The 56,400-nt window shown below is 41.5% G+C and carries 53 protein-coding genes, 1 tRNA gene and 1 riboswitch; of the genes, 28 read left to right on the forward strand and 26 right to left on the reverse strand.

What is annotated here, in order from left to right; all coding sequences use genetic code 11:
* Positions 1–231: 231 nt before the first annotated feature.
* A complete protein-coding gene (locus tag HWQ44_RS02320; RefSeq protein ID WP_292714208.1) occupies positions 232–2,361 on the reverse strand; it encodes an ATP-binding protein in 2,130 nt (709 codons plus the stop codon).
* 296 nt (positions 2,362–2,657) lie between these two features.
* Between HWQ44_RS02320 and HWQ44_RS02325 the strand changes: the two genes are divergently transcribed.
* The 3 genes from HWQ44_RS02325 (at position 2,658) to HWQ44_RS02335 (ending at position 5,163) form a co-directional block, all read left to right on the forward strand.
* A complete protein-coding gene (locus HWQ44_RS02325; protein WP_292714210.1) occupies positions 2,658–3,398 on the forward strand; it encodes a RibD family protein in 741 nt (246 codons plus the stop codon).
* A gap of 109 nt (positions 3,399–3,507) precedes the next feature.
* The gene (locus HWQ44_RS02330) at positions 3,508–4,689 is read left to right on the forward strand and encodes a GNAT family N-acetyltransferase (protein WP_292714212.1); all 1,182 of its coding nucleotides are present in this window, start codon (positions 3,508–3,510) and stop codon (positions 4,687–4,689) included.
* 90 nt (positions 4,690–4,779) lie between these two features.
* Positions 4,780–5,163 (forward strand): DUF4346 domain-containing protein, encoded by a 384-nt coding sequence (locus HWQ44_RS02335; protein ID WP_292714215.1) that lies wholly within the window; start codon positions 4,780–4,782, stop codon positions 5,161–5,163.
* A gap of 73 nt (positions 5,164–5,236) precedes the next feature.
* Here the strand turns inward: HWQ44_RS02335 and HWQ44_RS02340 are convergent, their stop codons facing one another.
* A complete protein-coding gene (locus HWQ44_RS02340; RefSeq protein ID WP_292714218.1) occupies positions 5,237–5,974 on the reverse strand; it encodes a TPM domain-containing protein in 738 nt (245 codons plus the stop codon).
* 404 nt (positions 5,975–6,378) lie between these two features.
* Between HWQ44_RS02340 and surE the strand changes: the two genes are divergently transcribed.
* From surE to HWQ44_RS02360, 4 genes are all read left to right on the forward strand, one after another.
* Entirely contained in the window at positions 6,379–7,059 is a 681-nt protein-coding gene (surE, locus tag HWQ44_RS02345) for a 5'/3'-nucleotidase SurE (protein ID WP_292714221.1), read from the forward strand.
* A gap of 183 nt (positions 7,060–7,242) precedes the next feature.
* The gene (locus HWQ44_RS02350; protein ID WP_292714224.1) at positions 7,243–7,866 is read left to right on the forward strand and encodes a hypothetical protein; all 624 of its coding nucleotides are present in this window, start codon (positions 7,243–7,245) and stop codon (positions 7,864–7,866) included.
* A gap of 86 nt (positions 7,867–7,952) precedes the next feature.
* Complete coding sequence (locus HWQ44_RS02355; RefSeq protein ID WP_292714227.1) at positions 7,953–8,612, forward strand: PAP/fibrillin family protein; 660 nt, start codon at positions 7,953–7,955, stop codon at positions 8,610–8,612.
* An 18-nt stretch (positions 8,613–8,630) separates the two neighbouring features.
* On the forward strand, positions 8,631–9,407 hold the full coding sequence (locus HWQ44_RS02360) for an MGMT family protein (protein WP_292714229.1): 777 nt from the start codon (positions 8,631–8,633) through the stop codon (positions 9,405–9,407).
* Between the two features lie 54 nt (positions 9,408–9,461).
* Here the strand turns inward: HWQ44_RS02360 and HWQ44_RS02365 are convergent, their stop codons facing one another.
* The 3 genes from HWQ44_RS02365 to HWQ44_RS02375 form a co-directional block, all read right to left on the reverse strand.
* Positions 9,462–10,184, reverse strand: a complete 723-nt coding sequence (locus HWQ44_RS02365) for a hypothetical protein (protein WP_292714232.1) — start codon at positions 10,182–10,184, stop codon at positions 9,462–9,464.
* Between the two features lie 394 nt (positions 10,185–10,578).
* Positions 10,579–10,953: a hypothetical protein gene (locus HWQ44_RS02370; protein WP_292714235.1), complete on the reverse strand. Its 375-nt coding sequence runs from the start codon at positions 10,951–10,953 to the stop codon at positions 10,579–10,581.
* Between the two features lie 152 nt (positions 10,954–11,105).
* Positions 11,106–11,333: a hypothetical protein gene (locus HWQ44_RS02375; protein ID WP_292714238.1), complete on the reverse strand. Its 228-nt coding sequence runs from the start codon at positions 11,331–11,333 to the stop codon at positions 11,106–11,108.
* 619 nt (positions 11,334–11,952) lie between these two features.
* On the opposite strand from HWQ44_RS02375, the gene HWQ44_RS02380 reads away from it, so the two are divergent.
* Positions 11,953–12,405 (forward strand): Hsp20/alpha crystallin family protein, encoded by a 453-nt coding sequence (locus HWQ44_RS02380; RefSeq protein ID WP_292714241.1) that lies wholly within the window; start codon positions 11,953–11,955, stop codon positions 12,403–12,405.
* A gap of 136 nt (positions 12,406–12,541) precedes the next feature.
* Here HWQ44_RS02380 and HWQ44_RS02385 read toward each other — a convergent pair whose 3' ends face one another.
* From HWQ44_RS02385 to HWQ44_RS02420, 9 genes are all read right to left on the reverse strand, one after another.
* The gene (locus tag HWQ44_RS02385; RefSeq protein ID WP_292714245.1) at positions 12,542–14,722 is read right to left on the reverse strand and encodes a CHASE2 domain-containing serine/threonine-protein kinase; all 2,181 of its coding nucleotides are present in this window, start codon (positions 14,720–14,722) and stop codon (positions 12,542–12,544) included.
* A gap of 193 nt (positions 14,723–14,915) precedes the next feature.
* Positions 14,916–16,922 carry an FHA domain-containing protein gene (locus HWQ44_RS02390; protein WP_292714248.1) on the reverse strand — a complete coding sequence of 669 codons (2,007 nt, stop codon included), beginning with the start codon at positions 16,920–16,922 and terminating at the stop codon, positions 14,916–14,918.
* Positions 16,919–17,122 (reverse strand): DUF6760 family protein, encoded by a 204-nt coding sequence (locus HWQ44_RS33495; protein ID WP_313931140.1) that lies wholly within the window; start codon positions 17,120–17,122, stop codon positions 16,919–16,921. Before HWQ44_RS33495 ends, HWQ44_RS02390 begins: the two co-directional genes overlap by 4 nt.
* Positions 17,065–17,448 carry a phage tail assembly protein gene (locus HWQ44_RS02395; protein ID WP_292714251.1) on the reverse strand — a complete coding sequence of 128 codons (384 nt, stop codon included), beginning with the start codon at positions 17,446–17,448 and terminating at the stop codon, positions 17,065–17,067. The genes HWQ44_RS33495 and HWQ44_RS02395 overlap by 58 nt, the downstream gene beginning before the upstream one ends.
* A gap of 236 nt (positions 17,449–17,684) precedes the next feature.
* Positions 17,685–18,032, reverse strand: coding sequence for a hypothetical protein (locus HWQ44_RS02400; RefSeq protein WP_099100386.1), 348 nt, complete (start codon positions 18,030–18,032; stop codon positions 17,685–17,687).
* Between the two features lie 11 nt (positions 18,033–18,043).
* Positions 18,044–18,538: a phage tail protein gene (locus tag HWQ44_RS02405; protein WP_292714257.1), complete on the reverse strand. Its 495-nt coding sequence runs from the start codon at positions 18,536–18,538 to the stop codon at positions 18,044–18,046.
* Positions 18,539–18,560: 22 nt separating this feature from the next.
* Positions 18,561–19,016 carry a phage tail protein gene (locus HWQ44_RS02410; protein WP_094331970.1) on the reverse strand — a complete coding sequence of 152 codons (456 nt, stop codon included), beginning with the start codon at positions 19,014–19,016 and terminating at the stop codon, positions 18,561–18,563.
* A gap of 92 nt (positions 19,017–19,108) precedes the next feature.
* Positions 19,109–20,770, reverse strand: coding sequence for a phage tail sheath C-terminal domain-containing protein (locus tag HWQ44_RS02415; protein WP_292714264.1), 1,662 nt, complete (start codon positions 20,768–20,770; stop codon positions 19,109–19,111).
* A gap of 30 nt (positions 20,771–20,800) precedes the next feature.
* Positions 20,801–21,640 carry a Pvc16 family protein gene (locus HWQ44_RS02420; RefSeq protein WP_292714267.1) on the reverse strand — a complete coding sequence of 280 codons (840 nt, stop codon included), beginning with the start codon at positions 21,638–21,640 and terminating at the stop codon, positions 20,801–20,803.
* Between the two features lie 605 nt (positions 21,641–22,245).
* Between HWQ44_RS02420 and HWQ44_RS02425 the strand changes: the two genes are divergently transcribed.
* From HWQ44_RS02425 to HWQ44_RS02445, 5 genes are read left to right on the forward strand one after another with little or no spacing between them, the layout of a single operon-like run.
* Positions 22,246–23,364, forward strand: coding sequence for a HAMP domain-containing sensor histidine kinase (locus tag HWQ44_RS02425; RefSeq protein WP_292714270.1), 1,119 nt, complete (start codon positions 22,246–22,248; stop codon positions 23,362–23,364).
* A 26-nt stretch (positions 23,365–23,390) separates the two neighbouring features.
* A complete protein-coding gene (locus HWQ44_RS02430) occupies positions 23,391–24,071 on the forward strand; it encodes a response regulator transcription factor (protein ID WP_292714273.1) in 681 nt (226 codons plus the stop codon).
* 43 nt (positions 24,072–24,114) lie between these two features.
* Positions 24,115–26,250 (forward strand): substrate-binding domain-containing protein, encoded by a 2,136-nt coding sequence (locus tag HWQ44_RS02435; RefSeq protein ID WP_292714275.1) that lies wholly within the window; start codon positions 24,115–24,117, stop codon positions 26,248–26,250.
* Positions 26,228–26,866 (forward strand): FHA domain-containing protein, encoded by a 639-nt coding sequence (locus tag HWQ44_RS02440; RefSeq protein ID WP_292714278.1) that lies wholly within the window; start codon positions 26,228–26,230, stop codon positions 26,864–26,866. Before HWQ44_RS02435 ends, HWQ44_RS02440 begins: the two co-directional genes overlap by 23 nt.
* A gap of 48 nt (positions 26,867–26,914) precedes the next feature.
* Positions 26,915–27,991, forward strand: a complete 1,077-nt coding sequence (locus HWQ44_RS02445) for an anthranilate phosphoribosyltransferase family protein (protein WP_292714281.1) — start codon at positions 26,915–26,917, stop codon at positions 27,989–27,991.
* On the opposite strand, the gene HWQ44_RS02450 is transcribed toward HWQ44_RS02445, so the two are convergent.
* Positions 27,981–29,405, reverse strand: coding sequence for an LCP family protein (locus HWQ44_RS02450; protein WP_292714284.1), 1,425 nt, complete (start codon positions 29,403–29,405; stop codon positions 27,981–27,983). The two genes, HWQ44_RS02445 and HWQ44_RS02450, sit on opposite strands and share 11 nt — an antisense overlap.
* Before the next feature lie 286 nt (positions 29,406–29,691).
* Positions 29,692–30,054 (reverse strand): hypothetical protein, encoded by a 363-nt coding sequence (locus HWQ44_RS02455; protein WP_292714338.1) that lies wholly within the window; start codon positions 30,052–30,054, stop codon positions 29,692–29,694.
* Positions 30,055–30,316: 262 nt separating this feature from the next.
* Between HWQ44_RS02455 and HWQ44_RS02460 the strand changes: the two genes are divergently transcribed.
* Positions 30,317–31,483: an AI-2E family transporter gene (locus HWQ44_RS02460; protein WP_292714286.1), complete on the forward strand. Its 1,167-nt coding sequence runs from the start codon at positions 30,317–30,319 to the stop codon at positions 31,481–31,483.
* A gap of 16 nt (positions 31,484–31,499) precedes the next feature.
* Here the strand turns inward: HWQ44_RS02460 and HWQ44_RS02465 are convergent, their stop codons facing one another.
* Together HWQ44_RS02465 and HWQ44_RS02470 are read right to left on the reverse strand one after the other, a co-directional pair.
* A complete protein-coding gene (locus tag HWQ44_RS02465; protein WP_292714288.1) occupies positions 31,500–32,831 on the reverse strand; it encodes a serpin family protein in 1,332 nt (443 codons plus the stop codon).
* A 428-nt stretch (positions 32,832–33,259) separates the two neighbouring features.
* On the reverse strand, positions 33,260–34,855 hold the full coding sequence (locus HWQ44_RS02470) for a S8 family serine peptidase (RefSeq protein WP_292714290.1): 1,596 nt from the start codon (positions 34,853–34,855) through the stop codon (positions 33,260–33,262).
* 255 nt (positions 34,856–35,110) lie between these two features.
* On the opposite strand from HWQ44_RS02470, the gene rpe reads away from it, so the two are divergent.
* Positions 35,111–35,818: a ribulose-phosphate 3-epimerase gene (gene rpe / locus HWQ44_RS02475; RefSeq protein ID WP_292714293.1), complete on the forward strand. Its 708-nt coding sequence runs from the start codon at positions 35,111–35,113 to the stop codon at positions 35,816–35,818.
* 268 nt (positions 35,819–36,086) lie between these two features.
* Here the strand turns inward: rpe and HWQ44_RS02480 are convergent, their stop codons facing one another.
* From HWQ44_RS02480 to HWQ44_RS02495, 4 genes are all read right to left on the reverse strand, one after another.
* Positions 36,087–36,272, reverse strand: a complete 186-nt coding sequence (locus tag HWQ44_RS02480) for a hypothetical protein (RefSeq protein ID WP_292714297.1) — start codon at positions 36,270–36,272, stop codon at positions 36,087–36,089.
* Between the two features lie 329 nt (positions 36,273–36,601).
* Entirely contained in the window at positions 36,602–37,072 is a 471-nt protein-coding gene (locus tag HWQ44_RS02485) for a HetP family heterocyst commitment protein (protein WP_292714339.1), read from the reverse strand.
* A 1,389-nt stretch (positions 37,073–38,461) separates the two neighbouring features.
* Positions 38,462–38,833, reverse strand: coding sequence for a cysteine peptidase family C39 domain-containing protein (locus HWQ44_RS02490; protein ID WP_334727906.1), 372 nt, complete (start codon positions 38,831–38,833; stop codon positions 38,462–38,464).
* Positions 38,834–39,549: 716 nt separating this feature from the next.
* A tRNA-His gene (locus tag HWQ44_RS02495) sits at positions 39,550–39,622 on the reverse strand.
* Positions 39,623–39,746: 124 nt separating this feature from the next.
* Here HWQ44_RS02495 and HWQ44_RS02500 point away from each other — a divergent pair.
* From HWQ44_RS02500 to HWQ44_RS02550, 11 genes are all read left to right on the forward strand, one after another.
* Positions 39,747–40,142 carry a DUF4359 domain-containing protein gene (locus HWQ44_RS02500; RefSeq protein WP_292714300.1) on the forward strand — a complete coding sequence of 132 codons (396 nt, stop codon included), beginning with the start codon at positions 39,747–39,749 and terminating at the stop codon, positions 40,140–40,142.
* Between the two features lie 131 nt (positions 40,143–40,273).
* On the forward strand, positions 40,274–41,020 hold the full coding sequence (locus HWQ44_RS02505) for a sirohydrochlorin chelatase (RefSeq protein WP_292714303.1): 747 nt from the start codon (positions 40,274–40,276) through the stop codon (positions 41,018–41,020).
* Entirely contained in the window at positions 41,017–41,796 is a 780-nt protein-coding gene (cobA, locus tag HWQ44_RS02510) for a uroporphyrinogen-III C-methyltransferase (RefSeq protein WP_292714306.1), read from the forward strand. Before HWQ44_RS02505 ends, cobA begins: the two co-directional genes overlap by 4 nt.
* 49 nt (positions 41,797–41,845) lie before the next feature.
* A riboswitch (cobalamin riboswitch) is annotated at positions 41,846–42,018 on the forward strand.
* Between the two features lie 21 nt (positions 42,019–42,039).
* Positions 42,040–42,459: a DUF1636 family protein gene (locus HWQ44_RS02515; RefSeq protein WP_292714341.1), complete on the forward strand. Its 420-nt coding sequence runs from the start codon at positions 42,040–42,042 to the stop codon at positions 42,457–42,459.
* Entirely contained in the window at positions 42,459–43,202 is a 744-nt protein-coding gene (locus tag HWQ44_RS02520; protein WP_292714343.1) for a cobalt-precorrin-6A reductase, read from the forward strand. Before HWQ44_RS02515 ends, HWQ44_RS02520 begins: the two co-directional genes overlap by 1 nt.
* Before the next feature lie 148 nt (positions 43,203–43,350).
* Positions 43,351–43,848 carry a PEP-CTERM sorting domain-containing protein gene (locus HWQ44_RS02525; RefSeq protein ID WP_292714309.1) on the forward strand — a complete coding sequence of 166 codons (498 nt, stop codon included), beginning with the start codon at positions 43,351–43,353 and terminating at the stop codon, positions 43,846–43,848.
* Positions 43,849–44,064: 216 nt separating this feature from the next.
* The gene (locus HWQ44_RS02530; protein WP_292714312.1) at positions 44,065–45,156 is read left to right on the forward strand and encodes an IS4 family transposase; all 1,092 of its coding nucleotides are present in this window, start codon (positions 44,065–44,067) and stop codon (positions 45,154–45,156) included.
* 706 nt (positions 45,157–45,862) lie between these two features.
* On the forward strand, positions 45,863–46,738 hold the full coding sequence (locus HWQ44_RS02535) for an inositol monophosphatase family protein (protein WP_292714315.1): 876 nt from the start codon (positions 45,863–45,865) through the stop codon (positions 46,736–46,738).
* Between the two features lie 123 nt (positions 46,739–46,861).
* Positions 46,862–47,872 carry a 2-dehydropantoate 2-reductase gene (locus HWQ44_RS02540; RefSeq protein ID WP_292714318.1) on the forward strand — a complete coding sequence of 337 codons (1,011 nt, stop codon included), beginning with the start codon at positions 46,862–46,864 and terminating at the stop codon, positions 47,870–47,872.
* 410 nt (positions 47,873–48,282) lie between these two features.
* Positions 48,283–49,770, forward strand: a complete 1,488-nt coding sequence (locus HWQ44_RS02545) for an ABC transporter permease subunit (RefSeq protein WP_292714320.1) — start codon at positions 48,283–48,285, stop codon at positions 49,768–49,770.
* Positions 49,763–50,497 carry an amino acid ABC transporter ATP-binding protein gene (locus HWQ44_RS02550; protein WP_292714323.1) on the forward strand — a complete coding sequence of 245 codons (735 nt, stop codon included), beginning with the start codon at positions 49,763–49,765 and terminating at the stop codon, positions 50,495–50,497. Before HWQ44_RS02545 ends, HWQ44_RS02550 begins: the two co-directional genes overlap by 8 nt.
* Here the strand turns inward: HWQ44_RS02550 and HWQ44_RS02555 are convergent.
* Positions 50,494–50,982 carry an NUDIX domain-containing protein gene (locus HWQ44_RS02555; RefSeq protein ID WP_292714326.1) on the reverse strand — a complete coding sequence of 163 codons (489 nt, stop codon included), beginning with the start codon at positions 50,980–50,982 and terminating at the stop codon, positions 50,494–50,496. The genes HWQ44_RS02550 and HWQ44_RS02555 overlap by 4 nt on opposite strands.
* A gap of 62 nt (positions 50,983–51,044) precedes the next feature.
* On the opposite strand from HWQ44_RS02555, the gene HWQ44_RS02560 reads away from it, so the two are divergent.
* Positions 51,045–51,665, forward strand: coding sequence for an NAD(P)H-dependent oxidoreductase (locus HWQ44_RS02560; protein ID WP_292714329.1), 621 nt, complete (start codon positions 51,045–51,047; stop codon positions 51,663–51,665).
* Between the two features lie 5 nt (positions 51,666–51,670).
* Here the strand turns inward: HWQ44_RS02560 and HWQ44_RS02565 are convergent, their stop codons facing one another.
* Positions 51,671–52,042 carry a TSUP family transporter gene (locus HWQ44_RS02565; RefSeq protein WP_292714332.1) on the reverse strand — a complete coding sequence of 124 codons (372 nt, stop codon included), beginning with the start codon at positions 52,040–52,042 and terminating at the stop codon, positions 51,671–51,673.
* Positions 52,043–52,065: 23 nt separating this feature from the next.
* The gene (locus tag HWQ44_RS02570; RefSeq protein ID WP_292714335.1) at positions 52,066–53,031 is read right to left on the reverse strand and encodes an acetamidase/formamidase family protein; all 966 of its coding nucleotides are present in this window, start codon (positions 53,029–53,031) and stop codon (positions 52,066–52,068) included.
* Between the two features lie 69 nt (positions 53,032–53,100).
* Here HWQ44_RS02570 and HWQ44_RS02575 point away from each other — a divergent pair, with 69 nt between their 5' ends.
* Positions 53,101–54,333 (forward strand): DUF4336 domain-containing protein, encoded by a 1,233-nt coding sequence (locus HWQ44_RS02575; RefSeq protein WP_292714337.1) that lies wholly within the window; start codon positions 53,101–53,103, stop codon positions 54,331–54,333.
* 52 nt (positions 54,334–54,385) lie between these two features.
* Here HWQ44_RS02575 and HWQ44_RS02580 read toward each other — a convergent pair whose 3' ends face one another.
* Positions 54,386–55,720, reverse strand: coding sequence for a GTPase family protein (locus HWQ44_RS02580; protein ID WP_292714345.1), 1,335 nt, complete (start codon positions 55,718–55,720; stop codon positions 54,386–54,388).
* Between the last annotated feature and the right edge of the window lie 680 nt (positions 55,721–56,400).

The following is a 56,400-nucleotide window of genomic DNA, read 5'->3' on the forward strand; positions in this document are numbered from 1 at the left end:
CTCAGAGGTTTCGTCTGGCTGGGTAGGCACTGAGTTAGTAGAAATTCTTGCTGCTTTAACAGCATCTCTTGGGCAAGGCGGCAAACCTGTTTTTCTCAATGTATAGTCAAGGGTCAAAATTAAAAATTAAAAAGAGTTCTACACATAAATAAATTTAGGTGACTCACCAACATTGTTTTCTTTTTTCTTTCTTTTTACTTTTGCCTGATTCGGCTTCTTTCTTTTGCCTTTTTACTTTTTACTTGTCTCATTCGCACAAACTTTTCCTTTTGGAAGACTTACCAGGATAGTTTGCAGCGGCGAAAGACGAATCTCGCAAGTTTCCTTTCCAAGTAGCAGTAGGGACTTCGGGAAGTTCTCATTGTCTACTTCTGTTTTCACAGACTTGTTGATCCCCAAAGAGTTACTTTCTTCAGACTTCTGTAGGCTAGGGTAGCGGCTTGCTTTTGCCCCCTCATTCCCAGAGGAGAATCCAAGATCCCCTACATTTCCTTCTTTCTTTGGAACAGGTAACAGCGAGATATCAATCAAAGGTAAGGTAATTTTCAGTGTAGTACCTTGATGAAGTCCCACACTCTCAAGAGTAATGCTGCCTCCCATAAGTTCGATTAAGTTTCGTGAAATAGCCAGTCCCAGTCCAGTACCTTCAAACTGGCGCGTGGTTGTGCCATTCACCATTACAAAAGGACGAAATAATTTATGCTGTTGAGTTGGATCGATCCCTATACCTGTATCTTTGACAGCGACTACCACCTGAGATTGACCATTACTATATTGAATTTCTGTAGAAATGGTGATGCTTCCTGTGTCGGTGAACTTAGTAGCATTGCCGATAACATTAATCAGCACTTGCTTCAGTTTTGGCCCATCTGCCTTGATTGGTATCGCTTGGGGATCTAACTCACATTTCAATTGCAAGCCTTTTTGTTGAACATTAACTGATTGTAAATTAATCACCTCTAACAATATTTGTCGGAGGTCAAGGGGTATGGTGACGACTGAAAGCTTACCTGCTTCGATTTTAGAAATATCGAGTAAATCATTAATAATACCTAGCAAGTGAATCGTTGTTTCATCGGCACGTTTGAGAAACTCCATTTCTTCTTCTCGGTCATCACATAAGCCATCTTCAACCAGGCGAATACAGTTAATAATAATATTTAATGGGTTTCTCAATTCATGGGAAGTCGTAGCCAAAAACTGGCTTTTAATCTGGTTAGCGGTTTTTGCTTCTTTCCAAGCTATTTCCAGTTCTTCTGCCCCAGCTTTGAGCCGTTCTACCATTTGGTCTAATGCTTGGGCCAGTTGATTAAATTCCCGGATTTGAAAATTGTGCGGAACCGGTTGTGCGGCGTGGTGAGAGTGAATATTGAGAGCATAGTCTCGCAATTCTTCTACAGGACGGGCTAAGTAAGGAGCTAGATATAGGGATGCTAACAAACTTGCACCAATCAAACCAACTGTCAAAACAATGAGAATTAGTTTGATTTCCTCTAAACCAAAAAGCGCATTTTCAACACTACTAACAGCTAAGACTATCCACTTTTGCTGCTGCTGTTGAGTGAGTGGATTTGCAATAGCTGTATAGCCAGCTACTAATTCTTTGCCATCTGTAAAAGACAAATTTATCGAATCGTTTCGTCCCGCAACCGCATTTTTAATTATGCTTTTGAGTTGGGAAGCATTTGGGTGCTGATTGATATTAGTTCCCACCCAGTCTGTGAATGGATGTGCCAAAATTGTGCCATCTTCAGCAATCACTACCATAGCGCCGGTGAGCGATCCCGGTGGATTTCTGGTTTTTTGGTACAATGCAGACTGAATACTTAAGCTGTAAACTAAATTTCTTGGGCTATTGGAAACTGGTGCAGATAACACTACTTGCAGTTGATTTTGTGTGTTTCTTTTACCAGTAATTCCTGCCTTTGGCGGAAAGATTGCTTTGACATCAATTCCATCATTAGGCAAAGGTAATATCAATTCTCCAATAGCTTGATCCCCACAGCTACTAGCAACTATCTTCTGGTTTTGCAGATTCGTTAATTGGATGCACTCAATACTGGCTGGAAGTTGTTGCCTTAACTGCGTGAGAATTTCGTGCTCTTGTATAGCTGAATTCGACGGAATCACCGTTGTTTTACTTACACTCAGCAAATTAGCTTTTAAGATTGCGATCGCATCTCCAATTCTTTCCCCCTTACTGACGGCGCTCTCTGTTAAATTTTGACGTGCAGTTCCCAATATACTAGAACGTGCCTTATTCAAGGCAACAATCTCGCCTATCAGTAAAACTGGAACGAATAGCAGCAATATTCTCGTTACTAAAATTCGACGAAAGGAAGATTGGCGGGAATTAGTCATCGAGTGTCTCACTTTGCATCTGCAAACCACAACAGCAAAGATATATAATTAGACCAGCTAGATGAGACATTTTATTAAATTATCAGAATTTTATTTTCAATGTTTAAAAATAACAAATTGCTATAATTCAAAAAGAAACGTGGTATACCAAAACTTGTATATGCTAGATGTAAAAGCTGTTTTTGTTGCATATAAATACAGTGGAGAAATTGAAAAACAGTAACTTGCAGGCATAGTTCTTTTTTTGATAATCTACATGCGAGCAAATAAAATATTAAAACTATCAAATCAATTTAATGTTGCAACATCGTCCTCATACTACAGTTGTTTTAGCAATGAGTGCAGATGGCAAAATAGCAGATTTTAGGCGATCGCCTGCTCGGTTTGGCTCAAGGGTTGATAAAGCACACTTAGAAAAACAAATCGCTGCCTCTGATGCCGTTTTATTCGGTGCTGCTACTCTGGGCGCCTACGGAACAACACTTACAGTATCAGATCCAACTTTAGTGCAACTCCGGGCGCAAGAAGGGAAACTTCCGCAGCCAGTTCATATAGTGACTACACACTCTGCAAACCTCAATCCGGAAATTCACTTTTTTAAGCAACCAGTTAGACGTTGGTTACTCACGACAACAGCGGGGGCACTTTCATGGAAAGCACGCTTAGAGACGCTTGCTTCGACTCTGGGAACCAAAGCACAAGAGTGCCCTCCAGAATTTGAGCAGATTCTAGTTTTTGAAACACCAACGCGAGAGATTGATATTCCCGCAGCTTTGAAGCATCTAGCCACTCTACATATAACACGCTTGGTGGTCTTAGGTGGAGGTGAATTAGTCGCTTCCTTGCTGGAATTAGATTTAATTGATGAATTATGGCTGACTGTCTGTCCGCTGATTTTAGGTGGTAATACCGCACCTACACCTGTAGAAGGGAAAGGATTTTTACCAGATTTAGCTCCCAAGTTACAACTTCTAGAAGTTCATACAGTTGAGCAAGAAGTGTTTTTGCACTATCGCCTGCAACGAGCCGCAGATTAGATTACGCTAAGTTAAGTTATTGGGGATTTGGCATTGGGCATGGATTATTCTCCTTGTCTCCCTCATACCCCAGTCCCTAGTCCCTAGTCCCCAATCCCCAGTCCCCCTAATGGTGGAACAACTTAAGCCTCGCTATTCTGTCGTTTGGACGAACAAAATCGCTGAAGTACCTCAAAATGCCTGGAATGCTTTGGCAATGCCACTCAAAACGCCGTTTTTAGAATGGGAGTGGCTGAACAATATCGAAACCTCCCAGAGTGCTACGGCTAAAACTGGTTGGCTGCCAAATCACTTGACATTGTGGCGAGATAGAACGCTGATTGCTGCCGCGCCACTTTATCTCAAAGGACATAGTTCTGGTGAATTTATTTTCGATCACCAATGGGCAGAGTTAGCCGATCGCATCGGAGTCCAATATTACCCAAAATTGCTGGGAATGACACCATTCACCCCAGCTGAAGGTTATCGGTTCTTAATTGCCCCAGGAGAAGATGAGGATGAAATCACCGCGCTGATGGTGCATGAAATTGATACTTTTTGCTCCAAAAATCGAATTTCTGGGTGTCATTTTCTCTACGTCGATCCCCAATGGCGGCCGATGCTGGAACGGCATGGCTTTACAACTTGGCTGCACCATAGCTATGTCTGGGAAAATGCTGGCTTTAAAACTTTTGATGACTACTTGAAAGTTTTCAACGCCAATCAGCGCCGCAATATCAAGCGGGAACGTAAAGCTGTGGAAAAAGCAGGTTTGCGATTGCAACCCCTGACTGGTGATGAAATTCCTCAGTCTTTATTTCCCTTGATGCACCAATTTTATGCTGACACCTGTGATAAGTTTGGCTGGTGGGGTAGCAAGTATCTCACACGGAGGTTTTTTGAGCAGCTACACACCGATTATCGCCATCGAGTCTTGTTTGTTGCTGCATATAGCGAACAAGATAACTCTCATCCTTTAGGAATGTCTTTTTGTTTGTTTAAAGATGACAAACTTTATGGACGCTATTGGGGAAGTTTTCAAGAAATAGATTGCTTACATTTTGATGCTTGCTATTATGCACCAATTGAGTGGGCGATCGCTAAGGGCATCCAAATTTTTGATCCTGGCGCGGGCGGGCGACACAAAAAACGGCGTGGTTTCCCCGCTATGCCCAATCATAGTTTGCACCGCTTTTACAATAATCGTTTAGGACAAATTATCCGTCCCTATATTAAGGAAGTGAATCAACTCGAACAGCAGGAGATTGAGGCAATTAATGCAGAGTTACCATTTAGTAACCGAGATTCTTAAAAGTTTACCAAGGCAGAGGGTGAAGGACGAATTACACTTGATATAGAGTGTAAAAACCCTTAAGAAAGAAATTTTCTTTTTTTAATGCTTATGGATTTAATAGTTGAAGATTTAGCCGCAATTGATGATAAACTTTCCCAGCGTCATATTGACCTCGATCCTGGTGGATATTTCATTATTTACTTGGATCGAGATGCAGGGTTAATTTATGCCAAGCATTTTACAAATGTAATTGACGATCGCGGTTTAGCTGTCGATCCCGAAACGGGAAAGGTAATTCCGGCGCGAAAAAAGGTAGAACGCACTCATCCGACAGTTTTTAGCGCGAGGACGGCGAAAGAACTTTGCGTGAAAATTTTTGAAGAAACTCAGCCCCCTCCTGTAACTCAATTAGATCATGCAGCTTATTTGGGTAGAGAATTTGTCCGGGCTGAGGTGGCTTTAGTTACAGGCCAAGAGTATGTTCAGGATTAAAGTTAAAAATTAGGAGTTATAAGTTAAGAGTTAAGAGTTAGAAATTCATAACTCCTCACTCCTAACTCTCCCATTACCCATTAGATGAAGGCTGATTTATCTGATAGATATAGTAAGTCGCCATTGGGATAACGGTGGCAGCAATTAACAATCCTACTACCCAAGCAGTAGCGTTACCTTGGTTGGTTTCTTCTGCTTTTTTGAATGTGCCTCCAACCGGTACATTGTCAGTTATTTTAGGTGGCCCTGGATCGGTTTTGCCGGAAAGGACGGCAACAAGGCGATCGCTTGCATCTAGAAATGCCTGATTGTATTTGTCACCATTACGTAACGGCACACTTACTGTTTCAGTAGCTACACTTTCGGCAATAGAGTCAGTAAGGACTGGCTTGACTTGATCCCCAGTAATAATGGCAGTTCCATTGGTAACCGTATCAAGAACCAATAAAATTTGATTAGCTTGGGCTTCTTTTGTAGGAAACCATTTTTTAAATAGTTCTTTGGTGAAGCTTTCCGGTGTTTCACCGTAATCAAGGCGGCGAACAGTCACAATTCTGACTTCCTTATCAGTTTGCTTTGCCAAATTCTCGAAAGCACTGCTAATCTTGCCTTCATTCAGACGGCTGATCACTTCACCTTGATCCAGAACCCAGGTGTTATTCCCGGTTGTGAGGTTGGGTATTTGATACACACCTGTGGCTAAAGCCGGTGCAGTACACAGCGAGGCTGCTAAAATAACCGTCACCAAAGGTAGAATTAGCCGAATGAGGTGTTTTTGACTGCTAAATACTCGTTTGAGGAGCTGTTTCATCGTGTGATCCCTAAGACAGACTTGCACCAAAAATACTACATAACCACTGCAAAAATCACCTCGTTCCCGATTTTCTACAGGATGAAATTTCTGGTATTTCCAGCAGATATATATTTTACGGTATTTTTTGATTCCACAAACTTGTTCTGAGGATCGGCTACAAGCGTTAACTTGACACTAACATCCTTGGTAGTCACAAGAAATACCGCCCATTTTGAGAATTAACCCAAATGTTTAGGGCGGAATTTGCAAACCATCTAGAAATCATATCGTAGGATCAGTATTTTTGGCAGAATCAAGCATATTTTTTCATATCTGCAAGTAGCTTTTCCTGCTGTACCCTTTGATGGGTGATATCTGCATTTTTCTGATATTTTAGCTAAATCTATATCAATAATATATACATGACCATAATTTTAACTAACGACGACGGTATTGATGCCCCTGGTATCCGAGCGCTGCTGAAAGCTGTAAACGGTAAAAATACTATTATTGCTGCTCCTGCCGATCACCAGTCTGGCTGTGGACATCAAGTTACTACCACTCGTGGCATCAACCTCCAGCGACGTTCTGAGACTGAATATGCGATCGCAGGTACTCCTGCTGATTGTGTGAGAATCGCGATAACACAAATTCTTGCAGATGTCAAGTTTGTCCTTTCAGGTATTAACGCTGGGGGAAATTTGGGAGTCGATGCCTATATTTCTGGCACAGTTGCCGCCGTGCGGGAAGCCGCGATGCACGGTATTCCCGGAGTTGCCATTTCTCAGTATCGCAAAGCCAAACAGGATTTTGATTGGGATCTGGCTGCCAAATTCACAACTGAAGTTTTAGCGGATTTACTCAAGCGTCCCTTAGAACCAGGAAGCTTCTGGAATGTGAATCTGCCACATCTGCAACCAGGAGAACCAGATCCTGAAGTGGTATTTTGCCAAGCCTGTACCAAACCTTTGCCCGTGAACTATCGAATTGAAGGCGATAATTTTTATTATGTAGGGGAATATGGCAAACGCGATCGCACTCCTGGCAGCGATGTAGATGTATGTTTTTCCGGTAATATCGCCGTCACCCAGTTAAGAGTTTGACATCAGCCATCAGTTACTAGTTAACTGCTAACACCTTTTAGTGGATATTGAGGAGAGCTTGTAAGAATATTAGTTAATCTTATGGGTATGTGGTGCGATCGCAATCAAAATTTTCAAGGATTTGAAATCTGGTAAAGTTTCAGTGGTACTGAATACTAATATTTCAAAAAAAAGGAGAAATATATGCAATTTCTCAAAATTGTTCTTGTCGCTCTCGTATTGATGGTGAACCTGCTAATCGCTCAACCCTCTTGGGCAGGTAAGGATTTCACTAAGGGGGCTGACTATGCTGAGGTAACTCAGGCGCTCAATCAACTTCTAACTGTAAAGAATACACCTGAGCAAGCGGGCTATACACCTGAGCAGTTTCAGCAGCGATTGGCACAATTGCAGTCTCAGAAAAATGTCATAGAAACAGCTAGAAAGCGGGCGCAGTGCCGCAATGAAACTGGAAAAACTTTGGCTGTCTATGCCAATAAACCAAAAAAATCTCCAACCCAACTCTACTTTCTGGGCGCAGGAACAATCACCGATGATGATTGGGATTGCGATGGTATTTACTTACCCGCAGGTTCTCAAGTGGTTTTAGGCCCAAACGCTCAACCACAAGAACTGACTGAACCCATCGCCGTTAAATTTGTCGATGGTACACAGTCTCTTGCTAGAACCAATCTAGCCACTGGTGCAATTGAATTGAATGTTGAACCTGCCAAAGTATTCAAGGCGGGTGAGAGTACTTGGTTGCTCCCTACTTTTTCTCAAGCCGATATCGATACGCAAATTCCCACCCCACAACTCATTGATTAATCTCATCTAGATAATTCAACTTTTATGCACTTCCCGCATAGAAGTTGAACTAAAGAAATAGGATATATAAAGGAAAATTTTTACCGTTGAACAATCAACTTTTAATTAAGGAAAAATTACAAGCAAAGCTTAAGAATATTCAAAGCAAGAGCGATGGCTCTCCCATTACCGATTTGCAGCTAGACAAAACCTTAGTCGCAGAAATTGAACAATTGACAACGGAACTGGAGAGCGTCAATCCCAATCTCAATCCTCTTCTCTATGCTACTTCTTTGCTAGAAGGAGCTTGGCTACTGCAATACTCCACAGCCAGAGAAATACGTTCTTTAGCTTCTCTTCCATTGGGATTAAAGCTGGATAAAGTTTATCAAGTGATTGATGTTGTAAATAAATTGTTTTTCAATCTAGCTAAAGTTAAACATCCTCTGGGGCTAGTATCGGGATATGTCAAAGTTACAGCTAGCTTTGAGCCTGCCAAAGAAGATTTAGAGCCTCTACAGAACAAACGTATCAACGTCTATTTTGACAAACGCTACCTATCGATTGAGAAGATTGTTGGCATTAATACTCCGAAACTCAACCCATTTAAGGTTGTCTCCGCGAATAATCCTACTAGCAGAACTGCTACATTGGACATTACTTACTTAGATGAAACATTAAGAATTGGACGTGGAGGAGATGGAAGTTTATTTATTCTTAGTAAATCTGAGAATTTACCTGAATTCACATCCTCAAATGAAAATTGATTGCGCCGCTGAATGAATATGGCTCTCTCAATCATGCATCTTTTCAGCAAAGTAAAAGTAGGCTCTGCAATGATAGAGCTTAATACATTAAATTTAAAGGTAAATCATGGTATAGAAGGAGATATTAATGCCGAGCCGATAAGTCCCAGACAAGTTTTAATTGTTAGGTACGAAGATATTGCCAACTTATCAATTCAACCAGGAGAATTGCGAGAAAATATCGTGGTTAAAGGTATAGAAATTGATAAATTTCTCCCTGGCTCTTTGCTACACTTTGAAAGTGGTGCGGCAATTAGATTAACTTTTTACTGCGAACCATGTAAGCGAATAGCTCACTTAGTAGAATCGTTAAAAAGCATCCAAGGTAAAAGAGGAATTTTAGGCGTAGTTATTAAATCAGGTCAAATCAAGGTTGGTAGTAACTTTCAAGTTGAAGCTAATAAATTTCCAGCATTATCTGAAAATCCATATCAACGATTCCTGAATTTTATTATCAAAATCCCAAGTGGAAAAGTAGTTACATATAAACAGATAATCAAAGGTATAGGAGTAGATAATAGCTATCTCAGAGCTATTCCTATATACCTAAAAAAAACTTCGACTGATGATTATCCTCTACATAGAATATTAGACTCTAAAGGTTATTTGATAACTTATGTGAGTCAACAAAAAATTAAGTTGGAAACTGAAGGTGTTCAGGTTTTAGCTGAGGCAAATTTATTAAGCAATTTAAACAAAAATTTTGTAGAGATTAAAGATTATTTATGGGAAGATATTACTCTATATCTAGAATAGACATTGCTGTAATTTTCATAATATTTATAATCCGATTCTGCATCCAGAATTTCATCAAGATGATCCTTGATTTTTGATTTGTTTAGATGTAGCTTCCATAAAATCGATAAAAACTTTTATGAGCTTATGAATTCCCTCGCTACCTCCTGCAATTAAACCTCCTGTCAGCAATGCATCTAAACAACGGAAAATAACTACTTGTATGGGATTATCTAAATCAATAACTACAAGTGGCTCAATTGAGCGAATACCTATTGCACTCATTAAAAGACCGAATAAAAGGGATGTCCATAGAGCAATTGTTCGTGTATCAGATTTATAGGCTGTTTTTTGGCGCTCTTTTTCATTTATATCATCCATTTGTGGCTTAAATATTTTTAATGGTTCTTGTTGGTTTTGTGTAAAGTTTTGGATGATTTGCTGTTCTAAACTCATTCCTTCTGGTGGAAGTCCACTGATTTGATTAGATTCTAAGAATTGGCTCTGTTGTACTTCCATAAGTCTTATCTTCTCAGCCAGTAGAGCCTTTTTTTGCTGAATACTAATATCTAATTGTTCGACGAATGGGCCACGCCAAGTAGTTATAAAAACTTCTAAAGAACGCTCTAACAACAAAGAAATAAATAATTGTAATGTAAGTAACTGGACAATATCATTAACCCCAAATGGTTTTAAAATAAATGGTTTAGATGATAACCAAGTTGATAAAGTTACTACTAGAAAACTAATAATGATTAACACAATAAATAGAGGAGATTCGGGAGAAAGCTTTAGCAACGTATCTATACTCCTGTTTCGCGTCACAATATCTAACACAGCCTGGAGGTGAAAACTACACCTGCTGAGTAACTTAACAACGTTAATTTGATAGAACAGTAAATAATTTATGACCTGTCCCTTTTTTCTAAAAGTGTGATGAGTCACGCCGTTGTGGGAGTAGAAAACATTCCAGTGCTACTGTGCATGGGATGACGCTAGAGCAAGTAGCAACTGTAGCACCAACTAAAAACCCCTCCAAGGTGTTGGAGGGGTGAAAGTAATTTTTGCGAATGAGATGGTAATTAGGGGGAGATAGCAGCTTTTCCTGCTCGGTTAGGCATTTTCTTGTCAAAGCAACCAGATGATAGTACAGCATTTTATAAATCCATTACGAACCTCTGCAAGTCTGTACTTAGTAAGATAAATCATTAGTGCTGTTGTCTGATGTCAGTTGCGACTCGACAGCGTTTAGATAACCTTTATCATTCAAAGCTTCTTGTGCTGGTAACTTTTTAGCGTTGACAGCAGCCTTAACCACACCTAGCGCAGTCAGGTTTCCTGTTTGGTATTGAGATACCAAAGCACTACCCTGTGCTTTCAGATTACTTTGATAAGCTAGAAATACAGCATCAAAGGGTTTGAGGTAGCTGACGTTAGACGAATTGTTAGAATTGATAGCTATAGGTTCGCCACTATTGCTAGTAGCTATTTGAGTGCCACCGATTCCAGGCAATAAAGCAATAGAAGTAACAATGAGTACAGAATCAATTAAGATAGAGAGTTTCATAGGATTATCCTTAGTCATAGTAAAGTGCAATTAGTGTTCTTGAGTAATAGAGTCTTATTTTTTATCTGTCTTAACTTCCTGCACCCAGTTCACCTGAACGGTTGATTTGCTCCTCACCCATTCGGGTGATTTAATTGAGCGCATTCTACGGTTTATTCAAAGTTGCTAAGACCCATCATCTGATAAGCAAGAACAGCAGTATCAAAGCTTTTGAGGCAATTGATATCTGTGGAATCGTTGCGTAAAGTATTAGGTTTGATAGCAGTGTTGATTGATGTGCCACTCTTGCGATAAGTAGCTATTTGAGTCCTAGCGATTCTAGGTAGGACACTAGAATCAACAATGTGTGCAAAATTAAGCCAAGGAAAGAGTTTCATCATTGATGCTGTGTTAGTTAATAAATCGGGAGTAAAGTTCAGGACAAACTTGAACAGATATATATTTAACTGATACCAATTTTTTATGAAGCTGCATAGAATTAGATCCCCCCTAGCCCACGCCAGTCGCTCATGGGGGTTTCCTCCATGAGCGACTGGCGTCTCCCGTCTCCCCTTGGGAGAAGACCGCGCTGGCTCCTCTTATTAAGGGGGGAACCGGAAAAAAATCTATCAAAGTCCCCCAATTTATCGGGGGATTTAGGGGGTTCGAGATATATGCAACTTCACATTAAATTGGTATGAGGTTATCTAAAAATTTATGCAGTGTTGTTACTCGGTTGTAGATATAGCCCAACTGAAGCATCGTATTTCTGCGCTATCCCTTCAACAGCAGATTTATTGATTTAGTATGATTGAATCTAATTTGTCTATTCGGGTTTACCGAACAGACAAATTAGAGTAAACCGTAATAATTTTCTATCTAATTTCGTACGGTAATCATCAATTAATTGGTGTCAAAAACCGAATTTACAGCAGCTTTAACTCTACATAATATGAATATGTAAGCACAGAGTTAAGTGCAAAACTTATTAAACAAAGCTAACTAATGCGAGGAAAAGTTATGACACTAGTTCGTTGGAATCCTTGGAGAGAAATTGACACTCTACAACACCAAATCAATAGTTTATTTGAAGACACCAGACTACCATCTGCATTGTTTGACAAAGGTTTAAGCAAAGTTCCGGCTGCTGAAATTCAAGAAACTGAAGATGCGATTCATCTAAAGCTAGAACTGCCAGGAATAGAAGCTAAAGACCTGGATGTACAAGTCACAGAAAATACTGTTTACGTTAGCGGTGAGCGGAAGTCCGAAACAAAAACAGAGGAAAAAGGTGTTACCAGAAGTGAGTTTCATTACGGTAAATTTCAACGCGTAATTCCTCTATCGGCTCGGATTAAAAATACTGACGTTACAGCAGATTATAAAGATGGCATCTTGAATCTAACACTGCCTAAAACTGACCAAGAAAAGAATAAAGTTGTCAAGGTGAATTTGGAACAATCTGCTAACTAATGATTTGCTTGCGATGTCTACGACGGGCTACGCCTACGCACTACTTTACCTGCAATAATTGATTGAATTAGTTAAGAGCTTGGTCATGCGAGTGACCGAGCTTTTTTCTAAGCAATTTAGCGTTGATAAAAAAGTACTAAAGACTTTCGAGATTTTTAAGCACCTCTGCGGCTGACTGATATCGTTGAGTGAAGTCAAAATGTACCATTTTATTTAAAATCATCACTAACTCGTCTGTAGCGTCAGTCAATTCGCGCCAATGTTGCCAAATCTGTTGATTAGCATCAGCTTGGCTTTGGATAATTATTTCACCAGTATTTGTGTCTCTACGAAACTCTCTAGGTTCTACCCCAGTTAAACCTTGTATTCCCATAATTCCCAACGCATAAATATCGCTGTTGAGTTTTGGCAACCCGCTCATTTGTTCCGAAGGTGCATAACTAGGAGTGCCAATTGAAATTGTCTGAGCTTCTTGCTGTTGAGGTTGAATCTGCTTAACAGCGCCAAAGTCAATTAAAACAATGTGCCCATCTGATTCTCGCCTAATTAAGTTACTAGGTTTGATATCTCGATGGATTACGCCATAGCTGTGAACAAAAACCAGCACGTTTAAAACTTCTTTGAGTATCTCCACAACTTCAGCTTGTTTTAGTCGCTTCCCAGCACTTAGCTCTTTATCCATAGCGTGCCCTCGAACAAATTCTTGCACTAAAGAAAATTGCCGATTTTCTTCAAAAAAAGCTAGCAGTTGGGGAATTTGTGGATGCTTACCCAAAGTTTCTAAAATTTCTGCTTCCGCGTCGAATAGGCGTCTGACAATATTTAAATATTCTGCATCTTGGCGAGGAGGTCGCAACTGTTTAACCACACACTGCGGATTACCAGGACGCTGGATATCGTCAGCCAAATAAGTATTGCTAAATCCTCCAGAACCCAAGGGTTGAGTAATTTTGTAGCGGTTATTTAGTACCGTTCCTAGTGCAATTTCTTGCCCGATGGAATCAACAATTACCGTTGGCGCTTCATTTGAGGCGTTGCCACGCTGCCGTAAAAGATTTTGTAATTCTAGAATTAATTGTTGGTGTTCTTGAACTCGTTGGGTAATTTCTTTTTGCTCTTGCTGGGTTTGATAAGCACTATAGGCAAGGACACTGGCGGCGGTAAATACTAACCCCAACGCCGGAGGTATGACTGGGAACCATCCAGCTTGGGTAAAAATGAAAAAATTGGCTCCAAATAATACTGCCAGGGCTGTTGCTGCTGCCAATCCTAAGCCTAGCGGATGTTGAATCCGCCATACCAGCAACCCACCAACTACAGTCCATCCCCATATCCAAAGGACTTCACCCCACTCAGGCAAAAACCAAAATAGAGGCTGCTTGTTCAGAACAGCACTGAGAATTTGACTAACGCTGTGAGCATGAATTTCAATTCCGGCCATTTTGCCAGAATTATCTGACTTACCACTAGCAAAGGGCGTATTAAAAATATCATTTAAACTATTGGCTGTTGAACCAATCAAAACGATGCGGTCTTTAACTAAATCTGGTTTAACTTGATTTGCAAGTACTTCTGTAATAGTTACCTGCTGGGCAATCTGATGACCAGAACGGTAATTAAGCAGGATTTGGTAGCCATTGGTATCTGCTTTTTCATAGCCGCCAGCGTTACTTTGCAGGGATTTAAATATAGTATTGCGTAGTCGTAGTTCCTTTTTGGGGGTAAATTCTAGTTGGATACCTCCAACTTCTAAATATTTGAGTGCTAGTTGTAAGCTAAAGGAATAGGTACTTTGACAAGAATCGGACTCCTCTGCACTTACTAATAAGAGGTTGCGGCGAATTGTGGCATCAGTATCTTCTACGACATCATTGAATCCTACTCGCTCTGCTTCAACGCCCTTTGGGGGTGCTACTCCTGGATTGTTAGAACCAGAATGTTTGCAGATAGGAATGATGATATCGCTCTGTTGGAGGCGTTGCAGTAGCTTGTCATGACCAGGCGGTACTGGTAAGTCACGAAAAATATCTAAACCAATGACTCGCGGTTGATATTCTTCAAGTTTGCCTAATAGCCTGTCTAGAAGTTCGCTAGACAGGGGCCAATTCCATTTTTGGATATCTTTTTCACTTAAAGCAACAATCAACAAACGAGAGTCTGGGCCTGGGTCGGCGCGTAATTGCATCATTTGGTCGTAGACCTTCATTTCTAAAGGCTCGAAAACCCCCAGTTTTTGAATTCCTACTAACAGAAGTGTTGCGATCGCACTTGAAAGAATAACTGGCTGTCTAAATAAACTTTTAAAAGTTACAACCATTTTTTTAAATAGATTTTACTTTAAAATATAGGTATATTTTGAGATTAATTTTTAATATTGAAATTATTCTACGCAATTTGCAACTTTTCAAAAAATATAGTAATCATATTTTACTTACAAACACCAAAATGCTCAAATCCCCGACTCCTTTAAGAAGTCAGGGATATTTTTGTTCGTGACTCATTTAGAATTGCTATCTGTGTTTCAGATAATGCACAATCGCCTCTGCTGTTGACAAGTTAGTAGCCAATAAGACTTGATTAATAGTGCATAATCTTAACAGTGCTTCTTCATTTGCTTGACCTGGCTGAGGTTGCAGCAAATCTCGCAGGAAAATAACTGCTACAATTTCTCCGGCTCCAACCAATGAAGCAATTGTTTGATACCCTCCAGAAGTTGGTGCGGGAGTTTGTTGACTAATTGTTATCCCTGCCTGCTGATGTAAAACTTCACTAACAGATGGCCAGGTAATTGTAAAACTCTGCGCGAAAAATTCCTGATGTTCGGAAACCAATTCAGCAAGTTCTGATTTCTTGCTTTCATGAGCGATGAGAACTATATTTCTTTCAACGATTGTTTGAGGAGGCTCACTGACATTTGTTTCTTCTGGAGTTTCATCAGGTTGAGTTACTTCTGCTTCAGAAACTTGTTCAATAGTTTGACTGACGTTCTCAGTAACTCCACTTTCTGTTGTTTCCAAAGATTGAATATCAGCTGAGTCAGAGACTTCACTTACTTGTGCAGAAATATCATCAACATCTACACTGACTTCTTCAAGACTTGTATTACTCAAATCAATGTCTTGACTGCTGAAAATTTCTGCAATGTTCTCATCAGGCGCAGTCAATGTTTCAGGAACTTCATTGACTGTTTCATCAACAGCAGAACTAGATTCTACTTCGTTAACATCTGCGCTATCTTCTCCTGCAACTGATGTATCCCAATCTACCACTTCATCACTGGCATCCTGTGGGACTTGGCTTAATGTTTCTTGCGGCTGAATGTCCGTATTTTCAGGAACTTCGTTGACAACTTCATCAACTTCTGCACTTTCTACAACTGGCGTATCCAAATCTACTATTTCATGATGAGTAGCTTCTGGAGCGGCGCTCTCCTCCTCAGATACTTGGTGGAAAATATCACGCGGCTGTACGAAGGTGACTTCTGCTGCTAGTGCTGCTTCCAACTCCGCATATTCATCGTCGGTAGCTTCTGGAATGGCACTCTGTGCAGGAACTTCGTTGAAAATATCACGCGGCTGTACGAAGGTAACTTCTGCTTCCAGTGCTGCCTCTAACTCTGCATACTCGTCGTCAGTAGCTTCGGGAATAGCACTTGTATCACGCCGCTGTACGAAGGTAGATTCTGCGGCCAGTGCTGCCTCTAACTCTGCAACCTCGTCGTGGGTAGCTTCTGGAAGAACACTTTCATTTTCGGGAGTTTCAATGATGTTTTCAGGTGCAGCTATGGCGTCATCAGGTTCAGTCAGAGAAACTTCTGAGGCTTCATTGATTTCTGGAACCTCTACTTCCTCACTATCTGCTGCAACTAATGTCCGCAAATCCGCTTCATCACGCACATTGTGTGGAACTTCGCTGACTGCTTCTGATGACTCAATAATGTTTTCAGGGGCGATTATCTCAACAACCGGGATGACATCATCAGGTTGAGTAGAAACAACTTCTGAGATTTCGCTGATTACTGGGGAAGGAGCATTAATTTCAGGTGATTCTACTTCTTGACTAATTGGCGCTGGAACTTCGTTGAGTACCTCTGGGGCTGAATTAACGATATTGGGAGTGCTGATATTTTCAGGCGATCGCGGCCGAGAAAACAGTGAAGGATCTATAATTCTAAAGACTGTCTCTGCTTGCTCATAGGCGGGAGCAACTGCTTCCAAAATCAAAACATAATCTGCAATCCGAATAATATCTCCATCACTCAAAGAATATGGTCTATCTTTTTCAGCCTGTTTCCCGTTAAATATTGAGCCATTTCTACTGCCAAGGTCAGAGAAATAGTAATTTCCAGCTTTAACAAAAAACTTAGCATGTACTCGACTGATATCAGGGCTGTCTAGGATTAAATCAGAATCAGGAGAACGACCTATTAGCCATTCTCCTCTCGTTGGAGTTTCTGTGGTAAGGTCAACTTCATTGACTTCACTTAGATTTGGTGAGTAGCTAACTTTTACTTTCATATTAATTTTTGGTTAATTTTATTGATTTCTGCCACCCAGCGCTGACGGGTAGTATGTTCTAAATTTAAAATATCATCTTGTGACCAGTGGAAATGATAAGCAATAAAAGCTACCTCCTCATATAAAGTATCAGAGGGGTAGCTTACGACTCCCCCGCTAGTTCTAGCTCCACTGAAAATTGAGTATTGCAGTGGGGACATTGTGTCGAAATGTGTATATTACCTTGTTGATTGATTCGATTATAAAATTCTCGGAGATAGGCAATGTCATGTAAGAGCAGTGCTTCAAGTAAATCAGGACTAACAGAATTGAAACTGCCCAAGCGAGTAATGACTCGTGCAAGCATTACTAATACGCCGTAAGCCTGATTTTCCTGAACTTTGCGCTCTTGTTGCACCAAAATTTCATCTTTAGCGGTGGCTAAACGCATCACCCCATGACGATGTATTCGTTGTTCACCATCACTCAATCCTCTAGGAAGAGTGAAGGCAAATTCTGTGCAGAGAGTGTCCTTTTTACGGCGCATAGGTTATTGAATTTGGGCATTGGGTATGAGTCTCTGACTGGTTCCCAGCTTTCAGGCTGGGAGGCTCCGCCTCCTCTTTGTTGACAAGAGGTAGAACCTTTACCTTTGGGAATACATTCTCAGCCTGGAGGCTGGGAACGAGGCTAATGAGGCTTTGAACTCCTTTAAATGAGCCTTTGATACTTGCAGACGTAGCTTGGAACTTTTCCCCCTGCCCCCTATGCTTTATGTCCAACTCAATTATGAAGAACTGCTTCGGGAGAACTTACTGTATCTTCCGGTATGGAAGTTTCGCCTTCCAAGCCATTGATTCGACGGTAAAAATCTTGGAGATAATTTAAATCTTGGGAAAAAAAGTTTTCCACGATTGCAGGAGTAACTTCTGATAAAGCACCCAAGTGGGTAATCACTCGCGACAAGATAATAATTGTGGCATAAACGGGATTCGCCTTAACACGTGGGTCACGCAAGGGTGCAATCTCGTCTATCGCTGTTGATAACCGCATTACACCTTTGCGATGGAGGTTGCCTTCAGAGTCTAGATACCCCTTTGGCAGTGTAAATTCAAACTCTGTGGGAAACATAATTCTCCTAATTATTTCACGCGTTTAAATTCCTCAAAAGCAACCTCCACTTCCTCAATTTCGATGTCATGGCTGCGGGCGTTAACATCGGCAATTTTGTAACTTGCGGGCCAAGCACCAGCTAATTCAAATCTAGCGATTTCTTGATTTGCCTGATTATAAATAGATAAAGCAACAAGTCTACGTTGCTGTGACCAATTACCCTGCTGGACTTTTTCAAACCACTTCCAAAAATCCATAGAGTTGGTGGTACCTCTACGCAGAATGAGATTACCACTCTTAGGATTGCTGGGAAGCTTAGTTCTCACCACCTGACCTTTTGATTGCCCTTTTGTACCCCAGGTTTGAGAAGTAACTTCAGTAATTTCAATTACCTCTTGGGTTCTTTTGAAGCCTTGACACTCCAAAAAGAAACAATTGGCATCGTTTTGACCTTCTAGTGTCAGTTCTAAATAGAACCGATGGGCTGTCAGAACTTCTGGAATTCGGCTTGCGGATTGTACCACTGTTAATTACTGCAAATGCTAATTATTTAATCCGTTTAATTCCTTCGTGAACCAATTCAACAGTCTCATTTGCCATATCACCACCAGAGGCAGTTAAGGTAGGCCCGGTGTATTTACAGGGATAACAATTGACAATGTTCCAGCGTGCTTTTTCAGAGCCTTGTTGGTCGTAAGCAACCACCGAACCCGTCTTTCGATTCTGTGCCCACTTCCGAGGGTCTCCCATGTCTTCGTTACAATCTTGGTACCATTTGTAAAGGTCTATATCATCAGTGGCGATGACTTTTACTGTGATGTTAGTAAATTTAACAACAGTTGGTGTTGCTTGACGCATGAGTTTAGCGCCTTTAGATGAACCGTGAACTTCTTGCGCTGGTGTATTTTCAACGCCTAGTCCGCTAATTTCTTTGATGAATTTATCAGTAATTCCGTCAGCCTCGAAGTAAAACTTACAAGAGGTTAAAAATTCGCCTGCCATACTTTTAGACTCCTTTGTGTGTAATTAATTTGGGAATGGGGAATGGGGAGAGACGCGATAAATCGCGTCTCTACAAGAGGAGAATTCTTGGTCTATTCACTATCTTCAATGCCATTCCATTGGCTGATGCGGAAAACAACAAACTCCGCCGGTCTGACGGGGCAAACACCGACTTCAATATATAAACGTCCTAAAATTCTGGTTTCTGGTGGGTTCAATTCTTCGTCGCACTTCACATAGAATGCTTGGGCTGGAGATGCCCCAAACAAAGCACCTTCACGCCAGATGCGCTCTAAGAAGTTACTGACGGTACGGGTTACACGTGCCCATAAATCTTGGTCGTTCGGTTCAAAAACTACCCACTGAGTCCCTAATTCTAGGGATTTCTCGATATAGCTAATTAATCTACGCACACTGATGTAACGCCACTCTGTTTTATCTGGCTCAACTAGAGTGCGTGCGCCCCAAATACGGATACCGCGATTGGGGAAACTGCGAATACAATTTATCCCCAAGGGGTTTAATAGCTCTTGTTCGCGGAAGTTGGTGTCATAGCCCAAACCAATTACGCCTCTGGGAACTTCATTTGCAGGGGCTTTGTAAACTCCTCTGGTTTCGTCGGTGCGGGCCCAAACGCCCATCACATGACCACAAGGAGGTACTAAAATTGGATTACCGCGATCGCGTGGATTCGGTACTTTAATCCAAGGATAATAAAGGGCCGCAAACATCGAACGACGGTTAAACCTATTCAACCATTCCACTACTTGTTGCGGTTTGACGGCTTCTGGTGGCGAATCAAGTACAACCATGCGGTTGGGCGGATTGGGAATATCGCCACTGGCAGAACCCTCGCACATACTAATCATCAACTCGATGATGCCGTGAACTTGATCTAAATTCAGCACCTGCTCTTGATAAGCCCGCATCACATCAGGACAGGCCAACATTGTGATTTCATCAACTTCAAAGATACCGCGTACCCCGGTGCGATCGTCTCGAACCCCTTCTAAATTTTGTGAAAATCTATCGGGTGTGGCGGCGACAATGGGCGGCGCTAGTTCATATTGACCATTAACCGGACGACGAGCTAAAGGCTGTCCACTTTGAGTTATATCTTCTACAGTGACATACATTGAATTTCTTAATGCCGCCAGCGCATAAGTTGCTGCTTGAGCACCAGGCTCGCGGTTCATTGTCAAATTCTCATATTCTTCTAAAAGCTCATCTCCTCGACGAATTTGGATGGTAAAATATTCGCCCGTATTTGGAGGCGCTTCTCCTTCAGTACCTTCGGGTAAGGCGCGGGGCGAACCATCAATAATAACGATATTTACTAATCCGCCTGCTGCTTGCTCAGGGCGCAAAGTAAAGCGCAGGGCTGGACGATTACCTCGAGCGTTGATTCGTAAGTTAGCGGGTTCTGGAGTTGCGGGTTTGGGTGCGCCGGGTAATTGAGTCCCGATACTTGTCACCCAGCAGCGACCGCCACCGTTCATAAAGTAGCCGTAAACTGAAAAGGGTAAATAGGCGTTGAAGTCGGTGAACCCATCAGAATTGGGACGGGCAAAATAGTTGAGATATTGTGTCCAATTGGTAACTAACACGGGCTTATATAGTTCAGCCCCACCGCGAACGTCTTCTGTAAAGCCGACAAATCCAGCAACTGCCGTGCTAACACCTTCAATTGGTCGGCTACCTCGGTCAATTTCTTCAATGTAGACACCAGGAGCAAAGTAATCAAGTCTAGCCATGAAAGTCTCTCCAAGTCAGTAAAAATCTAATTATTCAGGAGTTAGAAATATTTCTTTGAAAGTATTACTTTGGTTATCTACCAATGCATTGACGTTTTGGGGTAAATAGCCAGGATGATTCAGAGTCAAAACATAATTACCTAAATGAAGGTCTTCAAAGAAGAACAGCCCTTCTTTAGTGGTTAATATGGATTTTTCGGTTCCCCTCACAGCCACTTCTGTCGCAACCAGCGGTAAATTTGTCACAGCACTTTTGACAATACCCGCGATCGCAACTCGCCTGGTTAATACTAGACTGTCACTATCGCGAGACGATTGATTTCGCAAATTGAAAATTCGCTCCCAAACCAAAGGTACTGGAGTCGGTTGTGGCTCGAAGGGGATTGTAACTGTCAAATATAAGGCTGAACGCAATGGCACATTGAGAGCGCTCCATAAAGAGCCAATCTCAATTGGCGGCTCTAAAGCAACTGTCAGGTTCAAATTCCCATAGCCCCGTAATTCAGGAACCAAAAACTCCTCTTCCAAGGTGCGATGGCGCAACAGCACAGTTAACGCCTCACTAATAAAGTGATGCTCACCTAAAGCTGTTCTATCCCAGGCTGTTAATAGCAGCGAAACATCAAACCAAGCGGGTGCCCAATTTACAGTGGCAGGTTGTAGAGCGCGTGTTAGCTTGCGCTCAACTTGCCTACCAGAATGTTGTACCTGCTTACTCTCACGGATATCAAAAATGTATAAATTGAGAGTCGGGCCTGCTCCCTCTTCCCTGCGATTACCAGGATGGCTAAAGTCAATTTGCTCTGTACTGGTAAGTGAGGTTCCTCCAGCTAGAATTTCGGCTAAAGTTTGAAGAACGAAGATAAGCATGAAGGTGTTCTGCTGGTAGCTAATCCAGATGCATCTACAGTATATGTATCAGTCTTCTAAAGTTAATTAGACTTTTGTCGATATTTTTCGATGGAGAATTGGGCATTGGGCATTGATTATCCCCCTTATCTCCCAATCTCTCAGAATGATGATTGAGAGGACTGGAAAAAATTAGCTTTTCAAGAATCCGAAAAGTAGCAACTTCAGTTTGTAGATTAGTCTTGAGTAGTTCTTGATTGGACGCATGACATTTTTTCTTGTGGGGTAGCACAAAAAGCTTGCTCTAGAGCACCAGTCAAACTTTGATGGATATAATAAGTTCGTAGTCAGGACTTTAGTCCTTGGTTTGAGCGCTGTTCGCGAAGCGTTCCCGTAGGGTAGCGCTCACTACGAACTGATTTATCCAAGTGTTGTAAATAATAGATCCTGTATACCTGTATATACTTAGGTAAATGATATGCAGTTTTAAATATAAGCTTAATAATTCTTAGTACTTATTAGCTACAAAGAGAACTTAACAAAAAAATAAACATTTCTGAGACTGCATAATTTTATACTGGTCAGCAGAAGAGTAAAACATTTGGTTGCAAAAAGCGAGTGAAACTATGACACTAGGCTTTTCTGTAAAAAAACTAGACAATGGCTCTAATTATTTGAATTCCTCAGATATTCAGAGTTTTTGTCAGCTTGAGTCTGAGCAGTTAACTAGTAAATATCCAATTTTTTTCGCTCGGATTGTTTATCACGATTCATTATTGAGAGCTAATCAAGAAGTTATAAATTATGGAGAAGACCAAGCTCCTTTTCCTCCAAAAACTTTAGCTTATTTACGCTCAGAAGCATGGCTTACAGATTTCCCACCTGCTTTTAATTTACATAAATTTAGGCTTAAGGATTTTTCATCTATTTCTTACATTTGCCCCATATCCTATAGAAATCAAAAGCCTGAATACATTCAAATCATTACTCATGAACCTCTCTCATCGACTTTACAGTTATACGTAAAACGCGCTGCTATGCTCCTGAGTAAGTATATAGATATTTACTTAGACTATGGAAGACAAAAAACTGAAGTTCAACTCCTAGAAGATATTCTGCATCGAGTAGGACATCAATTGCGTAACTCTCTAGGACTCATCGGATTGTATGCACATAATCTCTGCTTAGGATTAGAGGATAGTCCTTGGCAAGAACAAGCAACAATCATTGGCGAAAGCATACAAGATTTAGATACTAATTTAAACGAGCTGATTGATTGTGGTCAAAGTTCAAAATTAAGGGTAACACTTCAAGATTTAAGAAGTTTGGTCGTTGAAAGTATCACTAATTTACAACCGCTAATTAATCAGAAAAAACTTAAAATCTCGATTCCCGACATATCGACGCTACTGAAAATAGATAAGTTGCAAATGAAACAGGTTTTTGACAATATTCTCAGTAATGCTGTTCATTTTAGCCCTAATTCAGGAACGATTACCTGTAGTTGGCAAATTTTTCAAGATGAAGTTTTAATTAAAATCTCCGATCAAGGGCCAGGATTGTCTCAAGAGGATTTACAAAAAGTATTTACCCCATTTTATTCCCGGCGTAAAGGAGGTACAGGACTGGGTTTAACTATTGCTAAAAAAATTATTCTGGATCATCAAGGAAGTATTTGGGCACAAGTTTTATCAGAAAAGGGGGCACAATTTTCTGTGATTTTACCCCGACCAAGGAATGGATAAATAATTCGGAATTAGTAATTAAAGATATGGCTAATGATAATAAAAAACTTTCGGTTTTATTGGTAGATGACGAAGAACGCTTCCGTCAAGGATTGCGGACTCTCCTCAATTTTTATAGTATTAATTCTGCGTTACCTGTAGAAGTTATTGGTGATGCAGATTCTGTTGATCAGGTTTTAAAGTTTACAAACCAGAAGTGTCCAGATTTAATTTTGCTGGATATGCAATTGAAAGGATGTGATGGAATTACAGTTTTGGCACGTCTTAAAGAAACTGCTTACACTGGCAAAGTTTTAGTATTGTCGGCTCATCAAGAAGACGACTGGATTTTTAGAGCGATGCAGGGAGGAGCCGCAGGTTATGTGTTTAAAAATCGTGTAGCAACCCAATTGTGTGAAGCCATTGACACTGTAACTAGGTCAGAAATTTATCTACCTTCAGAAGTTGCTAGTCGATTTTTCCGGTTTTTTCAGGCTTATTCAGACTCTTGTGTGAAAGCATGTCATGAAGTGCATTTAACTGAAAGAGAGCAAGAAGTTTTATACTGGTTAACTCAAGGTGCTTCTAATGAAGAAATCGCTAAACATTTATATGTAACAGTTGCTACTGTTAAGGCACATCTCACCAGTATTTTTGAAAAATTGAAGGTTACTAGCCGGACTCAAGCTATTGTAGCTGCCCTCAAGTTAGGATTAGTTCACGCTTGAGCGCGACGGAAGTAATCGGCGCAATTCACGAAACTTTTTGTATATGGCTTCATTTGAATCTTTTTATCAAGAATACCCCTGCTCGTACAATTCTCCCTTAAGTTGCGATCGCCCTTTCCAAACGGCACAGCAAATCAAGGGTGCTAAGTTTTGCTTGGAATGTGGTTTTCCAGCAACTTTACCGCAGGAGGCTGAGATTAAAGGAAATCAGGGGACTTATCAAATAACTAGTTTTGTTGGTGTGCGGGGTTTAGGCCGTTTATACTCAGGTGTTCAACTTAAAGACAAACAGCCTGTCCTCATCAAAGAATATCTGCTACCCAATCGTTCTTTTAATGAAAGTGAGACTCAAAAGCGCAAAGAGACTTTTAAACGGGTGGGTGGGGTAAGTTTAGCCGATAGTCGAGTTCAAAACTTCCGTCTTGTAGAAACTAAAGAAGCGATCGCAGATGAAAAAGGAGAACGCTGTTATTTAATTACTCAAGGAATAGAGTCATCCCAAACATTAGGTAAGTATCTCATAGAAAAGGGATCAATGACATCTCCTGATGTGCGCGAGGTACTTAATCAAGGTTTACAAACTCTCCAGTTTCTCCACACGCAAAAGCTGCGTTTTCCCTCAAATCAAGTACAACTGGGTATAACTCACGGCAATATCAGTTTAGATAGTACTTTAATTAAGGTAGAAAATAATCAAAAGTTTTCTATATACTTTTGTGATTTAGCTATCTGGGAAAACTTATTTATTCCACCGATTATTCCTCAACCCGCGCCCGCTAGACCTGAGCAAGATTTAGAATCATTAGGGTTACTAGCCTTTTCTTTATGGGTAGGACGGACAACTAATTTTTTATCCAACCAGCCTCTCGATCCGAGAGATAATCAACAATGGCCGGATACTGATAGCCATTTAAAGCAGTTTATTTATCGTTTAATTGGTCTGCAAACTCCTTTTGAGAGTGCAGAAGCGGCTCGTCAAGCACTGCTAAAACTTCCTAAAGAAGATGGTGGCAAAAGTTCGGTGAGTTCGTCGCCAGGTTCTCAAGAAATAAAAAAGCCTTTGCCAATGCCCTTACTTTTGCTATTAATCTTGCTTTTATTATTACTTGGTGGAGGAATTTGGTATTGGCTTTGGGGTAGGAAAACAGATAATCCTAATCAATATATCCAATGGTCTAGACTTGTGCGGAATTTCTCAGAAGTCCCCAACGTTCCTTCTGGGCAATTTACCTACACAGGAGAAAAAGACAGTACATGGAGTTTTGTTTTGACACAATCAGTGGACAATAGTCGTTTAGGAGATTTATTGACCAGACCAAAGTCAGATGCAACAGCAACATTTGACTATAAATCTGTTTTGTCATCAAATATAAATAATCCGACTAAAAGTCTCGAAGAAGTCCAAACAAACAAAAAAGATTTTGCAATTACTAGTTTGGTAGACAACATTACAGATAAACTTGCTAAAAAACCAGTAGCTTATGATGGGTTACTAGTTTTTGTAGCATTTAATAAAAGAGATTCAAATCTTGCTAATGCTCTTGGGGGGCAAATCAATCTTGAGCAATTGCGTCAAATTTACACAGGCAAAATTACTAATTGGCAGCAGATTAGTCCTAAACTTCCAAATTTACCTGTGAAACCTTTTGCCCCAACTGAACCAGAAGCAATCAGTAAATTTCAACAAATAGTTCTGAAAAATGCTCCTCAAGACGAAGCTTTATTTGCAGCAAAAGTTACTAAACTTGATACAACAAAAACCCAAAACCTGATCCGCAGTGAGACTTTAGAGGGGCGAAGCACTGGTATTATCAGTTTTGGGATTATCAGTAAAACTTCGAGTCAGTGTACTGGCTATCCGCTAGCGATCGCAGATGCTAAAAAGTCCGCTATTCAACCTCTGTTTCAAAAGCGCGATCGCCGCTCAATTAATCCCTCAGATGACTTGTGTCAGCATGATGATTATTATGTTGATGTCACAACTTTCCAAAGCTACCCCTTGGGATACCCTATTTTTGTAGTGTACCCTAAAGACAGCAACCGCCTGCCTGGTGGTTCTACATTTGCCCAGATGCTAACTACTCGTCAGGGTCAGTGTTTACTTAGTAAAGTAGGTCTTGTAGCTTTACAACCTATGCCTGATGATATAAATTCTTATGCCTGCAAATCGGTGCCCTAATCCCAGTTGCGAATATTTTAACCGCGCCCTGCCTAACAATGCTAAGGTTTGTCCCTGGTGTTCAACTCCTGTGGGCCCTGTAAATAATGTAGTTTCCCCTACACCACAACAACCCAATCAACAACAACCCAATCAACAACCACCTAGTCAATATCAGCGGCCAGCAACAGACCAACCTAACTACCAAGTTCCCCAACAACCTCCCGTTGATTATTCAACAGTCTATCAGCCACGAGTTTCCTATCAACCAACACCGCCTGTTTATACCCCTCCGCCTCAAAGAGCGCCTGTTTTAAAGCTGATTCATAGCACAGGAAGAGAATTTAACCTTGTTGGAGAAGGAGGTTATATTGGTCGCCGCAGTCAGAGTCCAGGAATAGCGCCGCCAGAAATTGACTTGACCGGCATTCCCAGTGAAGGAATAGTCTCTCGTCGTCATGCACGAGTCGATTGGGACTGGTCGCAAAATTCCTACATGATTGTTGATATGAGTACAAATGGTATTTATTTAAACAACAATCCTCTAACTCCTGGTATGCAATATCGCCTGTTAAATGGTGATTCAGTGCGATTTGGTCAGGATAACCTAGTCAACTTCACTGTATATATTGTGTAGTAAAAATATTATTTGAAAATTGACTAATGACCAATGACTAATGACTAAATGAGCAATGTATTTCGGGAATTCGTGCAAAAAGTAGGCAGCGGAAACCACACAGCCGAGAATTTAACTCGCGCCCAAGCAGCCACTGCTACTAAAATGATGCTGTTGGGTGAAGCTACACCAGCCCAAATCGGAGCGTTTTTAATTGCTCATCGAATCAAGCGTCCCACGGGGGAAGAGTTAGCGGGAATGTTGGATGCCTATCATGAACTTGGGCCAAAACTGCAACCAATAGCTTCTCGGCGACCAGCGATCGCTCTTGGTATACCTTATGATGGCAGAACACGCACAGCCCCAATTAGTCCCGTCACAGCTTTATTGCTCGCCGCAGTGGGACAACCAGTGGTAATGCACGGTGGCGATCGCCTACCAACGAAGTATGGTTTACCCCTGATAGATATTTGGCAGGGTTTAGGAGTCGATTGGACGACCCTACCACTGGCAAAAACTCAGCAAGTGTTTGAGCAAACGGGAATCGGCTTTATTTATCTGCCTCAGCATTTTCCCTTAACTACAAGTATTTGGGAGTACCGCGACCAACTTGGCAAACGTCCGCCGTTGGCGACTATGGAGCTAATTTGGTGTCCTTATGCTGGGGATGCTCACGTAATTGCTGGGTTTGTCCATCCGCCAACAGAAGGAATGTTTCAGATAGCTCTGGGACTGCGGGGAGTAACAAAATTTACATTAGTCAAAGGATTGGAAGGTAGTTGCGACTTACCGCGCGATCGCACTGCAATTATCAGCTTATCTTCATCCGTAGCATCCCAAGAGGTAGAACGATTGCACCTCGTACCGCGTGATTACGGTTTCACTACCAAGAACGTACCCCTTGGAACTACTGAAGAACTGGTGGCAGAAATTCAGGAGGTTTTAGCAGGTAAACCAGGTGAATTGATGCAAACAGTCTTGTGGAATGGCGGATTTTATCTATGGCGGAGTGGTATTTGTTCAGATATGGCAGAGGGTTTAGCTAAAGCAGAAGAATTATTAACCAATGGTCTGGTAGCAGCTAAACTCCAAGAACTGAGCCAGGTAGTGAATTCAGTATCAGCATCTATACCCTTTAGGGTGTGAGCGACTTCTCCAAAATAGATTTTTGTTGCAACCAATCCTGACCGACTTGGATACTGATATCCGAGCCAAGGTTACCAGTACTTTCCACGCGCACTTCGCCAAATCCCAAAGTGTTGCGAATTGATTCAGCACTATCACCATCTCCTTGTTGGGCGACAATGTGAGTTACATCTAGAGGTTCACCCCATGCCTTGGCCACATAGATATTGCGATATCCAGATTTTTCCAAAGCTCTAATTAATGGTTGGAGGTTGGAGCGATCGCCACCTGTACTATCTTGAATTGCTACACGCAAAGAGCGTGGATCGGTAGCAGTCGCCAGCTGTTCCTGTTCTGACTCTAAACCAAAGTGTTGAGCCATCAGTTTCGCAATCCCATTTTTGTTAGGCAACCAATAGCTAGCATCAAACTCGCCTTTCTCGCTAAAGCGACCTGGCAGCATTAACATTTGCATATTAGAGCGATTTGTCCGCACCCCAAAACCCATTAGCGCTACTAACTCTTCAACCGTCAAGTTAGTATCAATGTGTTCTTTCACAACATCAAGAACTTTAGGTAATTGAGCAACAGTAGCCGGGTTGAGTGTTTGATCCATCAAAGCGCGAATCACCATTTGCTGCCGCTGAATCCGACCAATATCACCGAGTTCGTCATGGCGAAAACGCAACAATTGTAGTGCCTGATCGCCGTTAAGATGCTGCTTACCCGCCTTCAAATTGATGTACAAATGCTGAGAATCATCTTGGTATTTCATATCTTTGGGGACGTAGACAGTCACACCGCCCAAAGCATCAATTAGCTTGGCAACTCCCAAAACGTTAATTCGGATATAGCGATCAATTCCCGCCCCACCTAAGAGATTGCTGACGGTTCTGGCAGTCAAAGCTGGCCCACCTTCAACATTGGCAGAATTAATTTTTTTCACTCCATACCCCTCTATTTCCGTGCGGGTATCTCTAGGAATGGAGAGCATATTTATTTTTTTCGTCTCTGGATCAAATTTGACCAAGAGCATGACATCGGAAAGACCATCAAAGGAGTTTACTTGGGGCAGGTATTTGAGGTTTTTGGTATCTTCGGGAGGGTTTTGGATATCTGGCGGAAGTACGCTCATTCCCATCACCAAGAGATTCACCGGGCGAGTTAATTCTGAAAATCGCAGCACACCTCCAGAAATACGATCGCTATCAAAGGCCGCCTCATCCTTTGGAGTTAGCTGGGCTTGTTGCAAAGGCGTACTGGTTAAAGATACCGCCAAAAGTGCCCCCGCAGTTGCTGACACCATTGCAATACCACTCATCCCTACCCAAAACCACAGCCAACGTCCTGATGTCGATTTCTGGGGAATTTTTTTACTGGACTTTGAGGCTTTTCCCGACTGGTTTTCTTCCGCCGAACTTCTTTGAATGGTCACAGACTTCCTCACACTTACTCACTAATCAAATTCGGTAAATTTGCAGACTAAAAACATCCAAACAAATCAACCCATAATAGCTAACTCTTAATTATCAGTGCTAACTTTTTTAATGTAGTGTCAACCACAACACTTATAGCAGCATTTCTCTTTCTTTTGGGCCAATCTAGAGATGTTTTACTGAAGTATGGCAATAATAAACTGGATTTGACTAGATATATGGATAAATCAACTGTAAATTTTTAGGAAATAAGTAAAAACACTGACAAATTGTCACCATAAAAAATTAAGATAAATACTTGCTAAGCACTCGTTCTGCTAAATTACTAACCCCTGGTAAACGACCAGATTTGCCCTGCATCAGGCGCAAAATCAACCAGACACTTACTAAAAAGTAACCCGACGTGAGAAAGCTATTCAGGATAAATAGACGTAGCGGAAAAAAATCTGAAGTTGCTGCTCCGGTCGCTAATAATAGATAACCTAACAGCCAAGTAAGTGCCAAAGTAATAGACAGACGACTAATAGCAAGTTGTTCCCGACTACCCTGGCCCCGATAGAGAGTCCACAAGGATGGAAAAAAGCCGATAATCGGAACTAAGTGTAAAAGTAACTGTGTTTTTGAGATTGGGAATTGGGAATTGGGCATTGGGCATTGGGCATTGGGAGGAGACAAAGGAGAGACTTCTTCAATAATTCTTCCTTGTCCCCTCTGTCCTCCTTGTCCCTCTTCTCCCCCCAGTCCCCAGTCCCCAGTCCCCAGTCCCCAGTCTCCATTCTCTTTCGGTTCAAAATTATTCATTGGGGTTAGTCTAACTCCTAAACTAGAAGGATGAATAAGACTCATATAGTTAGAGATAATAAGCTGTAAAGAAAAATTTCATTTAGTTCTATTCCGCAATCAGCTCAAAATGCAGACACGCAAGCTACTCGACTGGTGGCAAAGATTCACACCAATAGCGCGAATCGGGGCGATCGCGTTATTCCTTCCGCTGCTAGTTCTCAATGGTTGGGCACTTTCGGTATTCTTTAATTATTTCCATTCTCTCATAGTCATTTTAGTCGGAGCCTCAGTGCTAGCATTTCTGCTCAACTACCCCGTGAGCTGGATGGAGCATCAAGGTGCTAGGCGAGAGCAAGTCGCTATCTTAGTATTTCTCTTGGCTTTATCGATTTTATTGGCGTTGGGTGTGACACTTTTTCCCCTGGCTCTTACCCAAGCTCAACAACTGGTGGCTCGTTTGCCAGAGTTGATCGACTCTGGACGCTCTCAGTTAATGATATTAAACGAAAAAGCTGAGACTTTTGGCTTACCGATTAACCTCGATGCTCTGGTAGTGCAAATCAACGATCGCGTCAAAGGACAATTACAAGCGATCGCTGGACAAGTTTTAAATCTGGCAGTAGTTACAGTCACTAGTCTGCTAGATATTCTTTTGACGATGGTTTTGACTTTCTATCTTTTACAGCATGGGGGTGAACTCTGGCAAAGTTTAGTGGAATGGCTACCTAATAAATTTCGCGAGCCTTTCTCCAAAACAGTCCGCCTAAGCTTCCAAAATTTCTTCATCACCCAGCTGATTTTATCTACCTGTATGGCCTCAGCTCTTATTCCTACCTTTTTGTGGCTGAAAGTGCCATTTGGGCTGCTATTCGGCCTAACTATTGGCCTGATGGCTCTCGTCCCCTTTGGTGGTTCTGTGGGCATCGCCCTGACTACACTATTGGTAGCGCTGCAAGATTTTTCAATGGGTGTGAGAGTGTTGATAGCAGCAGTAATTGTACAGCAAATTCTCGAAAACTTAATTGCCCCCCGAATTTTAGGCAGCTTTACGGGTTTAAATCCAGTTTGGATTTTAATTTCGGTCTTGACAGGGGCAAGAGTTGGCGGGCTGTTGGGTGTAATTGTGGCAGTACCCACAGCTGTTGTGATTAAAACTGCTTTAAGTGCCTTGCGTCTTGGTAGGGAGATAAATGATAGCGCCACTGGGGAGATAACTGCACCTGTTGCAGCAAACGAGTCCCCGAAGGCTGACGCTAAAAACACTCTGAGTATTTCTGAAGCGACATTACCCTAATTGCCCCCTGCCTCTCTCATTGTGGCTCGATGATGGAACCCATAAACAAAACGTTTCCCGTCTGATTATCCCTAATCACACAGAAGAAGGGACGATCAACAATCATTCGGAATGGTTCTGCTTCTTCTCTCAAAGATGTTGCTACTATTCCCACTGAAGTAGCCGCAGCTGCTTCGGTGCCTTCTTCGTTCACTTCAAAAAAAGTTTTATGCTTAACTTGGCTAATGGCAAAGTTTTTACCCATACCAGAAAAATTGGCTTTGTTGCTGAAAGCCTCTTCCATGCCTAAACTTTTTAAAGCATCATTGAGCGTAACTTCATAGTCTGTTTTGAAGCGCGGTAGGCGAATAAAGCCTTTTTGTTTGTTGAACTGAGTCATCCATTTTTCCCAGTTCTCAACATTCAAGTTTTTATAAAATTCTTTGAGGTTAGAGTTCTGTTTGGGCAGGAAAATATAAAAACTGACCTTACCATCTTTATCGTAAGGTAAACTAACTGCCTGAAATTGTTCGCTTTCATAGTATCTATAATCACCATTCTGCGACATCATTAGGTGTTGTTTTCGCTTGCCAGATGTGATGTGAAAAGGATATTGAGCGGTTTGATTTTTATCAAACTCGTTAGTCCAATTACCTTTAAAATATATGGCATTAATCAAAAATAGTACCTGATTTGGTTCAATTGTTTCAACTATTTTATTAATTTTACCATTAGTATTTTCTTTCACCCAATTATTGATAATACTAGATGCAGCGACATCTTTAAAGTTTAAATTACTGACCTTAGCTTGATAGAAATCCTGGTTTTTTTTGAGGAAGTCTGGTGCAAAGGTAACATCTTGATTTGCCCAAAGTGAGTTAGCAATCTTCAGTTGCACTTTCGCATCCGAATTATCTAAAAGCTGCTTTAATGCCGCCGCGTAAGAAGAGTTGATTTCTGGTAGATTCATCCCCTGTAATTCTAGAGTTTTTGCCATTGCTTGTTGAGTCGAACCACTAGCGCCGTTGTAGGTCATAGCAAGAGCGATCGCAACACTCGAAGGTGAGATAAAAATATTCTTCTCACCCCGATCATTCTTCAGAACTTCTGAAAAAAGTTTGAAGCCAAACTTATTGCTAGACTCAACTATTTTTGTATCAGTGTTGACTGTTTTTTTTTGCAATGGATTTTCTGGCTGAGGTAAACTAGATTGGGCAAGGGCACTTTTATTGCTATTGACTTGAGAACACCCTAATACACTGAATAGAACAACACTTGCAGCTGCTAGAGCATAACGTCTGCCCAGACTCACACCGTAACGTCTTTGCAGGAAATTTTCTTTCGCATCACTAAATTTCTGCCGATTCATTCTGCTACCTCACTTGCCAAAGATTCCCGATCTGTGCTCAGAGTTGACGCAGATACTGTGTCAATGATTAACTATTGCATCTGCTCCAATAGAAAAATGGGCTGTTACAGAAACTGTAACAACAAGTTAGTAGTTCGGAGGAATTAAACACAACTTGTGAGAGTTGCTAATTTCTAATTGAGGCGGCTATGCAGACGAGTTATAAAAAATTTCTTTTTAGGATTTTTCCTATTTATGCATAAACGTATTGTAAGCTACGTAATCACAAAATAACCACTTCTGTTGAATTTTTATAGATCAAATAACGTTTTCAGTTGCACTCAATACAGAACTTTTGTAGGGACGCACGGCTGTGCGTTCCTACCCGGTGGTTTATTTACTTGAAAAACGCTGTAATTTTAGACAGATAATAGTTTTGCGTCCCTGTTTCAATTGCTTGGCACACTCCACCAAGCTAAACTATAGGGTTGAGTCGCTTCATTGAGCTTTTGACGAAACTGGACGCGGATTTTGTAATTGCCACTAGCAGCAACGGGGCAGAAAATATGTTCTACACTATCAATTTGGCTGATTGAAGAGCAAACAGCACCGACATCTGAATTTTGAGCATCAGCTTTTACTAGGTAGAGGTCAAGATTATTCAAACCGCGATCGCGAAAATTTTCGCCCACATCATATTGCTGGTTGTTATTTTTATCGTTGAGTTCCACCAATCGATCCCAAGTGAGGGTAACAGCAACAAAACTCCCCTGCTTTAACGGTTTTGCTAATATATAGTCAACAGATGCTCCAACATTGACTGTGCGATAATCCCAACCAATAGCCGGCACCGTAGCTGATGGTTGCCATTGACCAGCACTAAATTGCTGATAGGCACGAAATACGTTCAAATGACCCGCTCCCATTTGGGCATCTAAGGGAATCTTTGGATCTTTGTAAGCATCAGAATCTAGCCAACTTTGATTTTGTTTATCAATTAGCGTCCTAGTCATTCCCAAGCGCAAGCCATCGCCGCTATCTAAGATTTTGTCTGCTGAATTCAACAATACAGCTTTCATTACTTGATGGTGCCGAGCATCGATGCTCCAGTGGGGTTGTTTTGTCCGCATTTGTCGGTCAGCAAATTCCTGCAACACAGCAACAGTAGCCGTAACTTGAGGCGCTGCAAAACTTGTACCTGTAACCTTGTTCAATTTGCCATCTGGATTGAGCAAAGGAATGTTATTCCCAGGAGCAACTAAACTAATAGCGCGACGCCCAGCAAGATCAAATTCCCTTCCAGCTAGCCTTCCACTCACTCCTTGGTTAGCACCCGCCAAATTAGCCACGTCTACTTTGTTAAAAACTCCCCCTCGGCGGGATGAAAAAGCCACGTTCACTCCGTTAAAATTATCTGTAGGAATGGGAATACCGCCCTTACCCTGGTTGCCAGCGATCGCATACAAAACATCATGAACGCGACTAGACCAGTCAACACATAAAGTTAGTAAAGCATTACCGTCTAAAACAGCCTCCGGTCTAGGATCGCGGCTCAGAGGTTCACCAAAACTAAAGTTAATGGCACGGACATCGCCACCATTTTGTAGCGCTATGTGCTGTGTCGATAAGCACTCTTCTGGCTGACCCATATTTTTAGTGGAACCCACCGCCGATGAATACAATCGCGCTCCCGGAGCAACTCCTGGCAAGGCTTTGTCTTGACTCACCATCACACCAGCCACATTGTAGGCGTGGGAATCAATGCTTGTATTAGATTTAGCTGGCCCATTACGTAAAAACACTGCCGCTAAAGATATGGCACGATTTTTAGAAACCGCCTTATCCCACCCAAACATTCCCGGCCGACCAATTTCCACTTGACCAATAGCAATCTTACGACCGATTAAATTATAAGGAGCTTGGTGTAGCTTCAGAGCATCAATACCATTAGTTCCTAGTGCAGATTCTAAAGCTGAAGCAATAACCGGCGCACTCAGACAAGAAGCACTTAATCCCCAAATTATCCAGGTTAGTTTTTTAGTCATTAGTTATTAGTCATTGGTCATTAGTCATTTGTCATTGGTCATTTGTCATTGGGCAAAACAGTTCCGAGTTCTGAGTAAATAAGTAAGATTCTCCACTCAGTACTCAGTACTCCTAAAGGGCATTGGGTATAGGTTATTCTCCTTGTCCCCACTTCCCATTCCCCAGTCCCAAAAAACCGGGATCAAAATTATGAGTCTTGCTCAATGTTTTGTTACAATGCGTACAGACGAGGACGCTTAAAAACCCCACTAGCCATGACCCAAAACCTATCTCAAAAACCCATTGTAATTTCTCCATCTATACTATCAGCCGATTTTAGTCGTCTGGGTGACGAAATTCGCGCCGTAGACGCGGCTGGAGCGGATTGGATTCATGTTGATGTCATGGACGGTCGTTTTGTGCCTAATATTACGATAGGCCCTCTGATTGTGGAGGCAATTCGTCCGGTTACAACTAAGCCACTGGATGTCCACTTGATGATTGTGGAGCCAGAAAAGTATGTAGAAGGATTTGCTAAGGCGGGTGCTGATATTATCTCCGTACACTGCGAGCATAATGCTTCCCCACACCTGCATCGCACCTTGGGGCAAATAAAAGAGCTTGGTAAGAAAGCTGGAGTTGTACTTAATCCTGGTAGCCCTCTAGAGCTAATTGAATATGTTCTAGATTTGTGCGATTTAGTACTGATTATGAGCGTCAACCCTGGTTTTGGTGGTCAAAGCTTTATCCCTGGTGTGTTACCCAAAATTCGCAAGCTGCGTCAAATGTGTGATGAACGTGGTCTTGACCCTTGGATTGAAGTGGATGGGGGACTGAAGGCAAATAATACCTGGCAAGTTTTGGAAGCGGGAGCCAATGCAGTTGTCGCCGGTTCAGCTGTGTTTAACGCGAAGGATTATGCTGAAGCTATTACAGCAATTCGCAACAGCAAGCGTCCTACCCCAGAATTAGCCAAGGTTTAATTCATTTTTGGATTAACTATTCTCTACAAAAAATAAGGTGGGTAAATTACCTACCTTATTTTTATTTACACATAAAAAAACTGGAAGCTATTCAAGTTTTGAACTTCCAGTAGTTGGTATATAAATTGAAAGTTTAGAAACCAGAGATAATCCAGGTTGGGAGGACTAGGATTACAATAGTCGAAAGAGAAGCGTATGAGCTACTAGTTCTACCAGCCACTACAACAATTTCACCGTAACTTTTCTATTTCTGTTCCTGGGATTGATGTTAAGCGTTTGCTTTATTAACTAAAGCAACACCAACCATAAGATAGGAAGCTTTATCAGCATTACTCACACCGTCTGCAGTCGATGAAAGCTGTATAAAATTTGGATTGGGGGAATCCACCTCTCCAAATTCTCTTTGCTCAGACTTCCTCAAAAATAGAACCACCAGTAGCAACGGTTGGATCATCGGTCTTGGTTTAGGAGTTATTTACTCCATGAAATGCTGACTACTTTTGTAATCAGTTTGATTTATTTCATAGTCAGAACTAATCATTGATTTTATTTTTTTAAATTAACTTGCTTGCGAATCACCTCTATTTGGATTTAAGTTGTAGTTGTTATTAGTTTACCAATACTGTCAGTATATATTTGCCATTTTGGCAGATTTTTGCAAAAAATTTATCAAATTAATCACCGCTATAGAAAACCTGCCATGCTATAAATTTAAAATTAGCATGGCAGGCTCTCAGATACTCAATCAACTCTAGGGCAGAATCTATAGATTCAAAATACTTTTTAATTGAATCCACAGGATTTCAAGGAAATGTCTTGAACACTTTCTGCTTTTAATGGAGATTTGCTTGATTGATGTTCGTTAATTTGCTGTCCCAATCTCTGGTCTAAACTACCCCCACGAAATTCTGTTTTTTGCTTGCCAACTACTTCCAGATAGGCTCGGTCTTTAATTTTGCTTAAGCAACTTGATGACATATTACTATCAGACCTGGAATCATGAGCATGTTTCAGCATTTTTAGATTTTCACTTTGCTGTTGTTTTGTTCTGTTGACTTGAGAGTTTTCTTTGAGCAATCGATTGTAGGTGCGGTATGGAATGTAATGGAGAGGATTATAACCACCAAAACGCAGCATTAAAACACATGCCCAGGAATATTTTCCAGCCAGAATTGCTTCAACTACTTTATCAAATTGTTGAGCCTTGACTGTCTTATCTAAGGTGCTACTAATACCAGCAATTTCTTGGTTCATCATAGTGTTTAGTTATCTTGGATGAAGTAAACTAGTTCAGTTTCTGCGATTGTTGGTGTTTCAATTGAGGTGTACAGACTGCACTAGCCTTTTTGCAGCTGTTGAATCGCTTCTGGGAAATTATCAGCAATGGGGCGGTGTTGGATATTGACGAGGGATAAAATATCAACAGGCGCATACATAACTTTCCCCAACCCTGATTGACTCTCGCAGCTTTGAGCGGTAAAGACCCAGGCTGATGATTCTTTTCATTAACTGACCTTTGATTAAAAACTTAATTGTTTTTAATCCAGTTTGTTGGCTGCTCACTCTTAATTATCCAGATTCCCACCGATGAATGGAGGAAACTGTAGCTATTACTTGTTAGTAAGTGAAAGGTAAAAATTTATCTTTCGCCTTGTCAGATGACTGATAGAACAAAAGTCTTGGCGTGGCTTTTGGTAGATACAGTTTTGTCTTATTTAAACTTTCTCAACTCCTAATTAAATAAATTTTCTTTGTTCACGCGCTTGTATTTCTTCTTACTGGCTAATTAAGCATTCTCCGGCAAGTTTTCATACTTTTTTTGACTAAATAGAAAATTTATTTATCTTTGAGCGTTAAGAAAGTCATTCGTACTTATACTCTTTTTTGTCGTTAATGTCATCTACTAAAATAGCAGATTTATAAGTTAAATTTACTGAATAGATTCCTCTACTTACTTGCGGATTGTGCAACTTTTAGTTTTGTCCCCCTTTGCTAATTCTTGAGGGGTCTTACCCCTCACCCAATCTAAATTTAAAACCTTTATTATTGTCGAGGCACTAGAAAATATTACCATTAACTATGATGTAAAACAACTTCTGAAAATACTAAAATATAGGGCAAAAAAAACGCTCACAGGCATAGTGTTGAACATATTTTTTCAATAAGTTCAATTAGGTCATAATATTTATTATCCTTATATTTCTTGATTTGCAAGAACTATAGCTTCAGCATCTCTAAATAAAATCGCTGTAAACTGAACGTGAATATTTCATGATTTCCAGCTTGTAATCATAGATAACCTAGTTGTGAAATAAAATTAATGGTTATCGATAATATATATAGTTTGAATTATGCTCAATTGAGTAAAGCAAAATATCGATGAAGTAATGCTTTATGTAAAAAACATCTAGCAGCTTAATTCTGTAAAAAATTAAATAATTTAGTAGTAGAGATAAAGCTAATCAATACAGAATATTATTAAGTGGATTTAGCAATAATTTATATGTGTATTAATATCTCACAGATTTATAAAGTTGAGATAAAAAATGTATTGGCAGTTGGGATCAATGGTGCTAATAATTACCAATTGCCATGAGTTTGTGATGAGTACCTTACTCAATAAGAATATCCTTGGTCTAGACACTACGCTGTTAAGGTAATACGCCAAATGCCCAAAATTAGAAAGCTGATGGCAAAGACATTTAGGCAAAACAAGCAGCTAGCTTCAAACTCTGGACGCGAAAGCCACGTCTTGCATATAACTGGATCACAAATCAATAAGCGATCGCCTTTAACTCTCCAGACAACTACATAATGAATTACTTGCCAATCAGCTATCCATGGGTTATAATATGAGTCCAGCTTAGTAAGACTCGCCCTCACTGATAACGCTTCATATCTCAAAGTTTGGGCTGCTTTCGCTAAACCCTGGACAGATACACCTCTACGATCTACCCGCACTAACTTACACAATGTGTAGAGGTTTAAGTGTATGCCACAGTATTGGCTAATCATTGCCAAACACGCAGCGCCACAATCTGATGGATTTTGATGTTGAATACAAGAATAGGCACGCCATAACCTAACTTTTGATTGTGATCATAGTCTGGGAAATGTTAGTAAGATTTATGACTAAAGCTAGTAATATTTGCATTTTTTGAAACACTAGTCTGAATTCTAAATCATTCAACTCTTACCATTACTGAAATTTTCCTTCGCTTCCGGAAACACTCGGAAAATAAAATCATAAATCTAGACTCTGCTTTCTCAGATGAAGACGGGCTAAATTTGGCAACGCATATATTATGTGGTTGCATAAACGTCATAATCCCGTTATCAAAGCCTTTCATGAGCGCCTTGTCTAACGTGGTAAATCCAAAAAACTAGTGATGAAAAGCTTGCATCCATAAATAGTTTTACCTACCAATGTTCAATTAAGGTAACAGCATGCAAGTCCAGATTTCGACTACGCTCGCCACCAAAACTTCTGGATCAATGGGTTTGACGACGTGACGTTGAAATCCGCCTGCGATCGCTTGCTGCTGATCCAGTTCTCCGGCATAAGCTGTCTAATACCAATTCTTTATTAAAAATGAATTTAATGGGTTTGCAATCCTTGCAAATCTATAAAGCTATCGGTGACATATCCTTGTTAAAGTAATAGTTATGAGTGTTCACACCATCAAACCCACCTTCTACAGGAGTATAGGTATCAATATGAAATTATGTAGGGCGAACGATGGGAATTGAACCCACGAATGGTGGTACCACAAACCACTGCCTTAACCACTTGGCTACGCTCGCCATTCAACAATTTGAATTATAGCAATAAATTCGCAAGCGATCAAGAGTTTTTGTTCAAGGAACGGACTTAGTTGATTTAGAGTCTCTGGAATCTAACGATTACAATGAATTTTACTTGGCAAACATGAAACCCCTGACCATCATCGCATATACTGGAGCCGCAGCGGGACTCGCCGTTTTGGGTGTGACAATGGCGAAAACCAATCCCAGTCAGGTTGAATATGAAGAATATGCAGTGCAACGGTTGACAAAATACTTAAAAACTGATGTATGTAAAACAACCACGAATATTATAGAAAATTTAATCCGTTTGAATTGTGATAAGTTGGTTGACTCGGCTAACCCGCAAATCCAAGAAATTATTGCCAATACTACAGAAAGGCAAAATTACATTATTTTTAGCATTTACCGTACAGATTTAAAAATAAATTCTTGGATACCTTCTTATAAATTTGAAACGGTGGGGGCCTTTGATCAATTTTATACTTACACTGCCAAAGAACAATCAGGTAAGCAGTAGGAGGAGAATATAAGTGATTAAGAATACTTTTATTTAGTAATTGAGAAAAGTTTCAATAATTACCAGAGTACTTATTATCTCCAGCTTCATCTTAAATTAAGAATAATAACTGAGAGTTCAATCTGTTGCCAATGTCATCTGCCTATCTGCTATTATCTCACGGAAGTCGCGACCCGCGCCCAGAAATTGCTATGCAGCAACTAGCAAGGCTGGTGTGTCACAAATTGCCAAAAAACCACAACCCATTAAATAGCGAACATTTGGTTGGCATTGCTGCTTTAGAAATGAATCCTCAGCCTTTACATGAGCAGATTCAACAATTTGCTAAGAGCGCTTTTGGCGAGCGCAGACTGTCTCAAAATGAAAATCGTCTTAAAATTGTACCGCTATTTCTGCTGCCGGGAGTGCATGTCATGACAGATATTCCTGCCGAAGTAGCACTGGCACAACAGGCTACTGGTCAAGATATGATCATTGAGTTGCAACCATATTTAGGCTCTCACCCCAATTTAGAGAAATTGCTGGCAAAGCAAATAGCGACTATAAAAGCAGAAGCGTGGATTCTATTAGCTCATGGTAGCCGTCGTCCAGGTTCCCAGGAAACTGTGGAAGCAATGGCGGCGAGTTTGGGAGCAATGACTGCTTATTGGGCTGGGCCTCCTAGTTTAGAATCACGGGTGAAAGAGTTAGTAACTGCTGGTTATAGAGAAATTGCAATTTTGCCATACTTTTTATTTGCTGGTGGAATAACCGATGCGATCGCCACCTCAATAGAGGAGCTAAAATTACAATTTTCTGCGGTGAATTTCCAACTGGCGCAGCCCTTGGGAGCAAGTGCAGAATTAGCCGAGCTAATTTGGGATTTAACAGAGAGATGAACCGCACAGAAAAACAGGAGAACAAGTATTTGGGAAAGGTTTATTTAGTAGGTGCGGGGCCAGGAGATCCAGGATTAATTACCCTGAAGGCTAAAGGTTTGTTGGAATGTGCAGATGTAGTTATCTATGATGCCTTAGTCAGTCCCGCAATTCTGGCAATGATTAATCCCCAAGCCGAGCAAATTAATGCTGGTAAGCGTGCGGGGAGACATTCGTTGTTGCAGTCAGAAACAACTCAACTACTGATTGATAAAGCGCAGGATCATGCAATTGTGGTGCGACTCAAGGGTGGCGATCCGTTTATTTTTGGTCGCGGTGGCGAAGAGATGGCAGAATTAGTCCAAGCTGGAATATCAACGGAAGTTGTGCCAGGTATCACATCGGGAATTGCAGCGGCGGCCTACGCAGGTATTCCTTTGACTCATCGGCTCCATAGTTCATCAGTGACATTTGTAACTGGTCATGAAGCGGCGGGTAAGTATAGACCGCAAGTGAATTGGAGTGCGATCGCTCACGGTTCCGAAACCATTGTGATTTATATGGGAATTCACAATCTACCTTATATTGTGGAAGAATTAAGTGCAGCTGGGTTGAATTTAGAAACGCCCATTGCTTTGGTACGCTGGGGTACGCGGCCAGAACAAGAAGAATTGATTGGTACTTTGAAGACAATTGTAGAGCAGGTAGAGCAAACTGGATTTGGTGCGCCTGCGATCGCAGTTATTGGACAAGTCGTGAAGATGCACAGTGTTTTATCTGGTTGTCGTCCAGTTTGATGGTTGCCATAAAGCTTATTGTTTCGTATTCTCCGATAACCCTAGTGTATGATCGATAAGGTTATTCGGTTCTGGTGGGAGTCAGCTACCAGAGGTAACGGGGAAAGTTCGGTGCAAATCCGGCGCTGTCCCGCAACTGTGAACCAATTTGAGATTAAGGAACTAAATCGAAAATCTCAAATTGAGTGAGTCAGGATGCCCGCCGAAATAGATTTATTAGTTTCACATATCTGCGAGGTACAGATGACTACGACTGTAAATATTTCCCCAACCAGTCCCTTGGGTGTTGCTGAACATACTTTATTTGTTTGTAAAACTTGTGCCAGTGTTTGGCAAGATGGAAAACGCTTAGGTGAAAGTGGTGGTGAAAAACTTCTACACCAACTTCAGGAGCTGGCACAAGATTGGGAGTTACGAGATCAATTCCCAATTCAGGAAGTTGAATGCATGAGTGCTTGTAATCGTTCTTGTGTAGTTGCCTTTGCTGCCAAAGGCAAATTAACATATTTATTTGGTGATTTAGCTGTTGATAGTAGTGCCTCTGCCGTACTGCAATGTGCTAGTCAATACTATGCTAAAGCAAATGGTTTACTGCCCTGGTCAGAGCGTCCAGAAGCGCTGAAAAAAGGCATTTTGGCTAAGATTCCCCCTTTATCTCAATGATGCGCGTTTTAATTCTAGGTGGGACGGGAGATGCAGCAGAACTAGCTGCCAAGGTTGCGACTATCCAAGGGTTAGAAGCAATCACGTCTCTAGCTGGGCGCACCCGTGAACCGTTAGTTCCCTTGGGCGATTTGCGGGTTGGAGGCTTTGGTGGTGTGGCTGGATTGGCTAGCTATCTGCGAGTCATGCAAATCGACTTATTAATTGATGCAACCCATCCTTTTGCTATTCAGATTTCCTTCAATGCGGCAGATGCGGCAACGGAAGTTGGAGTACCCCGGCTGATGTTAATTCGCCCGCCTTGGGAAAAAGTCAGTGGCGATCGCTGGATGGAAGTTGATAATGTTGAAGCCGCAGCAACAGCCCTCCAAAATCAGTCACAGCGCGTATTTTTGACAGTTGGAAGACAAGAACTCGCCGCTTTTGCTCACTTAGAGAAAATTTGGTTTCTGATGCGGATGATTGACCCACCTACCGATGATGCTTTAGTGCCGTTGGGGATGGTATTGTGCGATCGCGGGCCCTTTACGCTCAATAATGAAAGGCAAATCCTGATTCGTAACAAAATTGATACCATCGTCAGTAAAAATAGCGGTGGTGATGCAACAAAGCCTAAGATTATTGCAGCGCGAGAACTAGGCGTGAAGGTTGTAATGGTAAATCGTCCAGCCATACCGCCAGGGGAGCAGGTTACTGATGTTGATGGTGCTTTAGCATGGCTATTTGACAAGTTGCACAACTAGTGCCAGAAGGCGTAAACCACTGCTCGGAAAAGACTGACTGCCGCATCAATTTGAATTATCTTTGCTCAAATATACTACCTTTACCAATTTCCGTATAATACACAGGAAGCCTCTACAATAAACGCGATCACACTAACAACCAACCTCCATGAAAAATTTATTTATACTATCTGCCATAGTCCTAACCACCACATCTGGATTAATTTTCGGTAGAATGCCAGCTGCCTCTGCTTTAAGTTGGAACTGGAATTATTCTGGTACTGGCATAGCGGCGAGTGGTACTTTTACCACTAATGACACCCCTAACGATTTGGGTTTTTACCTGATTTCTGGAATTACTGGTACACGAAATGGTGAAACAATTACTGGTCTGCAAGCCGCTGGGACTCCAATACCGGGAAATGAACCTTTAAATGTTGATAATTTAATTAGTCTTAATACTCAGCAGTTAACGGGTGACGGTTTTGGGTATTCCACTTCAGGAGGAAGCTATTCTAGTCCATTTTTCGCTAGTTTTTTACCAACACCAGGTTATTTAGAGGTTTTTTCTGCGCCGCCAATCATACCAAGTTCTGAAAATTTGGGATTGGAAGATAGTGAGTTACCCATTAGTTTTTCTGCAACTATATCTAATCACCGTCCCTGAAGTCACTTTATCTTGAGCTTACTTGTCCTCGGTACTCTGGGCGCATCTTCAGTACTCAAACGTCACAAGCTATCCAAATTCACTCACAATAAGCTTGAAAAAGTTTCCTAAGGGACTTCCAAATAAAAAAATACTCAACTATTTATTGTGGGGTGGGCGTCTCGCCATTGGTGTCAAGTTAAGAAAAATAGAGTCTTGTCAAGTGGGTAAAACTCAATGGTTAAACTCAACACCCTTGTGTTGAGAATAGCCATGAGTAAGCTACGCAAAAAACAAGGAAATCCAGACTTTCGACATCGGGTAACTTCTCCTGCCCCAACAAGTGAGGAGATAGAATCACGGTTGATTGAGCTATTAACTCCAGGGACATTTGCCAATCTCAAAAATGTTAAAGACAAACAACGTAGCTTGCGCGATCGCGTACTCACCCTACCAGTGATGGCAGCAATAGTGTTGAGTTTAGTGTATAGACAAATACAGTATTTAACTGATGTGCTGCGCTGTCTGGAAGTAGAAGGATTGATGTGGGTAGAGGCGATGTCTGTGAGTCGGCAAGCGTTATCTCAACGACTTGAGAGCTTGCCAGCGCACCTGTTTATCGGGCTGTTTGAGCAAGTAATAGAGCGTTTAGCAGTCAAAAACAATCCGGCAGAAGTTGCCCCAATGTGGGCATCAGTAGCTGAAGAGTTCAGTGCAGTATGGATTGCGGATGCATCAACCTTGGAAGCAGTCAAAAAACACTTGGGGCAACTTCAAGAAAAAACAGGTGCAGTCTTGGGGGGAAAGATGCTGATGGTAGTTGAAGCATTTACACATCGCCCAGTTGCCGCTTGGTACGATGTCGATAATAAACGTAACGAAACCAAGTGGTGGCCAGAACTTTTAGAACGATTGCCCACAGGGGGTTTACTGCTCATAGATATGGGCTTTTATGGGTTTGAATGGTTTGACACTCTGACTGAGCAAGGAAAATATGTCTTAACTAGACAAAAAGCCAAGGTACGTTATCGAGTAGTGCGTTTGCTTTCCAGTAGTTCTCATTACAAAGACGAAATTATTCAAATGGGACTTAATCACACTGACCCATGTCGCCACCCAATGCGTTTAGTCTCCGTATTATGGAGTACAACTTGGTATCATTACTTGACTAATGTTCTTGACCCAGAACAACTTTCAGCGCAGCAAGTTTGTGATTTATATCGCCGTCGTTGGAAAATTGAAGATGCATTTTTACTCACAAAAAAATTGTTGGGCTTGTCCTATCTTTGGGTGGGTGGCGTTAATGGTGTACCATTAGTGTCAACTTAAGGTTAAAACCCATTTGTCAATGATAGGTTTTGTTAGGAACGAAGTATAAAGTTGAACTTTTTTCTGACTTTTATACGCAAGCTGGGAGTGATGCTAATAAACAAAGCATTAATAGTCCCTGAAAAAGTTCGTTTTTTGTCCCTTTCAAACCAAATTGTTAAGCATAAATGCTTATTGACATAGGAAGTTTGAGCTTAACTTGACACCTATGGCAAGATGCCCACCCCACAAGATTGGGTAATTTATTTGTTGGAAGTCCCTAAAACCATCAATAACAATTCAAAATTCAAAATTGTTGGCGCAGCCTCTCGTAGAGAAGAGAGTTTCAATCGGGGTTTAAATCCCCATCTGAAACTCGAGCTACATATTGACGTTCAGTCTTAAACCCTTAAATTTACGATAAAAATTGCGATGTTCCTATAAGCCAATACGCTTGGGTTAGTGTCAAAAACCTGAAGTTGTGTAGGTTGCTTTGAGGAACGAAACCCAATATTTCCAGGGCTTTGTTGGGTTGCCCTTTGCTTCAGCCAACCTACAATTTTTCTTAACTGAACTGTATTGTCCTATAAGCTCTTTGAGATACACAGATTAAAGTAATATAGCAACGGTGGTATCATTGCATCCAAAATGATCCCGTGATTTTGTCTAGATATAAAATTCTATCGCCCTGCCAATGGTAGATTATTTCTGAAAGGAGTTTGCTGCAATGTCCACAACACCAACTACTCGACTAATTTTGGAGACTTTACTCCCCCATCTCAAAGTAGCAGCAGGCTATGCCCATTTTCTTCAACCAAAAATTGCTGCACTTCCTGCCAAAGAACAAGCAAACAACTTTTTTAGTGCTGCCCTTACTGATGCAGATGTGGCTATTCAAAATCTGGTAGAAGTAGTATTACTAGGCACTTTTCCAGATATTCGCTTTTATGGTGAAGAATATGAAAGTTCTAATAACACCAAGTATTTTCGCGCTACCGACCTCGGCTCAGAAGGTGATTATTTAGTCACACTCGACCCGATTGATGGCACGAAGTTTTATATGGATGGACATTCTAATTACCAAATTATTCTCAGTATTCTAAATACGGATGAGTTTGAAGCAGTAATTGCCATTTCTCCTGCCCAAAACATTTATTTTTACGCGCTTCGAGGTGAAGGTGCTTTTAAAGGTACGCTGGAAATGAGCTTAGAAGCCTGTGCCCAATTAAATATAACATCCGCCAAACCTTCTATTTTATTGGGATGGGGAATGAATTCCATCGCACATTTATTAAAAGATCGATATAAAGTAATCGATATAGCGGCTGATTACTCTAGTGATATTCAAATTCCCAATCTCAATGGTATTCTCAGTGGCGACTTGAGTGGAGCAGTCATCAAATCAGGCAAATTTCTTGATAGTGCTGCACTCGCTTTTATTGCAAAAGAGGCTGGCTGGATTGTAACGACTCTGGACGGTTCGACTTTACCGCCACTGCATACTTGTAAAAACTATAGTCTGCCTGGATTGATAGTAGCTGTCTCAAAATCTGTTCATCAAGACTTGCTGTCAGCGATGCAAAGTTTCAGGAGTGCTGAGTAATGAGTGCTGAGGAAGAAGTAATGAGTAAAGTAGTACTTGTGAATCTTCCCACTCTAAGCTGGGGAACTCACTACTGGAAACTGAACTGGATACCGTTTTCCACAACTCATATTTTTTGAAAAAATGAAAATCTGTATTGTTGGCGCGGGTGCGATTGGTGGATATTTAGGGGCGAAATTGGCAATGGCTGGTGAAGCAGTGACGCTGATTGCGCGTGGTTCTCATTTGGAGGCAATTCAAAAAAATGGGCTGAAGCTGATCATGGCAGACGGTTCCAGCCAAATTGCTACTCCATATTTGGCAACTAGCGATATTCAAGAAGCGGGGCCACAAGATGTAGTAATTTTAACTGTGAAGGCTCACAGTGTACCTGCGATCGCACCCTCTCTCCCTGCACTCTACAATCCTCACACGATGGTGGTGACAGCCCAAAATGGCGTTCCTTGGTGGTACTTTCGTCAGCATGGCGGTGAGTATGAAGGTACGCGGATTCAATCTGTTGACCCCGATGGGATTATTGAAGCTAATATCGGTGCTGAACGCGCCATCGGTTGTGTAGTTTACCCGGCAACTGAGATAATTGAACCAGGTGTAATTAAACATATTGAAGGCGATCGCTTTACTCTCGGTGAAATCGACGGCACTAAAACCGAACGCATCCAATTACTGGCACAGACTTTAAAACAGGCAGGATTCAAAGCACCAATCCGCAATCAAATTCGCACGGAAATTTGGATCAAGTTGTGGGGAAATGTGGCGTTTAATCCCATCAGTGCCCTGACTGGTGCTACTCTAGAGGATATTTGTCGCTATCCCCTCACCCGCGAACTAGCGCGACAAATGATGACTGAAACTCAAGCGATCGCAGAAAATTTAGGTATAAAGTTTGGCATCACTTTAGAACAGCGAATTAATGGCGCAGAAAACGTTGGTGCCCATAAAACCTCAATGCTACAAGATATTGAAGCCGGACGCGCTACGGAGATAGATGCTATTGTTGGCGCGGTGGCAGAATTGGGAAAACTTACTCAAATTCCCACACCTTATATTGATGCTATTTATGCCAGCGTCAAGCTACTGGAGGCGACTAAGGCATCATGTAAAAATAAGTTGTACAAATTTAATTTGGAATAAGCTGTCAGCCTTACTTTCCAATTAAAAGTGTTCAAGTTATTTTTGCGTGACTCCTAAGTAAAAATTTGACTGGTGACTGTTGACTACGGTGTACACAGAAGTCTCTTGACCTGCATCTTTGTTGCATCAACCTGCACCTTTGTTGCATCGACCTGCACCTTTGTTGCATCGACCTGCATCTTTGTTGTATCGACCTGCATCTTTGTTGTATCGACCTGCATCTTTATAAATATTAAAATTTTTCCTTCCTGTATGTCACAGATATATCTGCTCGATTGATGTGACAGTTTAAGGTACAGAATGGGGGTTATAAAAAAGTGTAGAAAAAACCCAATATTCTAGAGATGTGATGAAATACACCTTTTTAGACCGTTAACAGTCAACAGTCAACAGTCACCAGTCAATAGTCAATGACAAAAAAGAAAGTATGGCTATCAACGATACTAGTTGTAGCAGTAGTAATAAACATCATCATCGGACATAGTAATTCTCTCAAAGCTGCCTCACCTTTAGGGAAAGACACGCTGACGTTGATTACTTCCCCAGATTATCCTCCTTATGAGTTTTATGATACGAAAGGAGGCGATCGCCAAATCGTTGGCTTTGATATAGATATTGCCAAAACCCTTGCTGAAAAACTAGGGTTTAAACTTCAAATAATGGAATCCGATTTTAATGGGTTAATTCCTGCACTCCAAGCAAATCGCGCTGATTTTGTCATGGCTGGGATGACACCGACTCCAGAACGTCAGAAAAACATTGATTTTTCAATTATTTATTACGAAGCCAAAGATACAATTGTTGCTCCTAAAGGTAGCAACCTAAAGCAACCCCAAGACTTATCGGGAAAAAAGCTTGGGGTACAACTAGGAACGATACAAGAACAAAATGCTCAGAAAATTGCTAAAAAAGTTGCAGGTATTCAGCTAAAGCAACTCAACAAAGTGCCGGAAGTAGTTCAAGAAATCAAATCTGGGCGAATTGATGCCGCAATTGTTGAGGATACCGTGGCTAAGGGATTCGCCCAAGCTAACCCAGATTTAGAATTTAATACTATTCCCTCAGAGCAGGCAAGTGGATCTGCGATCGCTTTTCCCAGAGGTTCTTCTTTTGTAGAACCGTTTAACAAAGTTCTTCAACAAATGAAGGACGATGGCACATTAGCTAAACTAGTAACCAAATGGTTTTCAGAGAATACTACCGCTAACTCTGCATCTTCAACTGCTGCCAAAGGCGGATTGAATCTTGACTTCACCAGAATTCTTCCAGACATTCCCTTTATTCTGCGGGGAATCCCGTTAACTTTGTTGTTTACCCTATTATCTGTAACCTTGGGGTTAATCTGGGGAACAATCCTATCTCTCTTAAAAATTCTCGGCATCAAGCCGCTTACCTGGGTTGCTAACGCCTACACCTCTGTTTTTCGAGGTACACCTTTACTATTACAGTTGGCATTAGTTTACTACGCAACACCCCAGCTTACAGGCTATGATATTTCCGCATTGGAGGCTGGGGTGCTAACTTTTACCCTGAATTCTGGCGCTTATATGTCGGAAACCATCAGAGGTGGGATTCAAGCGGTGGATAAAGGGCAAAGTGAAGCGGCGATGTCTATGGGTGTTCCCTATTGGTTGATGATGTGGGATGTGATTTTGCCCCAAGCATTAAAAAACATTCTCCCCGCATTGGTAAATGAAACTATCGGATTGCTCAAAGATTCCGCGCTGGTGTCAACGATTGGGGTGGTAGAAATATTACGCAGCGCCCAAATCGTTGGTGCAAATAAGTATATTTATTTTGAACCACTGCTATTTGCCGGGTTAATTTACTATGTTTTAGTAATGGGTATGACTTTGGGTGCATCCGCTTTAGAAAGGAGGTTACGGGAAAGTGAGTAATGTAGTAATTCGCACGGAATTCTTATCTAAATCCTTTGGCAAACTCGACGTACTCAAAGATATTTCCACTGAGTTTTACCAAGGGAAAGTGGTTGCTATATTAGGCCCTTCTGGTTCGGGTAAGTCTACCTTTTTAAGATGCATAAACTTGCTAGAACAACCCACCAGAGGCAGAATCTACTTTCACGACCAAGAAATTACCAATCCCAAGGCAAACATTGCTAAAGTACGTCAGCATTTGGTGATGGTATTTCAACATTTCAATTTGTTTCCCCACATGAATGTGCTGGAAAATGTCACCTACGCACCCATCAAGGTAAAAGGAATAAACAAGCAAAAAGCAGCAGAACATGGCTTAGAATTGCTTGCTAAGGTAGGTTTAGAAGAAAAAGTGTCTGTGTATCCATCCAAATTATCGGGTGGACAGAAACAGCGAGTAGCGATCGCGCGGGCATTAGCAATGGAACCTGAGATGATTTTGTTTGATGAACCCACCTCTGCACTAGATCCCGAAATGGTCAAAGATGTGCTGGAAGTGATGAAAGCTTTAGCATTATCTGGTATGACAATGGCGATCGTTACTCATGAAATGGGCTTTGCCAAAGAAGTTGCCAATCGGATTATGTTCCTCGACCAGGGAAGTTTAGCAGAAGATACTACTCCTAGCGAGTTTTTCCAAAATCCTCAGTGCGATCGCGCCAAGCAATTCTTAGAAAAAATGCTTTAGAACATCAGAAATTCGCCGCTTTTTTTGTATTCCTGAAACTTTTCTAAAACTGGGCGATCGTTTGGCATTAATGTAGGTAAGTCAGCCAAATCAAAAAATTCCAGCGCCAGCGATTCTCCATCTAAGCAAGCAAGACTACCTGACCATTCAACGGCTCGCAAAATTAAAATGAAATTTTGGACGCGATCGCCATTAGGATAAGTGACAGCTTCAAAGGCTGGGTTGGAAGAAAACCCCACAGCTGCAAAACGCTTAACCGTTAAACCAGTTTCTTCAAAAACCTCTCGTGCGGAACATTCTTCAGCAGATTCACCTATTTCAGGACAACCGCCAGGTAGCCCCCAAAGTTTGAAATCACTCCGCTTTTGCAATAAAACACGCCCCAAATTATCCTCTATAATCACACGTGTGCCAAATAATAGAAGTATGCGATCGCCTAAAATTTGTCGTAACTTGCCGAGATAAGAGTCTGACCAATTCGCCATAACGAGAAAGTTTGTAAAGAAAATCTAAAGGTAGCAAATAGCGATCGCCTGAAAACAGGATAATGCAGCTGAACAGGTTAATTATTCCCATTCAACCTAGAATTATGGCATCTACACCGAAAATCCTCGCCTTTGCTGGCAGCACCCGGATAGATTCTTACAACAAAAAATTGGTAAAAATCGCGGCGGCTGGCGCTCAAGCAGCAGGCGCAGAAGTGACTTATATAGACCTCCGCGATTTGCCTTTACCTTTATATGATGAAGATTTGGAAGCTCAAGAAGGACTACCAGCCAACGCCCGCACTTTTAAAGACTTGCTGATTTCTCATCAAGGATTGCTGATTGCTTCGCCGGAATATAACAGTTCACTCACAGCAGTTTTGAAGAACGCCATTGACTGGGCATCCCGTCCATCTCCAAATGAAGCACCGTTGGCTGCTTTTGTAGGTAAAGTTGCTAGCATTATGAGCGCTTCCCCAGGCGCTCTTGGTGGTTTGCGGGGGTTGGTTCACCTACGATCTATTTTGGGAAACATCAAAGTTTTGGTACTACCCGATCAAATAGCATTACCCAAAGCTTACGAAGCCTTCAATTCTGATAGCACATTAAAAGATCCCAAACAGCAAGAATCTATTGAAAAGTTAGGTGATGGCTTAACAAAAATATTGCTGAAGCTTAATTAAACTCTTCAATTTGACAGTAGATAACGAATACCGATCATCAATACAAAGATGCCATACAGCTTTTTCATTAACTCGCTGCTAATAAATGGCTGATTTGCAAACAATGCCCCGAAGAAGTTACCCACGATTAAACCAACTGCAATAATCAGGGCATATTTGATATTAAGATTACCATTGCGCTGGTAAACTAAGGCTGCTAAAATACCGATTGGCAAAATTTGAGCAGCCACAGAAGTTCCCGTAGCTAACTTCTGATCCAAACCAATTATTAACATCATTGCCGGAATCATAATTGCACCGCCACCGATACCAAACATCCCGCCAGCAATGCCAGAAACTAAACCGATTAACAACAGTTGGATAAAAATATTAGACATAAAAATAGTCGCCAGATTGGAATTTATAAATTAATTTTCTTGGAAAAAATTGATTTAGGTAACATTCCATGCACACCTTTTTGGGGACTGTTTACAACTTGAGTAATGTGAAAATTCACAGCTAAACTACACAATACATAAGCGTCTTCTGGCGACAAATTTGCGAAGCGTTCCAGAAAATCAACCATGTTTTTTAAAGCCAGTTCTAAAGCTTCATCTAAGGTTTGAGCAAAGCCCATTGTGATGATATGAGTTGGAGTTTCGGCAATTGGTGTTGTTAGTTGTAAATCCTTGCGAAGCTTGAGGGTAATTCTACCGTTCATGGAAGTTTCAATGGCGGTAACATTTACCTCACCATCTCCTTGTGCCGAATGCCCATCACCAATAGAGAATAATGCACCTGGCACGAAAATCGGCAAAAATAAACGAGAACCAGCTTGTAATTCCCGATTGTCGATATTACCGCCGTAAGAACCTGGTGGGATAGAAGTTCGAGAGGTTTCTGGGGTAGCGACACCAAGAATCCCAAAAAACGGTTTGAGAGGAATTTTTATGCCAGCACCCGCCGGAAATTCCGCGATATTGTTTGCTAAATCTAGAGGGATGAATCTCAACGCAGGTTGAGAAAACTGATGTGGTAAAGCTCCCCAACCTGTGCGAATGGCATTGAAGCCGACAGGTAAACTAGGTGCGATCGCATCTAATTGTACTTCTAAAACATCCCCTGGTTCGGCATCGCGCACGTAAATTGGCCCTGTGAGTAAATGCGGCCCCCCAGCAATTTTGCGTTCTGGTAGAAAATTTTGGCAGATGTCGAGAAATTCTGGTGTGAGAAACTCTGGTGGTGCTTTGTCATAAACGTAGTAACCAGTATAAGTTTCTACGTCAACCGTATCGCCAGAATCAATAATCAGTGCTGGTTTTAGTAGATGGGAGAAACCACCTAAATGCACGGTCTCTTTTGAGGCTTTCAAAATATAATGAGTCATATCATATCTTCCAACTTTGGGGATAGCAAATAAAAACAATTGAAGCAGGGAATTTGGAGGGGTTGCAGAGTGGCTGATGATGAACGCATAGTCAATGCACAACAGATAAATCCAAAAGACTTTTCATGGGGATTATGGCCTGTTGTGCCACTCTACCCTTATGGCAGGCGGCAGACAATCCGCAAAGAAGCGGTTAAGGACACAATCTGGAATTTTGACCAGATTCAGGGCATTTTCTACGTAGTTGTGCCGATTCGCATGACTGTCGTTAAACTCCAAAGTGGGGGTCTTCTCGTCTACGCGCCTGTTGCACCAACTCTAGAGTGTCTCAGGCTTGTGAATGAGTTGGTGGCGGAACATGGCAATGTTAAGTACATTATCCTGCCGACTATCTCCGGTATCGAACATAAGGTATTCGTCGGCCCTTTTGCCCGATACTTTCCGACTGCACAGGTGTTTGTGGCTCCCCATCAGTGGAGTTTCCCCCTAAATCTTCCTCTTAGCTGGCTTGGCTTACCCCCAAAACGAACTCAGGTACTCCCAGAAGATAGTAGCAAAACCCCCTTTGCTGACGAGTTTGATTATGCGATGCTTGGCCCTATCCACCTTGGCCCTGGTCGGTTTGCGGAAGTTGCTTTTTTCCACAAGCGATCGCATACTCTTTTAGTAACAGATTCTGTACTTTCGATCCCAGAAGATCCACCTGCGATCGTTCTCTTAGATCCATATCCCTTACTATTCCATGCCAAGGATCATGCCTCTGATATTGTTGCAGACATTCAGGTAAATCGGCGTAAAGGATGGGGGCGCATCTCTTTGTTTGCTTTGTACTTTCAACCCAACGCCCTAAATATCCGCCAATGGAGTCAGGTGTTGCAAGATGCTTTGAAAGCACCAGAACGCTCAAGGAAAGCTTATTTTGGATTGTATCCCTTTAAATGGCATCCAGATTGGCAGCGATCGTTTAATGCTTTGCGAGGTGATGGACGTTTGTTTGTCGCACCAATTTTACAAACGCTGATTCTCAACCGCGCACCGCAAGAAACCATTGACTGGGCTGATAAAGTTGCAAGTTGGGACTTTCAGTGGATTATTCCCTGCCACTTTGATTCACCGATTAAAGCAGAGCCGCATCAGTTTCGCCAAGCTTTCTCTTTTTTGGAAAAGCAGCCTGCTGTCACTGGAGGTTTGTTCAGCAGTAGCAGCTATCCTTTGCCAGAGGAGGATTTTAAAGCACTTAGGGAAATTGATGCAGGTTTAAATAAGTTTGGCATTGTGCCAGCAGCAAAGGAGAAGGTGTAGAAAAAACAATATAGCGTTCTCCTTTGGATGCAACACACGCTTTTAACTACCCCTAATGTTTAATTCCCTTAAACCTTTCTTGCGCCGCCTGAAACGCTTCTTGCATCACTAACTGAATCTTTTGGGGATCGGGTTTCTTACCTCCCATTAAATCACCAAAGTAAACACAGGCTGCTTCCCCTAGTGCCCAAGTATAGGCGGCTGCCCAAGAGGCGGCGATCGCACTCCCAAAACCTGGTATAAATTTAATTAACTCTCGAGCAATGGCTTGTGCTAAAAAACCACCTGCGATCGCACTCACAACGCCTCCCGCCTGAGATGGAGTCAGTGTCTGCCCATATAATTTACCCAACAGACCCACCATTGATACTTGCAAGGCAGTGAGTACAGGCATTGTAGCAAATGGCAAAGGTACGGCTGCAAGAGTGGCAGACATAATCGCAAATGGCAAAATATAACGGCGTGCCGCATCTCGGTAAAGGTTGCCAAGTTGCTTCCCAGTTTCTTCTTGATCCAATAGCTGATAAATGGCCTGGGCTTCTGCTTGTGGGAGTAGTTCTGCTAAGGAATCTCGCAGTGCTTCTAAGCCATAAAATACCGGAGTGTAGCCATCTTCTTCTAAGGTAAAGTCAATGAGTGCACAGCGATCGCTTATTCCTGCGAAGGCTTGTTGCATTGCGGCAAATGCGCGGTTGACTTCCTCATAATCTGGCGGATAGGTGGGATGATCGACGGTATCGCCAGGATAAACTTCGTGCAAGCAGGTAACTACCAGCAGACAGGGAATGTCTGGATACTTCTGGCGCAGTTGTTGAGCAATTTGTCGTAGTGTGTCAGTTGCAAAATCATTAATTTTAACCGTCAAAAGGAGGATTCTGGCGGAACGAGTTTCCTGTTGTAAATCGCCAACTAACTCCTGAACAATTAATTGAGTATCTTGTTTAACATCACCCAATCCCACCGTATCAGTAAAAATCAGTAACGGTAGATCGTTGGAAGGATAGGCATAGCGCTGGGTGTGTTGCGTGTGGGGACGAAATCCCTGACCGACAATCTTGGCCGAAACTCCCGTCAAGCCCCGCACAATAGAACTTTTTCCGGCTTGGGGTTTACCAATTAGCAGCGCTTCTGTGGTTGGCAGTTCGGCTCGGATTTTCTCTAAAATCTCTGCAACTTGAGTTTCGCTCACACTAAACCATTCAACAACTGTTTGTGCTAGTTGTTCTACGGGTAGAAGTTGCGTTATCCGTGTTGTTGCTTTGTTCCAGACGCCACCAATGCGGTTTGTCCAGGAATTATCGACCGACTTGGTAGTTGCTCCATCAGTCGGTTCACTCAATTGCTGAGAATTATTTGAGGGTGAGTCAGCATCACGTTGCTCAGTCATTTCCATCCAGACGTAGAAGACCCTTTTACTAATCTTATAGCGATTCTCAAAGGGATAACCAGTACCGTTAGTAGTGTTATAAACTTGAGCGATCGCATTTTGGAGGTAGCGGTAGTTTACACTCCTATAACAATCCTGTTTGATTTGTGAGAATTGTAAGCCGCAGATTCCCGACTTTTTTAAGAAGTTGGGGATTTTGTTTCTGCACGTTTGATTCAGGATTGCTATAAATGAACCGTCGCCGGAGAAGAAAGTAATACGAGCAAATGATAATATTACATCGACTGACAATGCCATTGCATCGACTGACAATGCTATTGCATCGGCTGACAATGCCATTGCATCGGCTGACAATGTTATTGCATCGCCTGACAATGCTATTGCATCGCCTGACAATGCCATTGCATCGGTTTGCAATGTAAATACAAGACTAAAGTTATGGAAAACCTCTCAGACGCTTACCTACAGAAGTTTTGAAGTAGATGAGGTACAAAATGCAGGACTCACGCATCAGACACAAAGAGTTTCTTTCTGCTTCCTCCCTCAAAACCCGTAGCTTTGTACTTCATGTCAAAGAAAACTACTGTATAGAACCCATTTGATATCTTTTAGACGAGCAAGTAGAATCAACAGAAATTAGGTGCATTGAAACAGTTTAGGGTTGAAAATGGGGTATTCAA

This window comes from Nostoc sp. JL34, from assembly GCF_017114945.1.
In the GTDB taxonomy this organism is placed as follows: domain Bacteria; phylum Cyanobacteriota; class Cyanobacteriia; order Cyanobacteriales; family Nostocaceae; genus Nostoc.

Excerpts from the sequence above, each read along its gene's own strand:
- HWQ44_RS02460 (WP_292714286.1), top strand. The coding sequence starts at position 30,317 with ATGCAGACACGCAAGCTACTCGACTGGTGGCAAAGATTCACACCAATA.
- HWQ44_RS02445 (WP_292714281.1), top strand. The coding sequence starts at position 26,915 with ATGAGCAATGTATTTCGGGAATTCGTGCAAAAAGTAGGCAGCGGAAAC.
- HWQ44_RS02505 (WP_292714303.1), top strand. The coding sequence starts at position 40,274 with ATGTCATCTGCCTATCTGCTATTATCTCACGGAAGTCGCGACCCGCGC.
- HWQ44_RS02415 (WP_292714264.1), bottom strand. The coding sequence starts at position 20,770 with ATGGCTAGACTTGATTACTTTGCTCCTGGTGTCTACATTGAAGAAATT.
- HWQ44_RS02555 (WP_292714326.1), bottom strand. The coding sequence starts at position 50,982 with ATGGCGAATTGGTCAGACTCTTATCTCGGCAAGTTACGACAAATTTTA.
- HWQ44_RS02480 (WP_292714297.1), bottom strand. The coding sequence starts at position 36,272 with ATGATCCAACCGTTGCTACTGGTGGTTCTATTTTTGAGGAAGTCTGAG.
- HWQ44_RS02390 (WP_292714248.1), bottom strand. The coding sequence starts at position 16,922 with ATGAAAGTAAAAGTTAGCTACTCACCAAATCTAAGTGAAGTCAATGAA.
- cobA (WP_292714306.1), top strand. The coding sequence starts at position 41,017 with ATGAACCGCACAGAAAAACAGGAGAACAAGTATTTGGGAAAGGTTTAT.
- HWQ44_RS02340 (WP_292714218.1), bottom strand. The coding sequence starts at position 5,974 with ATGAAACAGCTCCTCAAACGAGTATTTAGCAGTCAAAAACACCTCATT.
- HWQ44_RS02320 (WP_292714208.1), bottom strand. The coding sequence starts at position 2,361 with ATGACTAATTCCCGCCAATCTTCCTTTCGTCGAATTTTAGTAACGAGA.
- HWQ44_RS02395 (WP_292714251.1), bottom strand. The coding sequence starts at position 17,448 with ATGCGCCGTAAAAAGGACACTCTCTGCACAGAATTTGCCTTCACTCTT.
- HWQ44_RS02535 (WP_292714315.1), top strand. The coding sequence starts at position 45,863 with ATGTCCACAACACCAACTACTCGACTAATTTTGGAGACTTTACTCCCC.
- HWQ44_RS02420 (WP_292714267.1), bottom strand. The coding sequence starts at position 21,640 with ATGCTTATCTTCGTTCTTCAAACTTTAGCCGAAATTCTAGCTGGAGGA.
- HWQ44_RS02435 (WP_292714275.1), top strand. The coding sequence starts at position 24,115 with ATGGCTTCATTTGAATCTTTTTATCAAGAATACCCCTGCTCGTACAAT.
- HWQ44_RS02455 (WP_292714338.1), bottom strand. The coding sequence starts at position 30,054 with ATGCCCAATTCCCAATTCCCAATCTCAAAAACACAGTTACTTTTACAC.
- surE (WP_292714221.1), top strand. The coding sequence starts at position 6,379 with ATGACCATAATTTTAACTAACGACGACGGTATTGATGCCCCTGGTATC.
- HWQ44_RS02440 (WP_292714278.1), top strand. The coding sequence starts at position 26,228 with ATGCCTGCAAATCGGTGCCCTAATCCCAGTTGCGAATATTTTAACCGC.
- HWQ44_RS02525 (WP_292714309.1), top strand. The coding sequence starts at position 43,351 with ATGAAAAATTTATTTATACTATCTGCCATAGTCCTAACCACCACATCT.
- HWQ44_RS02500 (WP_292714300.1), top strand. The coding sequence starts at position 39,747 with ATGAAACCCCTGACCATCATCGCATATACTGGAGCCGCAGCGGGACTC.
- HWQ44_RS02410 (WP_094331970.1), bottom strand. The coding sequence starts at position 19,016 with ATGGCAGGCGAATTTTTAACCTCTTGTAAGTTTTACTTCGAGGCTGAC.
- HWQ44_RS02375 (WP_292714238.1), bottom strand. The coding sequence starts at position 11,333 with ATGATGAAACTCTTTCCTTGGCTTAATTTTGCACACATTGTTGATTCT.
- HWQ44_RS02380 (WP_292714241.1), top strand. The coding sequence starts at position 11,953 with ATGACACTAGTTCGTTGGAATCCTTGGAGAGAAATTGACACTCTACAA.
- HWQ44_RS02545 (WP_292714320.1), top strand. The coding sequence starts at position 48,283 with ATGACAAAAAAGAAAGTATGGCTATCAACGATACTAGTTGTAGCAGTA.
- HWQ44_RS02425 (WP_292714270.1), top strand. The coding sequence starts at position 22,246 with ATGACACTAGGCTTTTCTGTAAAAAAACTAGACAATGGCTCTAATTAT.
- HWQ44_RS02490 (WP_334727906.1), bottom strand. The coding sequence starts at position 38,833 with ATGATTAGCCAATACTGTGGCATACACTTAAACCTCTACACATTGTGT.
- HWQ44_RS02385 (WP_292714245.1), bottom strand. The coding sequence starts at position 14,722 with ATGGTTGTAACTTTTAAAAGTTTATTTAGACAGCCAGTTATTCTTTCA.
- HWQ44_RS02360 (WP_292714229.1), top strand. The coding sequence starts at position 8,631 with ATGGCTCTCTCAATCATGCATCTTTTCAGCAAAGTAAAAGTAGGCTCT.
- HWQ44_RS02465 (WP_292714288.1), bottom strand. The coding sequence starts at position 32,831 with ATGAATCGGCAGAAATTTAGTGATGCGAAAGAAAATTTCCTGCAAAGA.
- HWQ44_RS02430 (WP_292714273.1), top strand. The coding sequence starts at position 23,391 with ATGGCTAATGATAATAAAAAACTTTCGGTTTTATTGGTAGATGACGAA.
- HWQ44_RS02520 (WP_292714343.1), top strand. The coding sequence starts at position 42,459 with ATGCGCGTTTTAATTCTAGGTGGGACGGGAGATGCAGCAGAACTAGCT.
- rpe (WP_292714293.1), top strand. The coding sequence starts at position 35,111 with ATGACCCAAAACCTATCTCAAAAACCCATTGTAATTTCTCCATCTATA.
- HWQ44_RS02540 (WP_292714318.1), top strand. The coding sequence starts at position 46,862 with ATGAAAATCTGTATTGTTGGCGCGGGTGCGATTGGTGGATATTTAGGG.
- HWQ44_RS02580 (WP_292714345.1), bottom strand. The coding sequence starts at position 55,720 with ATGACTGAGCAACGTGATGCTGACTCACCCTCAAATAATTCTCAGCAA.
- HWQ44_RS02530 (WP_292714312.1), top strand. The coding sequence starts at position 44,065 with ATGGTTAAACTCAACACCCTTGTGTTGAGAATAGCCATGAGTAAGCTA.
- HWQ44_RS02485 (WP_292714339.1), bottom strand. The coding sequence starts at position 37,072 with ATGAACCAAGAAATTGCTGGTATTAGTAGCACCTTAGATAAGACAGTC.
- HWQ44_RS02330 (WP_292714212.1), top strand. The coding sequence starts at position 3,508 with ATGGTGGAACAACTTAAGCCTCGCTATTCTGTCGTTTGGACGAACAAA.
- HWQ44_RS02560 (WP_292714329.1), top strand. The coding sequence starts at position 51,045 with ATGCAGCTGAACAGGTTAATTATTCCCATTCAACCTAGAATTATGGCA.
- HWQ44_RS02335 (WP_292714215.1), top strand. The coding sequence starts at position 4,780 with ATGGATTTAATAGTTGAAGATTTAGCCGCAATTGATGATAAACTTTCC.
- HWQ44_RS02400 (WP_099100386.1), bottom strand. The coding sequence starts at position 18,032 with ATGTTTCCCACAGAGTTTGAATTTACACTGCCAAAGGGGTATCTAGAC.
- HWQ44_RS02515 (WP_292714341.1), top strand. The coding sequence starts at position 42,040 with ATGACTACGACTGTAAATATTTCCCCAACCAGTCCCTTGGGTGTTGCT.
- HWQ44_RS02370 (WP_292714235.1), bottom strand. The coding sequence starts at position 10,953 with ATGAAACTCTCTATCTTAATTGATTCTGTACTCATTGTTACTTCTATT.
- HWQ44_RS02325 (WP_292714210.1), top strand. The coding sequence starts at position 2,658 with ATGTTGCAACATCGTCCTCATACTACAGTTGTTTTAGCAATGAGTGCA.
- HWQ44_RS02565 (WP_292714332.1), bottom strand. The coding sequence starts at position 52,042 with ATGTCTAATATTTTTATCCAACTGTTGTTAATCGGTTTAGTTTCTGGC.
- HWQ44_RS33495 (WP_313931140.1), bottom strand. The coding sequence starts at position 17,122 with ATGTCCCCACTGCAATACTCAATTTTCAGTGGAGCTAGAACTAGCGGG.
- HWQ44_RS02350 (WP_292714224.1), top strand. The coding sequence starts at position 7,243 with ATGCAATTTCTCAAAATTGTTCTTGTCGCTCTCGTATTGATGGTGAAC.
- HWQ44_RS02470 (WP_292714290.1), bottom strand. The coding sequence starts at position 34,855 with ATGACTAAAAAACTAACCTGGATAATTTGGGGATTAAGTGCTTCTTGT.
- HWQ44_RS02570 (WP_292714335.1), bottom strand. The coding sequence starts at position 53,031 with ATGACTCATTATATTTTGAAAGCCTCAAAAGAGACCGTGCATTTAGGT.